This is a genomic window from Enterobacter cloacae complex sp. XAL002, from assembly GCF_049236805.1.
GTDB lineage: Bacteria > Pseudomonadota > Gammaproteobacteria > Enterobacterales > Enterobacteriaceae > Enterobacter > Enterobacter intestinihominis.
On record NZ_JBMKJN010000002.1, the window covers coordinates 114,058 to 170,251 of the forward strand.

The 56,194-nt window shown below is 57.4% G+C and carries 57 protein-coding genes (2 of these 57 running past the window's edge); 38 read left to right on the forward strand and 19 right to left on the reverse strand.

The window, feature by feature from the left end; all coding sequences use genetic code 11:
• The 4 genes from relA to eno form a co-directional block, all read left to right on the forward strand.
• Positions 1-1,116: the 3' end of a GTP diphosphokinase gene (gene relA / locus ACOT0L_RS02160; protein WP_368995057.1), read on the forward strand. The gene continues 1,116 nt to the left of window position 1, outside the view; 1,116 of the gene's 2,232 nt are visible here — the last part of the coding sequence; its start codon lies off the left edge, out of view; its stop codon occupies positions 1,114-1,116.
• A 66-nt stretch (positions 1,117-1,182) separates the two neighbouring features.
• On the forward strand, positions 1,183-1,974 hold the full coding sequence (gene mazG / locus ACOT0L_RS02165) for a nucleoside triphosphate pyrophosphohydrolase (RefSeq protein WP_003862720.1): 792 nt from the start codon (positions 1,183-1,185) through the stop codon (positions 1,972-1,974).
• 223 nt (positions 1,975-2,197) lie between these two features.
• Entirely contained in the window at positions 2,198-3,835 is a 1,638-nt protein-coding gene (gene pyrG, locus ACOT0L_RS02170; protein WP_022649202.1) for a glutamine hydrolyzing CTP synthase, read from the forward strand.
• An 82-nt stretch (positions 3,836-3,917) separates the two neighbouring features.
• The gene (eno, locus tag ACOT0L_RS02175) at positions 3,918-5,216 is read left to right on the forward strand and encodes a phosphopyruvate hydratase (protein WP_022649201.1); all 1,299 of its coding nucleotides are present in this window, start codon (positions 3,918-3,920) and stop codon (positions 5,214-5,216) included.
• A 52-nt stretch (positions 5,217-5,268) separates the two neighbouring features.
• Here eno and ACOT0L_RS02180 read toward each other — a convergent pair whose 3' ends face one another.
• A complete protein-coding gene (locus ACOT0L_RS02180; RefSeq protein WP_015571725.1) occupies positions 5,269-6,093 on the reverse strand; it encodes a MurR/RpiR family transcriptional regulator in 825 nt (274 codons plus the stop codon).
• Positions 6,094-6,259: 166 nt separating this feature from the next.
• Here ACOT0L_RS02180 and ACOT0L_RS02185 point away from each other — a divergent pair, with 166 nt between their 5' ends.
• From ACOT0L_RS02185 to queE, 3 genes are read left to right on the forward strand one after another with little or no spacing between them, the layout of a single operon-like run.
• Positions 6,260-7,819, forward strand: a complete 1,560-nt coding sequence (locus ACOT0L_RS02185; RefSeq protein WP_023298493.1) for a maltose/glucose-specific PTS transporter subunit IIC — start codon at positions 6,260-6,262, stop codon at positions 7,817-7,819.
• Positions 7,819-8,526 carry an N-acetylmannosamine-6-phosphate 2-epimerase gene (locus tag ACOT0L_RS02190; RefSeq protein ID WP_023298492.1) on the forward strand — a complete coding sequence of 236 codons (708 nt, stop codon included), beginning with the start codon at positions 7,819-7,821 and terminating at the stop codon, positions 8,524-8,526. Before ACOT0L_RS02185 ends, ACOT0L_RS02190 begins: the two co-directional genes overlap by 1 nt.
• 54 nt (positions 8,527-8,580) lie before the next feature.
• Positions 8,581-9,252, forward strand: coding sequence for a 7-carboxy-7-deazaguanine synthase QueE (gene queE, locus ACOT0L_RS02195; RefSeq protein ID WP_006811780.1), 672 nt, complete (start codon positions 8,581-8,583; stop codon positions 9,250-9,252).
• A gap of 17 nt (positions 9,253-9,269) precedes the next feature.
• Here the strand turns inward: queE and ACOT0L_RS02200 are convergent, their stop codons facing one another.
• Entirely contained in the window at positions 9,270-10,667 is a 1,398-nt protein-coding gene (locus ACOT0L_RS02200) for an MFS transporter (RefSeq protein ID WP_032626005.1), read from the reverse strand.
• 27 nt (positions 10,668-10,694) lie between these two features.
• Positions 10,695-11,864: a M20 aminoacylase family protein gene (locus ACOT0L_RS02205; protein WP_126502694.1), complete on the reverse strand. Its 1,170-nt coding sequence runs from the start codon at positions 11,862-11,864 to the stop codon at positions 10,695-10,697.
• Positions 11,865-12,035: 171 nt separating this feature from the next.
• Here ACOT0L_RS02205 and ACOT0L_RS02210 point away from each other — a divergent pair, with 171 nt between their 5' ends.
• Positions 12,036-14,390: a helix-turn-helix domain-containing protein gene (locus tag ACOT0L_RS02210; protein WP_038416606.1), complete on the forward strand. Its 2,355-nt coding sequence runs from the start codon at positions 12,036-12,038 to the stop codon at positions 14,388-14,390.
• Here ACOT0L_RS02210 and queD read toward each other — a convergent pair.
• Complete coding sequence (gene queD, locus ACOT0L_RS02215) at positions 14,375-14,740, reverse strand: 6-carboxytetrahydropterin synthase QueD (protein WP_006811776.1); 366 nt, start codon at positions 14,738-14,740, stop codon at positions 14,375-14,377. The genes ACOT0L_RS02210 and queD overlap by 16 nt on opposite strands.
• Before the next feature lie 303 nt (positions 14,741-15,043).
• Between queD and cysJ the strand changes: the two genes are divergently transcribed.
• From cysJ to cysH, 3 genes are all read left to right on the forward strand, one after another.
• Positions 15,044-16,849: an NADPH-dependent assimilatory sulfite reductase flavoprotein subunit gene (gene cysJ / locus ACOT0L_RS02220; RefSeq protein WP_126502695.1), complete on the forward strand. Its 1,806-nt coding sequence runs from the start codon at positions 15,044-15,046 to the stop codon at positions 16,847-16,849.
• Positions 16,849-18,561: an assimilatory sulfite reductase (NADPH) hemoprotein subunit gene (gene cysI / locus ACOT0L_RS02225; protein ID WP_038416604.1), complete on the forward strand. Its 1,713-nt coding sequence runs from the start codon at positions 16,849-16,851 to the stop codon at positions 18,559-18,561. The genes cysJ and cysI overlap by 1 nt, the downstream gene beginning before the upstream one ends.
• A 99-nt stretch (positions 18,562-18,660) precedes the next feature.
• Positions 18,661-19,395, forward strand: coding sequence for a phosphoadenosine phosphosulfate reductase (cysH, locus tag ACOT0L_RS02230; protein WP_023298485.1), 735 nt, complete (start codon positions 18,661-18,663; stop codon positions 19,393-19,395).
• A 93-nt stretch (positions 19,396-19,488) separates the two neighbouring features.
• Here the strand turns inward: cysH and ACOT0L_RS02235 are convergent, their stop codons facing one another.
• Entirely contained in the window at positions 19,489-20,532 is a 1,044-nt protein-coding gene (locus ACOT0L_RS02235) for an aminopeptidase (protein WP_023298484.1), read from the reverse strand.
• Positions 20,533-20,769: 237 nt separating this feature from the next.
• Between ACOT0L_RS02235 and cysG the strand changes: the two genes are divergently transcribed.
• The 11 genes from cysG (at position 20,770) to ACOT0L_RS02290 (ending at position 29,478) form a co-directional block, all read left to right on the forward strand.
• A complete protein-coding gene (gene cysG, locus ACOT0L_RS02240) occupies positions 20,770-22,128 on the forward strand; it encodes a siroheme synthase CysG (RefSeq protein ID WP_063146469.1) in 1,359 nt (452 codons plus the stop codon).
• Between the two features lie 9 nt (positions 22,129-22,137).
• Positions 22,138-23,046: a sulfate adenylyltransferase subunit CysD gene (cysD, locus tag ACOT0L_RS02245; protein WP_006811770.1), complete on the forward strand. Its 909-nt coding sequence runs from the start codon at positions 22,138-22,140 to the stop codon at positions 23,044-23,046.
• Between the two features lie 9 nt (positions 23,047-23,055).
• Entirely contained in the window at positions 23,056-24,480 is a 1,425-nt protein-coding gene (cysN, locus tag ACOT0L_RS02250) for a sulfate adenylyltransferase subunit CysN (protein ID WP_022649189.1), read from the forward strand.
• On the forward strand, positions 24,480-25,085 hold the full coding sequence (gene cysC, locus ACOT0L_RS02255) for an adenylyl-sulfate kinase (RefSeq protein ID WP_022649188.1): 606 nt from the start codon (positions 24,480-24,482) through the stop codon (positions 25,083-25,085). Before cysN ends, cysC begins: the two co-directional genes overlap by 1 nt.
• 58 nt (positions 25,086-25,143) lie before the next feature.
• Entirely contained in the window at positions 25,144-25,470 is a 327-nt protein-coding gene (locus tag ACOT0L_RS02260) for a DUF3561 family protein (RefSeq protein ID WP_006811767.1), read from the forward strand.
• Positions 25,471-25,549: 79 nt separating this feature from the next.
• Positions 25,550-25,861, forward strand: a complete 312-nt coding sequence (gene ftsB, locus ACOT0L_RS02265; protein WP_003862095.1) for a cell division protein FtsB — start codon at positions 25,550-25,552, stop codon at positions 25,859-25,861.
• A gap of 19 nt (positions 25,862-25,880) precedes the next feature.
• Positions 25,881-26,591, forward strand: a complete 711-nt coding sequence (gene ispD / locus ACOT0L_RS02270) for a 2-C-methyl-D-erythritol 4-phosphate cytidylyltransferase (protein ID WP_126502696.1) — start codon at positions 25,881-25,883, stop codon at positions 26,589-26,591.
• Positions 26,591-27,070: a 2-C-methyl-D-erythritol 2,4-cyclodiphosphate synthase gene (gene ispF, locus ACOT0L_RS02275; RefSeq protein WP_003862097.1), complete on the forward strand. Its 480-nt coding sequence runs from the start codon at positions 26,591-26,593 to the stop codon at positions 27,068-27,070. Before ispD ends, ispF begins: the two co-directional genes overlap by 1 nt.
• On the forward strand, positions 27,067-28,116 hold the full coding sequence (gene truD / locus ACOT0L_RS02280; RefSeq protein WP_126502697.1) for a tRNA pseudouridine(13) synthase TruD: 1,050 nt from the start codon (positions 27,067-27,069) through the stop codon (positions 28,114-28,116). The genes ispF and truD overlap by 4 nt, the downstream gene beginning before the upstream one ends.
• Positions 28,097-28,858, forward strand: coding sequence for a 5'/3'-nucleotidase SurE (gene surE / locus ACOT0L_RS02285; protein ID WP_017382816.1), 762 nt, complete (start codon positions 28,097-28,099; stop codon positions 28,856-28,858). The genes truD and surE overlap by 20 nt, the downstream gene beginning before the upstream one ends.
• Complete coding sequence (locus ACOT0L_RS02290; RefSeq protein ID WP_022649184.1) at positions 28,852-29,478, forward strand: protein-L-isoaspartate(D-aspartate) O-methyltransferase; 627 nt, start codon at positions 28,852-28,854, stop codon at positions 29,476-29,478. The genes surE and ACOT0L_RS02290 overlap by 7 nt, the downstream gene beginning before the upstream one ends.
• Before the next feature lie 94 nt (positions 29,479-29,572).
• Here the strand turns inward: ACOT0L_RS02290 and ACOT0L_RS02295 are convergent, their stop codons facing one another.
• Complete coding sequence (locus ACOT0L_RS02295) at positions 29,573-29,704, reverse strand: peptidase (protein ID WP_306173474.1); 132 nt, start codon at positions 29,702-29,704, stop codon at positions 29,573-29,575.
• Here ACOT0L_RS02295 and nlpD point away from each other — a divergent pair.
• Together nlpD and rpoS are read left to right on the forward strand one after the other, a co-directional pair.
• Positions 29,646-30,719 carry a murein hydrolase activator NlpD gene (gene nlpD / locus ACOT0L_RS02300; RefSeq protein ID WP_306307778.1) on the forward strand — a complete coding sequence of 358 codons (1,074 nt, stop codon included), beginning with the start codon at positions 29,646-29,648 and terminating at the stop codon, positions 30,717-30,719. The two genes, ACOT0L_RS02295 and nlpD, sit on opposite strands and share 59 nt — an antisense overlap.
• 60 nt (positions 30,720-30,779) lie before the next feature.
• Positions 30,780-31,772: an RNA polymerase sigma factor RpoS gene (rpoS, locus tag ACOT0L_RS02305; protein WP_022649182.1), complete on the forward strand. Its 993-nt coding sequence runs from the start codon at positions 30,780-30,782 to the stop codon at positions 31,770-31,772.
• Between the two features lie 50 nt (positions 31,773-31,822).
• Here rpoS and ACOT0L_RS02310 read toward each other — a convergent pair whose 3' ends face one another.
• Complete coding sequence (locus ACOT0L_RS02310) at positions 31,823-32,200, reverse strand: DUF4440 domain-containing protein (RefSeq protein ID WP_126502698.1); 378 nt, start codon at positions 32,198-32,200, stop codon at positions 31,823-31,825.
• Positions 32,197-33,399, reverse strand: coding sequence for an MFS transporter (locus tag ACOT0L_RS02315; RefSeq protein WP_126502699.1), 1,203 nt, complete (start codon positions 33,397-33,399; stop codon positions 32,197-32,199). Before ACOT0L_RS02315 ends, ACOT0L_RS02310 begins: the two co-directional genes overlap by 4 nt.
• 109 nt (positions 33,400-33,508) lie before the next feature.
• On the opposite strand from ACOT0L_RS02315, the gene ACOT0L_RS02320 reads away from it, so the two are divergent.
• A complete protein-coding gene (locus tag ACOT0L_RS02320) occupies positions 33,509-34,396 on the forward strand; it encodes a LysR family transcriptional regulator (protein ID WP_023298477.1) in 888 nt (295 codons plus the stop codon).
• Here the strand turns inward: ACOT0L_RS02320 and ACOT0L_RS02325 are convergent.
• Positions 34,393-34,800 carry a MarR family winged helix-turn-helix transcriptional regulator gene (locus ACOT0L_RS02325; protein ID WP_022651767.1) on the reverse strand — a complete coding sequence of 136 codons (408 nt, stop codon included), beginning with the start codon at positions 34,798-34,800 and terminating at the stop codon, positions 34,393-34,395. The genes ACOT0L_RS02320 and ACOT0L_RS02325 overlap by 4 nt on opposite strands.
• A 172-nt stretch (positions 34,801-34,972) precedes the next feature.
• Here ACOT0L_RS02325 and ACOT0L_RS02330 point away from each other — a divergent pair, with 172 nt between their 5' ends.
• Genes ACOT0L_RS02330 through ACOT0L_RS02340 form a run of 3 tightly spaced genes read left to right on the forward strand, consistent with a single transcriptional unit; the run spans position 34,973 to position 37,224 of the window.
• Positions 34,973-35,575: a non-oxidative hydroxyarylic acid decarboxylases subunit B gene (locus tag ACOT0L_RS02330; RefSeq protein ID WP_003862111.1), complete on the forward strand. Its 603-nt coding sequence runs from the start codon at positions 34,973-34,975 to the stop codon at positions 35,573-35,575.
• Positions 35,565-36,992 carry a non-oxidative hydroxyarylic acid decarboxylases subunit C gene (locus ACOT0L_RS02335; RefSeq protein WP_023298476.1) on the forward strand — a complete coding sequence of 476 codons (1,428 nt, stop codon included), beginning with the start codon at positions 35,565-35,567 and terminating at the stop codon, positions 36,990-36,992. The genes ACOT0L_RS02330 and ACOT0L_RS02335 overlap by 11 nt, the downstream gene beginning before the upstream one ends.
• Positions 36,993-37,002: 10 nt before the next feature.
• A complete protein-coding gene (locus ACOT0L_RS02340; RefSeq protein ID WP_003862116.1) occupies positions 37,003-37,224 on the forward strand; it encodes a non-oxidative hydroxyarylic acid decarboxylases subunit D in 222 nt (73 codons plus the stop codon).
• A 141-nt stretch (positions 37,225-37,365) separates the two neighbouring features.
• Here the strand turns inward: ACOT0L_RS02340 and mutS are convergent, their stop codons facing one another.
• Positions 37,366-39,927 (reverse strand): DNA mismatch repair protein MutS, encoded by a 2,562-nt coding sequence (mutS, locus tag ACOT0L_RS02345; RefSeq protein ID WP_421637244.1) that lies wholly within the window; start codon positions 39,925-39,927, stop codon positions 37,366-37,368.
• Between the two features lie 113 nt (positions 39,928-40,040).
• Positions 40,041-40,271, reverse strand: coding sequence for a SymE family type I addiction module toxin (locus ACOT0L_RS02350; RefSeq protein WP_022649175.1), 231 nt, complete (start codon positions 40,269-40,271; stop codon positions 40,041-40,043).
• Positions 40,272-40,436: 165 nt separating this feature from the next.
• Here ACOT0L_RS02350 and ACOT0L_RS02355 point away from each other — a divergent pair, with 165 nt between their 5' ends.
• Entirely contained in the window at positions 40,437-40,781 is a 345-nt protein-coding gene (locus ACOT0L_RS02355; RefSeq protein ID WP_022649174.1) for a nitrous oxide-stimulated promoter family protein, read from the forward strand.
• Positions 40,782-40,911: 130 nt separating this feature from the next.
• Here ACOT0L_RS02355 and flhA read toward each other — a convergent pair whose 3' ends face one another.
• From flhA to hypA, 6 genes are all read right to left on the reverse strand, one after another.
• Positions 40,912-42,984 (reverse strand): formate hydrogenlyase transcriptional activator FlhA, encoded by a 2,073-nt coding sequence (gene flhA / locus ACOT0L_RS02360; RefSeq protein ID WP_126502700.1) that lies wholly within the window; start codon positions 42,982-42,984, stop codon positions 40,912-40,914.
• Between the two features lie 63 nt (positions 42,985-43,047).
• A complete protein-coding gene (gene hypE / locus ACOT0L_RS02365; RefSeq protein WP_126502701.1) occupies positions 43,048-44,058 on the reverse strand; it encodes a hydrogenase expression/formation protein HypE in 1,011 nt (336 codons plus the stop codon).
• Positions 44,055-45,176, reverse strand: a complete 1,122-nt coding sequence (hypD, locus tag ACOT0L_RS02370; RefSeq protein ID WP_045308749.1) for a hydrogenase formation protein HypD — start codon at positions 45,174-45,176, stop codon at positions 44,055-44,057. Before hypD ends, hypE begins: the two co-directional genes overlap by 4 nt.
• 3 nt (positions 45,177-45,179) lie before the next feature.
• Complete coding sequence (locus ACOT0L_RS02375) at positions 45,180-45,452, reverse strand: HypC/HybG/HupF family hydrogenase formation chaperone (RefSeq protein ID WP_038416593.1); 273 nt, start codon at positions 45,450-45,452, stop codon at positions 45,180-45,182.
• Positions 45,443-46,306, reverse strand: a complete 864-nt coding sequence (gene hypB / locus ACOT0L_RS02380; RefSeq protein WP_421637245.1) for a hydrogenase nickel incorporation protein HypB — start codon at positions 46,304-46,306, stop codon at positions 45,443-45,445. The genes ACOT0L_RS02375 and hypB overlap by 10 nt, the downstream gene beginning before the upstream one ends.
• A 3-nt stretch (positions 46,307-46,309) precedes the next feature.
• A complete protein-coding gene (gene hypA, locus ACOT0L_RS02385; RefSeq protein ID WP_022649168.1) occupies positions 46,310-46,660 on the reverse strand; it encodes a hydrogenase maturation nickel metallochaperone HypA in 351 nt (116 codons plus the stop codon).
• Positions 46,661-46,870: 210 nt separating this feature from the next.
• Between hypA and hycA the strand changes: the two genes are divergently transcribed.
• From hycA to hycI, 9 genes are all read left to right on the forward strand, one after another.
• Positions 46,871-47,335 carry a formate hydrogenlyase regulator HycA gene (hycA, locus tag ACOT0L_RS02390; RefSeq protein WP_126502703.1) on the forward strand — a complete coding sequence of 155 codons (465 nt, stop codon included), beginning with the start codon at positions 46,871-46,873 and terminating at the stop codon, positions 47,333-47,335.
• 74 nt (positions 47,336-47,409) lie between these two features.
• Positions 47,410-48,018, forward strand: a complete 609-nt coding sequence (locus ACOT0L_RS02395) for a 4Fe-4S dicluster domain-containing protein (protein ID WP_022649166.1) — start codon at positions 47,410-47,412, stop codon at positions 48,016-48,018.
• A complete protein-coding gene (hycC, locus tag ACOT0L_RS02400; protein WP_126502704.1) occupies positions 48,015-49,829 on the forward strand; it encodes a formate hydrogenlyase subunit 3 in 1,815 nt (604 codons plus the stop codon). Before ACOT0L_RS02395 ends, hycC begins: the two co-directional genes overlap by 4 nt.
• Position 49,830: 1 nt before the next feature.
• Positions 49,831-50,754, forward strand: coding sequence for a respiratory chain complex I subunit 1 family protein (locus ACOT0L_RS02405; RefSeq protein ID WP_022649164.1), 924 nt, complete (start codon positions 49,831-49,833; stop codon positions 50,752-50,754).
• 15 nt (positions 50,755-50,769) lie between these two features.
• Positions 50,770-52,479, forward strand: a complete 1,710-nt coding sequence (gene hycE / locus ACOT0L_RS02410; RefSeq protein ID WP_022649163.1) for a formate hydrogenlyase subunit HycE — start codon at positions 50,770-50,772, stop codon at positions 52,477-52,479.
• Between the two features lie 9 nt (positions 52,480-52,488).
• Positions 52,489-53,031: a formate hydrogenlyase complex iron-sulfur subunit gene (locus ACOT0L_RS02415; protein ID WP_003862138.1), complete on the forward strand. Its 543-nt coding sequence runs from the start codon at positions 52,489-52,491 to the stop codon at positions 53,029-53,031.
• Complete coding sequence (locus tag ACOT0L_RS02420; RefSeq protein ID WP_022649161.1) at positions 53,031-53,798, forward strand: NADH-quinone oxidoreductase subunit B family protein; 768 nt, start codon at positions 53,031-53,033, stop codon at positions 53,796-53,798. The genes ACOT0L_RS02415 and ACOT0L_RS02420 overlap by 1 nt, the downstream gene beginning before the upstream one ends.
• Positions 53,795-54,205 carry a formate hydrogenlyase maturation HycH family protein gene (locus ACOT0L_RS02425; RefSeq protein ID WP_126502705.1) on the forward strand — a complete coding sequence of 137 codons (411 nt, stop codon included), beginning with the start codon at positions 53,795-53,797 and terminating at the stop codon, positions 54,203-54,205. The genes ACOT0L_RS02420 and ACOT0L_RS02425 overlap by 4 nt, the downstream gene beginning before the upstream one ends.
• A complete protein-coding gene (gene hycI / locus ACOT0L_RS02430; protein ID WP_022649159.1) occupies positions 54,198-54,683 on the forward strand; it encodes a hydrogenase maturation peptidase HycI in 486 nt (161 codons plus the stop codon). Before ACOT0L_RS02425 ends, hycI begins: the two co-directional genes overlap by 8 nt.
• A gap of 59 nt (positions 54,684-54,742) precedes the next feature.
• Here hycI and ACOT0L_RS02435 read toward each other — a convergent pair whose 3' ends face one another.
• Complete coding sequence (locus ACOT0L_RS02435; RefSeq protein WP_023298466.1) at positions 54,743-56,167, reverse strand: 6-phospho-beta-glucosidase; 1,425 nt, start codon at positions 56,165-56,167, stop codon at positions 54,743-54,745.
• 18 nt (positions 56,168-56,185) lie between these two features.
• Positions 56,186-56,194: the final stretch of a PTS cellobiose/arbutin/salicin transporter subunit IIBC gene (gene ascF / locus ACOT0L_RS02440; protein ID WP_022649157.1), read on the reverse strand. Its footprint extends 1,443 nt past the window's final position; 9 of the gene's 1,452 nt are visible here — the last part of the coding sequence; its start codon lies beyond the right edge, outside the window; its stop codon occupies positions 56,186-56,188.

A 56,194-nucleotide genomic window follows, 5' to 3' on the forward strand; every position in this document is an offset into this window, starting at 1 on the left:
ATCGCCTGGCTGCGTAAGCTGATTGCGTGGCAGGAAGAGATGGCCGACTCCGGCGAAATGCTCGACGAAGTGCGCAGTCAGGTCTTCGACGATCGCGTCTACGTCTTTACCCCGAAAGGGGATGTGGTTGATCTGCCGGCAGGCTCTACGCCGCTCGATTTCGCCTACCACATTCACAGCGACGTGGGGCACCGTTGCATCGGGGCGAAGATCGGCGGACGTATCGTACCGTTTACCTACCAGCTACAGATGGGTGACCAGATTGAAATCATCACCCAGAAGCAGCCAAACCCAAGCCGCGACTGGCTGAATCCAAACCTCGGTTACGTGACCACCAGCCGCGGGCGCTCTAAAATTCACGCCTGGTTCCGCAAGCAGGATCGTGACAAGAATATCCTTGCCGGTCGTCAGATCCTTGACGACGAGCTGGAGCATATCGGGATAAACCTGAAAGAGGCGGAGAAGTTCCTGCTGCCGCGCTACAACTTCAACGAGCTCGACGAACTGTTAGCGGCGATTGGCGGCGGCGATATCCGCCTGAACCAGATGGTGAACTTCCTGCAAGCGCAGTTCAACAAGCCAAGCGCGGCAGAGCAGGATGCGGCAGCGCTGAAACAGCTCCAGCAGAAAACCTACGCTCCGCAGCAGCGCAGCAAGGACAATGGCCGCGTGGTGGTTGAAGGGGTGGGTAACCTCATGCACCATATTGCCCGCTGCTGCCAGCCGATACCGGGTGACGATATTGTCGGCTTTATCACCCAGGGGCGCGGGATCTCAATTCACCGCTCCGACTGTGATCAGCTTGCTGAGCTGCAATCGCATGCGCCGGAACGTATCGTGGAAGCCGTCTGGGGTGAAAGCTACTCCGCTGGCTACTCGCTGGTGGTGCGCGTCACTGCCAACGACCGCAGTGGCCTGCTGCGCGACATCACCACCATTCTCGCCAACGAGAAGGTCAACGTGCTGGGCGTTGCCAGCCGCAGCGATACCCGCGAGCAGCTTGCCACCATCGATATGACCATCGAAATCTATAACCTGCAGGTGCTGGGCCGGGTGCTCGGTAAACTGAACCAGGTGCCGGATGTGATTGACGCGCGTCGTCTGCACGGCGGCTGAACATCCTCTTCTGTAGGCCGGGTAAGGCAACGCTGCCACCCGGCATTTTGACATCAGGACAGAACTATGACTCAAATCGACCGCCTGCTTGGCATCATGAAACGCCTGCGCGACCCGGAAAACGGCTGCCCGTGGGATAAAGAGCAGACTTTCGCCACCATTGCGCCTTACACGCTGGAAGAAACCTACGAAGTGCTGGATGCGATTTCGCGCGAAGATTTCGACGACCTGCGCGGTGAGCTGGGCGACCTGCTGTTCCAGGTGGTGTTCTACGCACAGATGGCGCAGGAAGAGGGGCGCTTTAACTTTGACGACATCTGCGCCGCTATCAGCGACAAGCTGGAGCGCCGTCATCCGCATATCTTTGGCGATGCCTCCGCAGGCAACAGTGCGGAAGTGCTGGCGCGCTGGGAGCAGATCAAAAGCGCCGAACGCGCTGAAAAATCCCAGCACTCGGCGCTGGACGACATTCCCCTGAACCTTCCTGCGCTGATGCGCGCGCACAAAATTCAAAAGCGCTGCTCGGCGGTAGGGTTTGACTGGACCTCTCTCGGCCCAGTGCTGGAAAAAGTGCACGAAGAGATCGACGAAGTGATGCATGAAGCGCAGCAGGCCGTTGTGGATGAAGCAAAGCTGGAAGAGGAGATGGGCGATCTGCTGTTCGCGACCGTCAACCTTTCTCGCCACCTCGGTGTAAAAGCGGAAACCGCCCTGCAAAAAGCGAACATTAAATTCGAACGTCGTTTCCGCGAAGTTGAGCGCATTGTGGCCTCGCGTGGCCTGGAAATGAGCGGCATTGACCTCGACGCGATGGAGGAAGTCTGGCAGGAAGTAAAACGCCAGGAACATGATCTCTAACGAAATTTTGCGATCAAGCGCAATTTGTGTGATTTTTTAAATGACAAGCGCTTGATTTGCGTCAAAAACATTTACCCAAAAGGGGCTATTTTCTCACTCCTTATGTTTGTCATGGCCTGGGAAGGAGACGGAGAATGAAAGTTTGTGGCGCTCGTCGTGTTCGGGTATACTACTTTCCCGTCCTGGTTATTCCATCGTTTCACCCTAACTTCTCAGGTTCAGCATGACAACGAACTATATTTTTGTGACCGGCGGGGTCGTATCCTCTCTGGGTAAAGGCATTGCCGCAGCCTCCCTCGCAGCCATTCTTGAAGCCCGTGGCCTCAATGTGACCATGATGAAACTGGATCCGTACATCAACGTCGATCCAGGCACCATGAGCCCAACCCAACACGGGGAAGTGTTCGTTACTGAAGACGGCGCTGAAACCGATCTGGATCTTGGCCACTACGAGCGTTTCATCCGTACCAAAATGACCCGTCGTAACAACTTTACGACTGGCCGTATCTACTCTGACGTTCTGCGTAAAGAGCGCCGTGGTGACTACCTGGGCGCGACCGTGCAGGTCATCCCACACATCACTAACGCCATTAAAGAGCGTGTCCTTGCCGGTGGCGAAGGGCATGACGTTGTGCTGGTTGAAATCGGCGGTACCGTAGGGGATATCGAATCCCTGCCGTTCCTCGAAGCGATTCGTCAGCTGGCGGTAGATATTGGTCGTGAGAACGCGCTGTTCATGCACCTGACGCTGGTGCCTTACATGGCGGCAGCAGGTGAAGTGAAAACCAAACCGACTCAGCACTCCGTTAAAGAGTTGCTCTCCATCGGTATTCAGCCTGATATCCTGGTTTGCCGTTCCGATCGCGCGATTCCGGCGAACGAACGCGCGAAAATTGCATTGTTCTGTAACGTGCCTGAAAAAGCCGTTATTTCAATGAAAGACGTCGATTCCATTTATAAAATCCCGGGCCTGTTGAAATCACAGGGTCTGGACGATTATATTTGTAAACGATTCAGCTTGAACTGTCCGGAAGCTAACCTGTCTGAATGGGAGCAGGTGATTTACGAAGAAGCCAATCCGGGCGGCGAAGTGACTATCGGTATGGTCGGCAAGTATATTGAACTGCCGGACGCCTATAAGTCAGTTATCGAGGCGCTGAAGCACGGTGGTCTGAAGAATCGCGTCTCTGTGAACATCAAGCTGATTGATTCGCAGGATGTTGAAACGCGCGGCGTTGAAATTCTCAAAGATCTGGATGCGATTCTCATCCCTGGCGGCTTCGGCTACCGTGGTGTTGAAGGCAAGATCGCCACTGCACGCTATGCGCGTGAAAACAATATTCCATACCTCGGCATCTGCCTGGGTATGCAGGTTGCGCTGATTGAATTTGCGCGCAACGTAGCGGGAATGGAAAACGCGAACTCTACGGAATTTGTGCCAGACTGTAAGTACCCTGTCGTGGCGCTGATTACGGAATGGCGCGACGAAGACGGTAACGTCGAAGTCCGTACCGAGAAGAGCGATCTGGGTGGCACCATGCGTCTTGGCGCACAGGCCTGCCAGCTGTCAGACGATAGCGTGGTTCGCAAGCTGTACGGCGAGCCGGTGATTACCGAGCGCCATCGTCACCGCTATGAAGTCAACAACATGTTGTTGAAACAAATTGAAGCTGCAGGTCTGCGTGTTGCAGGCCGTTCCGGGGATGATCAGTTAGTCGAGATCATCGAAGTGCCAAACCATCCGTGGTTCGTGGCCTGCCAATTCCACCCGGAATTTACTTCAACGCCGCGTGACGGGCATCCGCTGTTTGCAGGCTTCGTGAAAGCCGCCAGCGAGTACCAGAAGCGTCAGGCGAAGTAAAAAAAGTTAGAACGGCAACGCGTACCCCTGGTACGCGTTGTTTGTCTGGAGTTTTAGTTTAACTTGTACTGAGGAAAATCTAATGTCCAAAATCGTTAAAGTCATCGGTCGTGAAATCATCGACTCCCGTGGTAACCCGACCGTTGAAGCCGAAGTTCATCTGGAAGGTGGTTTCGTCGGTATGGCTGCTGCTCCATCAGGCGCATCTACAGGTTCCCGCGAAGCGCTGGAACTGCGTGATGGCGACAAATCCCGTTTCATGGGCAAAGGCGTACTGAAAGCGGTTGGCGCTGTTAACGGTCCTATTGCTCAGGCTATCGTTGGCAAAGATGCCAAAGATCAGGCTGGCATCGACAAGATCATGATCGATCTGGACGGTACTGAAAACAAATCTAACTTCGGTGCGAACGCAATCCTGGCAGTTTCCCTGGCGAACGCCAAAGCAGCCGCTGCTGCTAAAGGTATGCCACTGTTCGAGCACATCGCTGAACTGAACGGCACCCCAGGCAAATACTCCATGCCTGTACCAATGATGAACATCATCAACGGTGGTGAGCACGCAGACAACAACGTTGATATTCAGGAATTCATGATTCAGCCTGTTGGCGCGAAATCCCTGAAAGAAGCGGTGCGTATGGGTTCTGAAGTGTTCCACAACCTGGCTAAAGTTCTGAAAGCTAAAGGTATGAACACTGCTGTTGGTGACGAAGGTGGCTACGCGCCAAACCTGGGTTCTAACGCAGAAGCGCTGGCTGTTATCGCTGAAGCGGTTAAAGCAGCAGGCTACGAGCTGGGCAAAGACATCACCCTGGCGATGGACTGTGCAGCATCTGAATTCTACAAAGACGGTAAATACGTTCTGGCTGGCGAAGGCAACAAAGCATTCACCTCCGAAGAGTTCACCCACTTCCTGGAAGACCTGACCAAACAGTACCCAATCGTTTCTATCGAAGACGGTCTGGACGAGTCTGACTGGGATGGTTTCGCATACCAGACCAAAGTACTGGGCGACAAAATCCAGCTGGTTGGTGACGATCTGTTCGTAACCAACACCAAGATCCTGAAAGAAGGCATCGAGAAAGGCATCGTTAACTCCATCCTGATCAAATTCAACCAGATCGGTTCTCTGACCGAAACGCTGGCTGCGATCAAAATGGCGAAAGACGCTGGCTACACCGCTGTTATCTCTCACCGTTCTGGCGAAACTGAAGACGCTACCATCGCTGACCTGGCTGTGGGTACCGCTGCTGGCCAGATCAAAACCGGTTCTATGAGCCGTTCTGACCGTGTTGCTAAATACAACCAGCTGATTCGTATCGAAGAAGCGCTGGGCGAAAAAGCACCTTACAACGGTCGTAAAGAGATCAAAGGCCAGGCATAAGCCTGAACTTTCGTTCTTATGAAAAAACCCGCTTCGGCGGGTTTTTTGTTTTCTATAGCAGAAGCGGCAGCGTGGCGCTGGCCGTTTGCTGGCTTACGTCACCGTAATGGCTGTCTACTGCAATAAGGGAAGTGGTAAGCAGTTCAACCAGCAGCATCACGCCAACCTTGGCATTGAGCGCACCCGCGCTCAGCGGTCCCTCGGGCTTGGCTGCAACCAGCTGTAAATCGCTCAGGGAGGCCAGCGGGCTGCGGGGTGTATTGCTGAGCGCCAGTACCTTAACGCCACGCTTGCGGGCGAGTTTCACCACGTGAAGCAGATCCCGTGTAGAGCCAGAACTTGAGATGGCCACCACCAGCGTCTCTTTTGAGAGCGTCGTCGCATTCATGGCGGCGCGATGCATATCGCTAAACAGCTGTGCAGGTTTGCCGAGTCGCAGCAGCTTGTAATGCAAATACTCCCCCAGAATCGCGCTGGCCGCCACCCCGTAAATTTGCACTGATTGCGCCTGATGCAGGGCCAGTGTCGCCTGTTCAAGCTGGGCCCGGTCGAGGAGTTTTGCGGTATCTTGCAGCGCCTGGACAGACTCATCCACCACGTTATCTATCGCATCTCCTGCCTGACGCTCTGGCAAACCCTGCTGAATATCCAGCGCAAGCGCCATTTTAAATTCGTTATATCCCTTACAGCCCAGCGTGCGGCAAAGGCGTGTGACGCTGGCCTCGCTGGTGCCGCTTTCACGCGCCAGCTCGGTGATCGTCAGGTAGAGCACCCTGGCAGGATCGTTGAGAACAAACTCCCCCAGTTTTTGTTGCGTTGGGCTGTACCCGGAAGCCTCCTGGCGTAGCTTCAGCAGCAGGTTTTCATGGTCCGACATGCTAGATCCTTAATGCGTTTCTCTGCCAACTAGTGTGGCGGAAAGCGGGGGAGAGATGCCAGTCATTTCGAAAAAGTATGATCGGCGTCCTGGTTTTTGGTGGTAATTTTCACAATTAAAATTATATATGGTAAAAATTTTCATCAATAACCAGGGGGATAAAAATATGATGCAAATGTTCAGCGGAGCGTCTTCCGGCGGATGGTTTGAAAAAGCGCAGCGCTTTGGCAAATCCTTTATGTTACCTATCGCCATACTGCCCGCAGCAGGTCTGTTGTTGGGGATCGGCGGGGCGCTATCGAATCCGAATACGCTTACCGCGTATCCATTTTTAGACGTTGGCTGGCTACAGGCCATCTTTACCATCATGAGCAGTGCAGGCTCGATTGTGTTCGCAAACCTGTCGGTACTGTTTGCTGTTGGGGTCGCCGTTGGGCTGGCAAAAAATGATAAAGGTACGGCAGGGCTGGCGGCATTACTCGCTTATCTGGTGATGAATGCCACTATCAATGCGCTGCTGATCCTGACCGGAAAACTGGCGCATGAGAACCCGGGCGCCGTAGGGCAGGGCATGACGCTGGGTATTCAGACGCTTGAAACGGGCGTGTTTGGTGGGGTCGTTATTGGGCTTGTGACCTGCGCACTGCATCATCGGTTTAATAAAATCGCGCTTCCGCAATTCCTGGGCTTTTTTGGCGGCTCACGCTTCGTACCCATTATCAGCTCACTGGCGGCGATACTCGTCGGCGCGCTGATGACCGTGGTCTGGCCGCATTTTCAGAAGCTGATCTTTGGCCTTGGCGGTCTGGTGGATGCCACCGGCTATCTGGGAACATTGCTGTACGGCTTCATCCTGCGCATGCTTGGCCCGTTTGGCCTGCACCACATCTTTTATCTGCCGTTCTGGACCACCGCGCTTGGCGGCAGTGAAATTGTTAACGGTCACCTGGTTGAGGGCACGCAGCGGATCTTCTTTGCTCAGCTCGCGGACCCGAACACCCAGCACTTCTATGAGGGCACGTCGCGCTTCATGTCCGGGCGCTTTATTACGATGATGTTTGGCCTGCTGGGCGCCTGCCTGGCGATGTACCACACGGCTAAACCCGAGAACAAGAAGCGCGTAGCCGGGCTGCTGCTGTCAGCGGCGTTAACCTCTTTCCTGACGGGCATTACCGAGCCCATCGAGTTCTCATTCCTGTTTATTGCGCCGGTGCTGTACGTCATTCATGCGCTGTTTGACGGGCTGGCGTTTATGCTCGCGCACATGCTGCATATCACCATCGGGCAAACTTTCTCCGGCGGGTTTATTGATTTCGTGCTGTTCGGCATTTTGCAGGGTGAAGCGAAAACTAACTGGATGTTCGTCCCGCTGGTAGGCGTACCGTGGTTCTTCCTTTACTACTGTACTTTCCGCTATCTGATTAAACGTTTTGATTTTGCCACGCCGGGCCGTGAAAAGGAGGCGTTGGCTGACGAGGCTACCCTGCCGCAAAGCGAGCGTGCCGCGGCGGTGGTCGCCGGATTGGGTGGAAGAGACAATCTTGATGACGTTGACTGCTGCGCCACGCGTCTTCGCGTCACGGTGAAAGACGGTAGCAAAGTCAATGAAGCAGCATTGAAAGCGACCGGCGCGCGCGGCGTTATCGTCCGCGGCAACGGTGTCCAGGTCATCTATGGCCCGCACGTCACCCTTATCAAAAACGAAGTGGAAGAGATCTTATCGTAATGAAAACTGTACTGGATAACCTGAAAGGAAAACTGGTCGTCTCCTGCCAGGCGCTGGAAAATGAACCGCTGCACAGCCCGTTTATTATGTCGCGAATGGCGCTGGCGGCAGCCCAGGGCGGTGCCGCTGCGATCCGCGCCAATAGCGTGGTGGATATCAAGGCTATCAAAGGGCTGGTCTCACTGCCGGTCATCGGCATCATCAAACGGGACTATCCGGATAGCGAGGTGTTTATCACCGCGACGCTCAAAGAAGTGGATGAGCTGATGGCGGTCGCCCCGGACATCGTTGCGCTGGATGCGACCGCCCGGAAACGGCCCGGTGGCGTATCGCTGGACATGCTGATCGCGCAGATCCGCACCCGTTACCCTTCGCTGCTGCTGATGGCGGATATTGCCACCGTGCAGGAGGCCGTGACCGCGCAGGCGCTGGGGTTTGATTGTGTCGGAACCACCCTTTACGGTTATACGGCAGAGACCGCGGGCCATTCGCTACCGGAAAATGACTGCGCGTTTTTGAAAGAGGTGCTGTCTGCCGTCACGATCCCCGTGATTGCCGAAGGTAACGTGGATACCCCCGATCGCGCGGCCAGGTGTCTGGAGTTGGGGGCGCATACGGTTGTCGTCGGCGGGGCGATCACCCGACCGCAGCAAATTACGGAACGGTTTATGGCGGCAATTGGCGCGCAAAGCACCGATGGAGCATGATCATCTGACGGGGATCTGCGATACTTATCATTTATTCCCTTAACAGAGTTGACTATGCAGTACCCGATTAACGAGATGTTCCAGACCCTGCAAGGCGAGGGTTACTTTACCGGCGTTCCCGCTATCTTTATTCGTTTACAGGGATGCCCGGTTGGCTGCGCCTGGTGTGATACCAAACATACGTGGGATAAGCTCGCAGATCGGGAAGTGTCGCTGTTCAGCATTCTGGCTAAAACCAAAGAGAGCGATAAATGGGGCGCGGGCAGCGCGGAAGATCTGCTTGCCATTATTGGTCGTCAGGGCTGGACGGCGCGGCATGTGGTGATCACCGGCGGGGAACCCTGCATTCACGATCTGATGCCCCTCACCGAACTGCTCGAGAAGAACGGCTATAGCTGTCAGATCGAAACCAGCGGTACCCATGAAGTGCGCTGCTCCCATTCAACGTGGGTAACGGTTTCACCGAAAGTGAATATGCGTGGCGGTTATGACGTGTTGTCGCAGGCGCTTGAGCGTGCGGATGAGATCAAACATCCGGTGGGGCGCGTGCGTGACATCGAAGCGCTGGACGAACTGCTGGCGACGTTGACGGATGAGAAGCAGCGCGTGATCGCGCTACAGCCTATCAGCCAGAAAGACGATGCAACCCGTCTGTGCATTGAAACCTGTATCGCCCGCAACTGGCGCCTGTCGATGCAGACGCACAAATATCTGAACATTGCCTGATACTTGTGTGGCCCCGCTTAACGCGGGGCTTTTGTTGTTGGCAGTAAAGCCCAGGTCACTACGGCTGACCCAAGACAAATCGCACTGTTGAAAAGCAAGGCATACTGCGCGGCACTGGCCGTTCCCATCGGCAGCCATAGGGCGTACAGCGATGCGGTGACCGCGATCCCCATTGCGCCGCCCAGGGAACTGCCCATCTTATAGATCCCTGAAGCCACCCCCACTTTGTTTTCAGGGGCATTCATTACCGCCGTGTCCGTTGAGGGCGTGGCGTAACATCCGAGCCCCAGCCCGAATAAAATATTGCTCAGAAAGACGGTGACAATGTAGACCTCTTTGCTTAAGAAGGTGCATGAAATCAGCGTAATACCTGTTGCGGTCAGCAGCGGGCCGGTCATCATCGGCAGCCTGGCGCCATAGCGCTGAAGCAGTTTTTCACCCACCCGGATCATCGCCAGTACGGTAACCAGATACCCCAGCGTCATCATGCCGGTCTGTAGCGGTGACAGATGATGGCCTTGCTGCAACCAGATGCTGGCGATCATCATGGTGCCAATGCAGCCGTTGAGCAGGAAATTTGAGAATACCGAGGCGCTATAGGCACGGTTTTTAAACAGGGCGAAATCGATCAGCGCCGCATCGCCCTTCCGCCGCCCGGTAACGACAAAGCACATCAGTGCAATCACGGCTCCACACAGTACAAGAAGCGATAAACTGCTGCTCCAGCCCCAGCTGTGTCCTTTGCTGATAAACAGATTGAACAGCACCAGCATAAGGACAAAACTCACCAGGCCGCTGATATCCAGCTTGTGTCGACACGCATCAGGGCTGCGGCTTTCCGGCGTGGCGCGGATAAGTAATAGCGCGACCAGAGCCACCACTATCGACAAAATAAAAATCCAGCGCCAGCCCAGCGTGGTGGCGATTGCGCCTCCCACAAACGAGCTCAGGCCACTCCCGCCCCATGAACCAATAACCCAGAAGCTGATTGCGCGCTGGCGTGCTTTCCCTTCATACCAGGTCTTAATCAGCGCCAGCGTGGCGGGCATGATGCAGGCCGCGGATAGCCCCTGTATCGCTCTTCCCAACAGAAACAGGACGGGCTCCCATGAAATGAACAGCAGACCGCTTCCGATCATGCTCAAAATCAGGCCTGTCATGGTCAGGCGCATGCGCCCAAACTTATCGGCAAACCCACCGCAGGCTACGACAAAACAGCCGCTAAACAACGCGCTCAGGCTGACGGCCAGCGTAAGGGTTTCGAGGGCAATGTCGAGGCTATTCTGCATGGCCGGAACCACGTTGATAACCGACTGGGCAAACAGCCAGAAGGTCAGAACGCTCATGACGATACCCGCCAGCAGCCGATCGTTACCGGCGTAGGCGGATGCGTCTGTCAGGGAAACGGTACTCATAATGCAGCCCTCCCGGGAAGGTGCGAATCAGCGCAGATAGTGTTCGGTCAGTGCGGCCCACAGCGCCGCGCCGGTGAGGAGAATAGTGTCGTTAAAGTCGTAGCCCGGGTTATGCACCATGCAGCGGTCAGGCTCATCGCCAGCGCCAAGTGTGAAATAACAGCCATTGGGATTTTTCTCGAGCATGAACGCAAAGTCCTCGCTGCCCATAAACGCATTCACCTCCGCGACGGAATCCTGACCGAACAGATCGGTGGCGACGTTGCGCACCATCTCATTGGCTTGCGGATTGTTTTTCAGTACCGGGCTGCCATTAATGTGTCGAATGGTAGCCGTGGCATTGAAACTTTCCGCCTGCGCAACGGCGATATCATGGATGCGCTGTAGCACGGTTTGCCGCACGCTTTCATCCAGCGTGCGCACGGTAAGTTTCATCAATACTTTGTCGTTGATGATGTTGGGGGCATGTCCAGCCTGAATGCTGCCTACGGTAACGACGGCAGGCTGAAAAGGGGTGATATTGCGCGAAACAATGGACTGCAAAGCGATAGTGATATGACAGGCAACCAGGGTGGCGTCTACGGTATGTTCTGGCACCGCACCGTGACCCCCCACGCCGTTAACCTCAATATGAAGGATGTCCGAAGAGGCCATCATGGCGCCATCGCGCAGACCAATTTTTCCGACGGGCTGTGACGGCATATTGTGCAGACCAAAAATGTGGTCGCAGGGGAACAGGTCAAACAAACCGTCCTCTACCATAACGCGTCCGCCATACAGAAGTTCTTCCGCGGGCTGAAAAATAAGGTGCAGCGTGCCGTTAAAATTGCGGGTGCGTGCCAGGTACTCCGCTGCATACAGGAGCGTTGTGGTGTGGCCGTCATGACCGCAGCCGTGGAATTTACCCTCAACGGTACTGCTCCAGGCCTTGCCGCTGTTTTCCTGCATAGGCAGCGCATCCATGTCGGCGCGCAGACCCAGGCGTTTAGTCCCGTTACCCACCTTCAGCGTGCCGACCACACCGGTTTTCGCCAGGCCGCGATGAACCTCATATCCCCATTCCTCAAGCAACGCCGCAACGCGATCGCTCGTATTGTGCTCCTCAAAACCAATTTCAGGATGCTGATGAAAATAGCGACGTAATTCAGTGAACTGGGCTTCTTTGCCGCGCAGAGCTTCGATAATTGGATGTGTCATTTTTGTTATCCTTTTTATGCCAAACGGTGATAATTTCGAGTCTATGACGATCGCACTGCCAGAAAATGCATTTTTTTGTTGTAAAGCGACGGTTTTGTTTTGATTGTTTTTCATACAATTCCGTTATGACAAAAAAGAGCCGGTCATTATTTGTCTTTGATGAGGGGAAAGATGAATCAGCGGGGAGATGAATTTTGGGTGGAGATCCAGGACATTCGCCACTGCGTGGAGGATGAAGGCGATACGCTAACGTTGCTCTGGGTGCTGGAAGGGCGGGCTGAGCTGAATACCGATGTGGGACGTGACATCCTGGAGGCCAATACCCTTGCCATCATCAACCGTCATCGGCGCTGGCAGTTCACGAGCGAAACGGCAAATATCACCCTGCGCGTGTCCCTTTCCGGGCGCTGGGTGGTCCAGCTCTGCAATGATTTTTTTGTCCATGATTACGCTATACCGGCAGAAGCCGGAGGCGTCTGGCCCCAATGCGATGCGCTTCGCGATCTGCTGCGCCAGCTTCTTGTGGTCACCCTCATCAACGACCCACACCGCTACCGGCTGGAGGCGTACCGCTGGCTGAGCGAGATATTGCTGTTGCTGACCAGCCGCTTTCAGCAGCCCGCCCGGTTTTTGTCCCGTGAACTTTCCCCAGCGCACAGCAAACGCATTGCCCGGGTGATAGAGCGGATCAATGCCAGTTATTCTCGCCGTATTACGCTTGCGGAAATCGCCGCGAGTGAATATGTCTCTGAAGCCTGGCTCTCTCGTCTCTTTAGAAAGGAAGTGGGGATCAGTTTCATGCAGTACATCACCACCCTGCGGCTGGAAAAGGCGGCTGACGCGCTCCGTCTGACGAACCGACCGCTGCATCAGATTGCGCTTGAGCAGGGTTTCGCCAGCACGCGTATGATGACCGATCGGTTTCGGCGTGTTCACAATATGTCCCCGGGTGAGTTTCGTAAGTCCCGACGCCAGCACCCGGAGGCCACACGTGTTCGTACGGACAGGTGTGAGCAGCGCTATCCGGTGGCCATGGATAAACTGTTTAGCCTGCTCAATGAACCGGTGGCGCGCGGCTGGGGAGCCTCCCCGCTTATCGATCGACCGCAGCAGGAGCAGACACTGGATCTTGAGCAGCTTAATCCTCTCTCCACCTCGCTGCGCCGTATGCGGGTGGTCATTACCCTGCGTGAGCTCGACGATTTACTGCGTGAGGACGTTCGTCAGAATCTTGAAGCGATAAATGAGGCCATTCCCATAGAGGGAATTGATATCGCCGAACCTTTTCTCAGCAGCCGTCTGTTTGCCACCGGGTGGGATGACCCCCAGATGGCGGGCTACGCCTGCTGGTACAATCTGCATCAGCTCTTCACCTGGCTGGCAAAAAAGCAATGGACGGTGCTGCTGCACACCGGCGTAACGACCCGTCGCGATCTACTTGCCCGTTTTTTACAACGGTCGGTCAATCATTTTTCGCCCGAGATCACCGCGGGCTGGCACTTTGTCATGCACTGGTCAACACAGGCGAGTGAGGAGACCCGGGAGCAGGTCTGGCTGGCGCAACAAAACGTCATACGCAACTATCTGCCACAGGCAAAGTTTGGTTTATGGCATCGATTTTCACCCGACAGCGCGGGCGTGAGCGACAATACCCTGTTCAGCTCAGCCATCCTGATGCAGGCCGATTTTCTTGCCTGTTCAGCCGATGCCAATGAACTTCTCGATCCTGCGCAGCGGGAGCCAGCCCAACTCTCTTCTACAGAAAATTATCCGGTACAGAAGATCCGCCAGATTATCGCCGCCCTTCGTCTGCGCAAATGTTCGCTTCCCGTCTGGCTTCTCTCCTGGAATACCCTCACCGGGAACACGCGGGCGACAAACGGCTGGTTTTTTCGTGGGGCGCTGCTGATGCAGAGCCTGCTCGGGCTATCGGAACAGGTCTGGCTAGGGGGATTCTGGCTCAATTCGGGCCTTCAGGGTGAAGCCCGTGCGAACAACACCATCGATACGTCAAGCCTTGCGCTACAGTACAACCATGGTCTTCCACGGCCGGTTTATTGGGTACTCTGGCTCTGGCAACGCCTGCGGGGCGAGGTGCTGGTAAACGACGGGCGTGTTCTGCTCACGCGCCATCACAATGGTTACCAGTTGCTGCTGCGTAATGTGGTGGTTTTTAATCCGCTCCTTTCCAGTGAAGAAGCATTCATCCAGCGTTTTCGCCAGCAGTATCATTTACACCTGAAGGGAATGCGCGGTATTTGGCGAATTAAACGCCATCTTTTCGATCAGCATAACGGCGCGCTCTATCCGTTGCTTGAAGGGGTAGGCAGCGAAAGCGGCCCTGACGAAGAGATGTGGCGCTGGATAGCGCACAAAGCGCGTCCAACGCTTTCCCTGTACGATGAACGCATTGATGACGGCTGGCAACTGACAGAATCACTGGAGAGTAATGCGCTGGTGCTCTATGAGTTTACGCCGCTCGTGCCTCTTGAGGCCGAAACGGAGGAGATTCACTCCCCGCGGTAGACGCAGCCTGCCGTGCAGGTCTCTTTGATCATCACCGCGCTTAGCAGCGGCACAAGCGGTTTCATCTGATCCCAAATCCATTTAGCCAGCACTTCGCTGGTCGGGTTTTCAAGGCCCGGAATATCATTCAGATAGTAGTGATCGAGACGATCGTAGGTCGGCTTAAACGCGGCCTTCAGTTCGGCAAAGTCCATGATCCAGCCCGTATGGGGATCGACTTCACCGGTGATTTCAAGACGCACCATAAACGAGTGTCCATGCAGGCGGCCACATTTGTGCCCGGCAGGAACGTGTGGAAGGTGGTGTGCGGCTTCGAAGGTGAAATCTTTAAACAGTGTGGTGGACATCATAGCTCTCAGGAATGCGGAAAAAACCGCCGCATAGTACCGGAAAGCACAATTTTTATCATTAACTAAAACGGCTCTGAACGGTCACCGCCTCGTATTCATGGTGTTTATCGACTTTTGTTGTTTTATTTCATATAGTTATTTAATCGCTTTTATCGTTAAGAACGATAACTAAAACAGGTTAGTCCATTTGGTTATTTATTATTTCCATCCCTTCTTTAATTGTTATTATCCCCGCCGTTAACCTTATCTTCAGTTTGGATTTATTCGCTTAAAGTCCGCTTTGCTACTGGAACATAACGACGCATGACAACACAGGCCCCACCTTCAAATTTGCTTCCCCTTAACCCGGAGCAACTGGCGCGCCTCCAGGCCGCGACTTCCGATTTTTCACCCACCCAGCTTGCCTGGGTCTCCGGCTATTTCTGGGGAATGCTGAACCAGCAGCCGGGTGCTGTGGCAGGCGTACCGCCAACGGCCGTTGAAATTCCTGCCATCACGCTTATCTCCGCTTCGCAAACGGGTAATGCCCGTCGTGTGGCCGAAGCGCTGCGTGATGACCTGCTCGCCGCGAAGCTGAACGTTAACCTGGTCAACGCCGGGGATTATAAATTCAAACAGATCGCGTCAGAAAAACTGCTGGTGGTGGTGGCGTCAACGCAGGGGGAAGGTGAGCCTGCTGAAGAAGCCGTCGCGCTGCATAAGTTCCTGTTCTCGAAAAAAGCACCAAAGCTCGAGGGCACCGCCTTTGCCGTCTTCGGCCTCGGTGATACGTCCTATGAATTTTTCTGCCAGTCCGGTAAAGATTTCGACAGCAAGCTGGCGGAGCTGGGCGCAGAGCGCCTGCTGGATCGCGTAGACGCTGACGTGGAATACCAGGCTGCCGCCGCCGAATGGCGGGCACGCATCGTTGAGGTGCTGAAGGCCCGCGTCCCGAAAGAGACGCCAGCGCAGGCCGCCGTTACCGTAGCCGGCACCGTTAACGAAATCCACACCAGCCCTTACACGAAAGAGGCGCCGCTGACGGCGAGCCTGTCGGTAAACCAGAAAATCACGGGCCGTGATTCAGAAAAAGACGTGCGCCATATCGAAATCGATCTCGGTGACTCTGGCCTGCGTTACCAGCCTGGCGATGCGCTGGGCGTCTGGTATCAGAACGATCCGGCGCTGGTGAAAGAGCTGGTCGAGCTGCTGTGGCTGAAAGGCGATGAACCGGTTACCGTGGATGGCAAAACGCTCTCGATTTCCGAGGCGCTCCAGTGGCATTTCGAACTGACGGTGAACACCGCCAACATCGTTGAAAACTACGCCACCTTAACCCGCAGCGAATCGCTCCTTCCGCTGGTCGGGGATAAGGCGAAGTTACAGCAATACGCGGCGACAACGCCGATTGTCGATATGGTGCGTTTCTCTCCGGCACAGCTGGATGCTGACGCGCTGGTCGGCCTGCTGCGTCCGCTGACCCCGCGCCTGTACTCCATCGCCTCCTCGCAGGCGGAAGTGGAAAACGAAGTCCACATCACCGTTGGCGTGGTGCGTTACGACATCGAAGGCCGCGCGCGCGCGGGTGGGGCGTCAGGCTTCCTGGCAGACCGCGTGGAAGAAGAGGGTGAAGTTCGCGTCTTTATCGAGCACAACGACAACTTCCGCCTGCCGGCGAACCCCGAAACGCCGGTGATTATGATTGGCCCGGGCACCGGTATTGCGCCATTCCTCGCCTTTATGCAGCAGCGTGCAGCAGACGACGCGCCGGGTAAAAACTGGCTGTTCTTCGGCAACCCGCACTTTACTGAAGATTTCCTCTACCAGGTTGAGTGGCAGCGCTACGTCAAAGAGGGCGTGCTGACCCGCATCGATCTGGCCTGGTCCCGCGATCAGAAAGAAAAAGTATACGTACAAGACAAACTGCGCGAACAGGGCGCAGAGCTGTGGCGCTGGATCAATGACGGCGCCCACATTTATGTCTGCGGCGACGCCAATCGCATGGCGAAAGACGTTGAGCAGGCACTGCTGGAAGTGATTGCCGAATTCGGCGGTATGGATGCCGAAACGGCGGATGAATTTTTAAGTGAGCTGCGCGTAGAGCGCCGTTATCAGCGAGATGTCTACTAATGAGCGAAAAACATCCTGGCCCACTGGTGGTCGAAGGCAAACTGACTGATGCCGAGCGCATGAAGGTAGAGAGCAACTACCTGCGCGGTACCATTGCCGAAGATTTAAATGACGGCCTGACCGGCGGTTTCAAAGGCGACAACTTCCTGCTGATCCGTTTCCACGGTATGTACCAACAGGACGACCGCGATATCCGCGCCGAGCGTGCCGAACAGAAGCTGGAGCCGCGTCACGCGATGCTGCTGCGCTGTCGTCTGCCGGGCGGGGTAATCACTACGAAACAGTGGCAGGCGATCGACAAGTTTGCCGGTGAAAACACAATCTACGGCAGCATTCGTCTGACCAACCGTCAGACCTTCCAGTTCCACGGCATTCTGAAGAAGAACGTCAAGCCGGTGCACCAGATGCTGCACTCCGTGGGTCTGGACGCGCTGGCGACTGCCAACGACATGAACCGTAACGTGCTCTGCACCTCGAACCCGTACGAATCTGAGCTGCACGCCGAAGCGTACGAGTGGGCGAAAAAAATCTCCGAACATCTGCTGCCACGTACCCGCGCCTATGCGGAGATCTGGCTCGATCAGGAGAAAGTCGCCACCACCGATGAAGAGCCGATCCTCGGTCAGACCTACCTGCCGCGTAAGTTTAAAACCACGGTGGTGATCCCGCCGCAGAACGATATCGACCTGCACGCCAACGACATGAACTTCGTGGCGATTGCCGAAAACGGCAAGCTGGTCGGCTTTAACCTGCTGGTGGGCGGCGGTTTGTCCATTGAGCACGGTAACAAGAAAACTTACGCCCGCACCGCGAGCGAGTTCGGCTTCCTGCCGCTGGAGCACACGCTGGCCGTGGCAGAGGCGGTGGTTACGACCCAGCGCGACTGGGGTAACCGTACCGATCGTAAAAACGCGAAAACCAAATATACCCTTGAGCGCGTAGGCGTCGAGACGTTCAAAGAAGAAGTGGAGCGTCGCGCGGGCATCAAGTTTGAGCCGATCCGCCCTTACGAATTCACCGGTCGCGGCGATCGCATCGGCTGGGTGAAAGGCATCGACAATAACTGGCACCTGACGCTGTTTATCGAAAACGGCCGTATTCTTGATTATCCGGGCCGTCCGCTGAAAACCGGCCTGCTGGAAATCGCAAAGATCCACAAAGGCGAGTTCCGTATTACCGCCAACCAGAACCTGATCGTCGCCAGCGTGCCGGAAAGCGATAAGGCGAGAATTGAAGAGCTGGCCCGCGAGCACGGGTTGATGAATGCGGTGAGCGCGCAGCGTGAAAACTCAATGGCCTGCGTGTCGTTCCCGACCTGTCCGCTGGCGATGGCCGAAGCCGAGCGATTCCTGCCGTCCTTCACTGATAAAGTGGAGGCGATTCTGGAAAAACACGGTATTCCGAACGAGCATATTGTTATGCGCGTGACGGGCTGTCCGAACGGCTGCGGCCGCGCGATGCTGGCCGAAATCGGTCTGGTAGGGAAAGCGCCGGGTCGCTATAACCTGCACCTGGGCGGTAACCGTATCGGGACACGTATTCCGCGTATGTTCCGCGAGAACATCACCGAGCCGGAAATTCTCGATTCCCTCGACGTGCTTATCGGACGCTGGGCGAAAGAGCGCGAAGCGGGTGAAGGCTTCGGCGACTTTACGGTACGTGCGGGCATCATTCGCCCGGTGCTCGATCCCGCAAGGGATTTCTGGGAGTAATCCATCCTTTGCCCGGTGGCGCTTCGCTTACCGGGCCTACGGGTTTTGTAGGCCGGGCAAACGCAGTGCCGCCCGGCGAAACAGGCAAACGAGGTTCTTATGTCCGTACTCGATCTAAACGCCCTTAATGACCTGCCAAAAGTTGAACGCATTCTGGCTCTGGCAGAAACTAACGCCCAACTGGAAAAGCTCGACGCCGAAGGGCGCGTGGCGTGGGCGCTGGAAAACCTGCCGGGAGACTATGTGCTTTCGTCGAGCTTTGGCATTCAGGCGGCGGTCAGTCTGCATCTGGTGAATCAGATCCGTCCGGACATTCCGGTGATCCTCACCGATACCGGCTATCTGTTCCCGGAGACCTATCAGTTTATCGACGAGCTGACGGACAAGCTCAAGCTGAACCTGAAGGTTTATCGCGCAACCGAAAGCGCGGCCTGGCAGGAGGCGCGTTACGGCAAGCTGTGGGAGCAGGGCGTTGAGGGCATCGAGAAATACAATGAGATCAACAAGGTCGAGCCGATGAACCGCGCGCTGAAAGATCTTCATGCGCAGACGTGGTTTGCTGGGCTCCGCCGCGAGCAGTCCGGGAGCCGGGCAACGCTGCCGGTGCTGGCGGTGCAGCGTGGCGTGTTCAAAGTACTGCCGATCATCGACTGGGATAACCGCACGGTGTACCAGTATCTGCAAAAGCACGGGCTGAAGTACCATCCGCTGTGGGATCAAGGCTACCTGTCGGTAGGCGACACCCATACCACGCGTAAATGGGAACCGGGAATGGCGGAAGAAGAGACGCGATTCTTTGGGCTGAAGCGCGAGTGCGGGCTGCACGAAGGGTAATTTTTTTTCGCCCGGTGGCGGCTACGCCTTACCGGGCCTACGTTTCGTGCCGTTGTAGGCCCGGTAAGCGCAGCGCCACCGGGCTTAATTGCATCAGGCTTTCCCCGCTTTCGCCAGCTCCTTCACCAGCGGCAGCATCACTTTCACGACATCCCGGCTGCGGTGCTCAATCCGCTGCGGCAGCGTTTTATCAATGTGCTGCTGGTTATCCAGCCGCACGTCATGCCAGCTGGTCCCGTTTGGGAACGCCTTCGATTTAGCGCGCTGCTGATAGCCATCTTTTTTGCCCAGCGCCCAGTTAGTCGCCTCGACGTACAGCACCGGAATGCCCGCCTTATCAAACACTTCACCGTCATTACAGCAGCCCGTGCCTTTGGGATAATCGGGGTTACCGCCCGGATTTGTCGCGGCATAGACGCCATGCGTGCGGGCAAGCGCCAGCGCGCGGTCGCGGGTGAGTTTACGTACGCTGCTCGGCGTGCTCTGTCCGCTATTAAAATAGAGCTTATCTCCCACGATCAGATTATCGAGGTTAATCACCAGCAACGTATTTTTCTTCTCCTCAGCGGTCATGCGCTTAAGGAGATTCTCAGCGCCGAGTTTTCCTTCTTCTTCACCGCTGGTCGCAACAAAGCGAATGCTGTATTTCGTCGGAATATTCTTCAGGCGTTCGGCCAGCTCAAGCATGACGCCCAGCCCCGCCGCATTGTCATCCAGTCCCTGAAGCGTCAGCCCGCCGAGGTTATTATCGACATCAGCGTCGCTCATCGGCGTGTAGGTATCAAGGTGCGCCATAATAATAATCTGCTCAGCCGCCTTTCCTTCGTGCGCCGCAATGACCGTGCTGCCGGTTACGTTATGCCAGTTCTGCGTTTTATTGCGTGAGGTATAGATGTAGCGGCTGTGGAAAGCGCGAATGTCGCTCTCATAGCCCATATCCGCAAATTGCTGACGAATATAGTCTGCCGAGAGCATTTCGGCTGGGGTTCCGGTCATGCGGCCCGGAAAGACCGTCGCAATATGCCGCGCCTGCATACTGGCTATTTCACCGTAAGATTGATTTTTTGCCTGAGCCGGAAGGATAAAGCAAACGCCGAGCGCCAGGGCAACGAATCGGTGGCGCATTGCGGAAAACATAGTGAGTCCTTAAAAACAGAGCAAAATTTTAACCCGCATAGTATGAAACTGTGATCGGGTAGACACAATTTGAATTGCGCTTAAATGCCCGAAATTTCGCGTGTTAAGCACTTTTTGATATTTGCTTTTCCACGGCGTTATTCCATTGAGTAACTACTCATTCCAATTCGTAATTTCATTCGATCTAAGCCGCCCCCTATAGTCCCTTTATTCCTGGTTGTTAGTGAGTTGTTGCCTGTGGACTATCTCCCCCTTTTTGCCGCCTTGAAAGACCGACCGGTATTGGTTGTCGGGACGGGTGAAATTGCCGATCGCAAAATCGCCTTCCTGCAACGCGCCGGGGCGCAGGTGCAGATCGTTGCAGAGGCGGATTTTGCAGAGTCTCAGATCGACAGCGTGGTACTGGTGATTGCGGCAACCGAAGATCGGGCGCTCAACAGCCGAATCTCCGCCGCAGCCCAGGCCCGTCACCGCCTGGTGAACGTGGTAGACGACCAGCCGTTATGTTCATTTATCTTCCCGTCGATTGTCGACCGCTCGCCGCTGCTGGTGGCGATCTCCTCCGGCGGCACCGCCCCGGTGCTGGCGCGCGTGCTGAGAGAAAAAATCGAAGCGCTGCTGCCGACCAGCCTCGGACGTATGGCGGAGAAGGCCAGCTACTGGCGCAACCATCTGAAAACGCGTCTGAGCAGCGTGACGGAACGCCGTCGCTTCTGGGAGCGTGTGTTTCGCGGCCGCTTTGCCAGCCTGATGCAGGCCGGTAACGAGACGGCGGCGCAACAAATCCTCGAAGACGAACTGGATAACCCCGGCAGTACGGGCGGGGAGATCATTCTAGTGGGCGCCGGGCCGGGCGATGCCGGGCTGCTCACGCTGCGTGGCCTCCAGGTTCTTCAGGATGCGGATGTCGTGTTCTACGACCACCTGGTCACCGACGGTATTCGCGAGCTGATCCGCCGTGACGCGGAGCAAATCTGCGTCGGCAAACGTGCCGGCGAGCACTCCGTGCCGCAGCACGACACCAATCAAATGCTGATTGCCGCCGCGAAAGCGGGCAAAACCGTGGTGCGCCTGAAAGGGGGCGATCCGTTTATCTTCGGTCGTGGTGGCGAGGAGTTGCAGGCGGCAGCCGAAGCGGGCGTCCCGTTCCAGGTGGTTCCCGGCATTACGGCGGCGTCTGCCGTCACGGCCTACGCCGGTATTCCGCTGACCCATCGCGATTACGCCCAGAGCGTGACCTTTGTGACCGGGCACTATAAAGCCGACAGCACGCCGTTTGACTGGTCGCATCTCGCCCAGAGCCGACAAACGCTGGCGATTTATATGGGCACGATGAAAGCGGCAGACATCAGCGAACAGCTTATTCAGCACGGTCGCGATGTGACGACGCCGATAGCGGTGATCTCCCGCGGGACACGCGTCGATCAGCATGTCGCCATCGGCACTTTACAAGACCTTGCAACCCTGGCGAAAGACGCCCCGATGCCCGCCCTGATCGTGGTGGGAGAAGTGGTGCAGTTGCACAGCTCGCTCGCCTGGTTCCAACACACAACCGACACAGAAGGCTTCGGCGCTTCTGTTGTAAATTTGGCTTAAGGAACGGTTATGGACCAAAAACGACTTACTCACCTGCGGCAGCTCGAAGCGGAAAGTATCCACATTATCCGCGAAGTGGCCGCCGAGTTCTCTAACCCGGTGATGATGTACTCCATCGGTAAAGATTCCAGCGTCATGCTGCACCTGGCGCGTAAAGCGTTTTATCCGGGGACGCTGCCGTTCCCGCTGCTGCATGTGGATACCGGCTGGAAATTCCGCGAGATGTACGAGTTTCGTGACCGTACCGCCAAAGCCTACGGCTGCGAGCTGCTGGTGCACAAAAACCCGGAAGGGGTGGCGATGGGCATCAACCCGTTCGTGCACGGCAGCGCCAAGCATACCGATATCATGAAAACCGAAGGGCTGAAGCAGGCGCTGAATAAATACGGTTTTGATGCGGCCTTCGGCGGCGCGCGGCGTGACGAAGAGAAATCCCGCGCCAAAGAGCGTATCTACTCTTTCCGCGACCGCTTCCACCGCTGGGACCCGAAAAACCAGCGTCCGGAGCTGTGGCACAACTACAACGGCCAGATCAACAAGGGCGAAAGCATTCGCGTCTTCCCGCTCTCCAACTGGACCGAGCTGGATATCTGGCAGTACATCTATCTGGAAAATATTGAGATCGTTCCGCTGTATCTGGCAGCAGAGCGCCCGGTCCTGGAGCGCGACGGCATGCTGATGATGATCGACGACGATCGCATTGATTTACAGCCGGGTGAAGTGATCAAAAAACAGATGGTCCGTTTCCGTACTCTCGGCTGCTGGCCGTTGACCGGCGCGGTGGAATCCAGTGCGCAGACGCTGCCGGAGATCATCGAGGAGATGCTGGTGTCGACCACCAGTGAGCGACAGGGCCGCGTGATTGACCGCGACCAGGCAGGCTCCATGGAGCTGAAGAAACGTCAGGGTTATTTCTAAGGAGCCGCCATGAATACGACTATTGCCCAACAAATTGCCGATGAAGGCGGCGTAGAAGCTTATCTGCACGCCCAACAGTACAAAAGTCTGTTGCGTTTCCTGACCTGCGGCAGCGTTGATGACGGGAAAAGTACCCTGATTGGTCGTCTGCTGCACGACACGCGACAAATTTACGAAGATCAGCTCTCTTCCCTGCACAATGACAGTAAACGCCACGGCACCCAGGGCGAAAAACTCGACCTGGCGCTGCTGGTGGACGGCTTGCAGGCGGAGCGCGAGCAGGGCATTACCATTGATGTCGCCTATCGCTACTTCTCTACCGAAAAGCGCAAATTTATTATCGCCGACACCCCGGGGCATGAGCAGTACACCCGTAACATGGCGACCGGCGCGTCCACCTGTGACCTGGCGATCCTGCTGATGGACGCCCGTAAAGGCGTGCTGGATCAGACGCGTCGTCACAGCTTTATCTCTACGCTGCTGGGGATCAAACACCTGGTGGTGGCGGTGAACAAAATGGATCTGGTGGACTACAGCGAAGCGCGATTCGACGAGATCCGCCAGAGCTACCTGACCTTTGCTGAACAGCTGCCGGGCAACCTCGATATTCGCTTTGTGCCGCTGTCGGCGCTGGAAGGGGATAACGTCGCCTCTCAGAGCGCGAACATGCCGTGGTACAGCGGCCCGACGCTGCTGGAGGTGCTGGAAACCGTTGAAATTCAGCGCGTGGTTGAGACCCAGCCGATGCGCTTCCCGGTGCAGTACGTAAACCGTCCGAACCTCGATTTCCGCGGCTTCTCCGGCACCCTTGCGTCCGGCTCGGTCAACGTGGGCCAGCGCGTGAAGGTGCTGCCGTCCGGCGTGGAATCGACCATTGCCCGTATCGTCACCTTTGATGGCGATCTGGACGAAGCAGGGGCAGGTGAAGCGGTAACCCTGGTGCTAAAAGACGAGATTGACATCAGCCGCGGCGATCTGCTGGTCGACGCGCAGGAAACGCTGGCGGCGGTGCAGGGCGCATCCGTGGACGTGGTGTGGATGGCGGAACAGCCCCTGACCGCAGGCCAGAGCTATGACATTAAAATTGCCGGCAAGAAAACCCGCGCCCGCGTGGACGGCATTCAGTTCCAGGTGGACATCAACAACCTGACCCACCGTGACGTGAGCGAGCTGCCGCTGAATGGCATCGGTCTGGTGGATCTGACCTTCGACGAGCCGCTGGTGCTGGATCCGTATCAGCAGAATCCGGTGACGGGCGGGCTGATCTTTATCGACCGCCTGACCAACGTCACCGTCGGCGCCGGGATGGTCCGTGAGCCAAACGCGCAGGCTACCGTGGCCTCTGAGTTCAGCGCGTTTGAACTTGAGCTGAATGCGCTGGTGCGTAAACACTTCCCGCACTGGGGCGCACGCGATTTGCTGGGAGGCAAGTAATGGCTGCCCATGATGAGAACGTCGTCTGGCATCCTCATCCGGTCACCGTCGCCCAGCGCGAACAGCTCCACGGTCACCGTGGGGTTGTGCTGTGGTTTACCGGGCTGTCTGGCTCCGGTAAATCCACGGTGGCAGGCGCGCTGGAAGAGGCGCTGCATCAGCAGGGAGTGAGCACCTACCTGCTGGACGGCGACAACGTGCGTCACGGCCTGTGTAGCGATTTAGGGTTCAGCGATGAAGACCGTAAAGAGAACATTCGCCGGGTGGGAGAAGTCGCCAGCCTGATGGCGGATGCCGGGCTGGTGGTGCTGACGGCGTTTATCTCACCGCACCGCGCCGAACGTCAGATGGTGCGTGAGCGCGTGGGCCGGAATCGCTTCATTGAAGTGTTTGTGGATACGCCGCTGGCAATCTGCGAAGCGCGCGATCCGAAAGGGCTGTATAAAAAAGCCCGCGCGGGAGAGCTGCGAAACTTCACCGGTATTGACTCGGTTTACGAAGCGCCTGAATCCCCTGAGATTCATCTGGAAGGTCAACAATTGGTAACAAATTTAGTAAGCCAATTATTAGACCTGCTCAGACGGGACGATATTATCAGATCCTGAGACGGTATCGTTCGGGAGCTGTCTTCCCGAGCGATGAGTCACGGTCACAGGATTAGCTATGCGCAACAGTGAAAACTACATGATTACCACCGGGTCGGAACCGTTAACGACCGACGACGAGACGACCTGGTCCTTCCCTGGGGCGATTGTCGGCTTTGTGTCGTGGCTACTGGCGCTGGGTATCCCGTTTTTGATCTACGGTGGAAACACCCTCTTTTTCTTCCTCTATACCTGGCCTTTCTTCCTGGCGCTGATGCCCGTTGCGGTTGTGGTGGGCGTGGCGCTGCACTCCCTTTTCAACGGCAAGCTCCTGTATAGTACGCTCATCACTATCGCCACCGTTGTGGTCATCTTTGGCCTGCTGTTTTTATGGCTGATGGGCTAACTTACGGCATAATTAAAACCCCGCAGTAGAGTCCAGCGGAAAGTTATGGGATGATGATGCCGTTTTTTCAGGGGGCAGGATGGGTAAACTAACGCTGCTGTTGCTGGCTTTGCTGGTCTGGCTGCAATATTCGCTGTGGTTCGGCAAAAACGGACTGCACGACTACAGCCGGGTGAGCGATGACGTCGCGGCACAGCAGGCGACAAACGCCAAACTTAAAGCGCGTAACGATCAACTTTTTGCTGAAATTGATGACCTCAATGGCGGCCAGGAGGCGATTGAGGAGCGCGCACGCAATGAACTTAGTATGACTAAGCCGGGCGAAACGTTTTATCGCCTGGTTCCGGATGCGTCTAAACGCAATCAGGGCTCCGCACAAAACAATCGATAATCAGGCCCAGGATTACGACATGGCAGCAACTTTTTCGGACGTCTGTGCCGTGGTGCCGGCCGCAGGTTTTGGCCGGCGTATGCAGACAGAATGTCCTAAGCAGTATCTCTCAATTGGCGATAAAACGATCCTCGAGCACGCCGTGGCGGCGCTGCTGGCGCATGCCCGGGTGAAACGCGTTGTTATTGCCATCAGCCCCGGCGATGCACGTTTTACGCAGCTCCCGCTGGCAAATCATCCACAGATTACCGTCGTTGACGGCGGCGCAGAGCGGGCTGACTCCGTTCTGGCGGGCATTCAGGCTGCCGGGAACGCGCAGTGGGTGCTGGTGCACGATGCCGCGCGTCCCTGTCTGCATCACGACGATCTGTCGCGTCTGCTGGCCCTGAGTGAAACCAGTAAAGTGGGCGGCATTCTGGCCGCCCCGGTGCGTGACACCATGAAGCGTGCCGAACCGGGTAAACCGGCGATTGCCCACACCGTCGAGCGCGTCGATCTGTGGCACGCGCTGACGCCACAATTTTTTCCCCGCGAATTACTCCACGACAGCTTAACGCGAGCGCTTAAAGAAGGTGCGACCATTACGGACGAAGCCTCGGCGCTGGAGTATTGCGGTTTCCACCCCACGCTTGTTGAAGGGCGCGCTGATAATATAAAAGTGACGCGCCCGGAAGACTTACAGCTCGCGGAATTTTATCTTACCCGTACGACCCCTCAGGAGAAGGCATAATGCGTATTGGACACGGTTTTGATGTACACGCCTTTGGCGGCGTTGGCCCAATTATCATTGGCGGCGTGCGCATTCCTTACGAAAAAGGTCTGCTGGCGCATTCTGATGGCGACGTGGCGCTGCATGCGCTGACCGACGCGCTGCTGGGTGCCGCCGCGCTGGGCGACATTGGCAAACTGTTCCCGGACACCGATCCTGCTTTTAAAGGCGCAGACAGCCGCGAACTGCTGCGCGAAGCCTGGCGTCGTATTCAGGCCAAAGGCTACACCCTCGGCAACGTTGATGTGACGATCATTGCCCAGGCACCGAAGATGCTGCCGCATATCCCTCAGATGCGCGTGTTTATCGCTGAAGATCTGGGCTGCCATATGGACGACGTCAACGTCAAAGCGACCACCACGGAGAAGCTGGGCTTTACCGGTCGTGGCGAAGGCATTGCCTGTGAAGCCGTGGCGCTGCTGGTGAAGGCGGCCAAATGACGGATTTCGACAATCTGACGTATCTGCACGGTAAACCGCAGGGCAAGGGTCTGCTGAAAGCCAACCCTGAAGATTTCGTGGTAGTGGAAGATCTGGGTTTTGAGCCGGACGGCGAAGGCGAGCACATCCTGGTGCGCATTCTGAAAAACGGCTGCAACACCCGCTTCGTGGCGGACGCGCTGGCAAAATTCCTCAATATTCACGCCCGCGAAGTGAGCTTTGCCGGTCAAAAAGATAAACATGCCGTGACCGAACAGTGGCTTTGCGCCCGCGTGCCCGGCAATGCCATGCCCGATTTAAGCAAATTTGAGCTTGAGGGCTGTAAGGTACTGGAGTACGCCCGCCATAAACGCAAATTGCGTCTGGGCGCACTGAAAGGTAATGCCTTTACCCTGGTGTTGCGCGAAGTGACCGAACGCGAGGACGTTGAAAAACGCCTGAAGGCCATTAACGAACGCGGCGTACCAAACTATTTCGGCGCTCAGCGCTTTGGTATCGGTGGCAGCAACCTGCTGGGCGCGCTGCGCTGGGCGCAAAGCGGTGCACCGGTGCGCGATCGTAATAAACGCAGTTTTTGGTTGTCGGCGGCCCGCAGTGCGTTGTTTAATCAGATTGTGAGCGAGCGGCTGAAAAAACCGGACGCGAATCAAGTTGTTGTCGGCGATGCGCTACAATTAGCGGGACGCGGAAGCTGGTTTGTGGCAACGGCCGATGAGATGGCCGATGCCCAGTCGCGCGTGGACGCTAAAACGCTGATGATTACCGCCGCCTTGCCGGGCTCAGGCGAGTGGGGAACCCAGGGCGAGGCGCTGGCCGCAGAGCAGTCAGCGGTGGCGGATGCGCCAGAATTACAATCGTTGCTGGTGCGGGAAAAGGTCGAGGCGGCACGTCGTGCGATGCTCCTCTACCCGCAACAGCTGAGCTGGAACTGGTGGGATGACGTAACCGTCGAGTTACGCTTCTGGCTGCCGGCAGGTAGCTTTGCCACCAGTGTTGTCAGGGAACTTATCAACACGTCGGGTGATTATGCGAATATTGCTGAGTAACGATGACGGGATCCATGCGCCAGGTATTCAGACGCTGGCGAAACACCTCCGCGAATTTGCGGATGTGCAGGTCGTGGCTCCCGATCGTAACCGCAGTGGCGCGTCTAACTCATTGACGCTGGAGTCTTCACTTCGCACCTTTACCTTTGAGAATGGCGATATTGCCGTCCAGATGGGGACACCGACCGACTGCGTGTTTCTGGGCGTGAACGCGCTGATGCGCCCGCGGCCGGACGTTGTGGTCTCCGGCATCAATGCCGGGCCAAATCTTGGCGATGATGTGATTTACTCCGGCACCGTGGCCGCGGCGATGGAAGGGCGTCACCTGGGGTTTCCGGCGCTGGCGGTCTCGTTAAACGGTCACACCCACTATGACACAGCCGCTGCGGTGACCTGCTCCATTCTCCGTGCGCTTGGCCGCGAGCCGCTGCGTACCGGACGTATCCTCAATATTAACGTGCCGGACCTCCCGCTGGACGAGATCAAAGGGATCCGCGTGACGCGCTGTGGCAGTCGCCATCCTGCCGATCAGGTTATTCCCCAGCAGGATCCGCGCGGCAATACCCTGTACTGGATCGGCCCGCCGGGAGATAAATGCGATGCCGGGCCAGACACCGACTTCGCTGCGGTGGATGAAGGGTACGTTTCCGTTACGCCGTTGCACGTAGATTTAACCGCTTATAGCGCGCATGATGTGGTGTCGGACTGGTTAGATCGGGTCGGAGTGAACGCGCAATGGTAAGTAAACGTGTACAAACTCTTCTGGAACAATTACGCGCACAGGGGATCGCCAACGAGCAGGTGCTGAACGCGCTTGCCCAGGTTCCCCGTGAGAAGTTTGTAGATGAGGCGTTTGAACACAAAGCGTGGGAAAACGTGGCGTTGCCCATTGGGCAAGGCCAGACGATTTCGCAGCCCTACATGGTGGCGCGTATGACGGAGCTTCTGGAGTTAACGCCAGAGTCCCGGGTGCTGGAAATTGGTACCGGTTCAGGGTATCAAACCGCGATCCTGGCTCACCTTGTGCACCATGTCTGTTCGGTGGAACGGATTAAAGGGTTGCAGTGGCAGGCGCGCCGTCGCCTGAAACAGCTTGATTTACATAATGTATCGACACGCCACGGCGATGGATGGCAGGGTTGGCAGGCTCGCGCCCCGTTTGACGCCATCATTGTCACGGCAGCGCCACCTGAAATCCCCACTGCGCTTCTTTCGCAGCTGGACGAGGGTGGCATTCTTGTATTGCCCGTCGGCGATGAGCAGCAGCTTTTGAAGCGCGTTCGTCGACGCGGCGGCGAGTTTATTATCGATACCGTGGAAGCCGTGCGCTTTGTGCCCCTGGTTAAGGGCGAACTGGCCTGAGACTCGGATTTTTCCAGGGTTATTAAGGCAAATTCAGCGTATGGTGTGGCGCGATAGATTCGTGCCATCACGGTTATTTTTAAGTCACTGGTAGTTAACACATTCCTGGGGGATAAATGAGCGCGGGAAGCCCAAAATTCACCATCAGCCGTGTTGCGGCATTATCACTGGTTTCGCTCTGGCTGGCAGGCTGTACAAGTTCAAATAACGCGCCTGCGCCCGTCAGTTCCGTTAATGGAACCAGCGGCTCGGGTAACACGTCCAGCGGAATGTTGATCACCCCTCCGCCTAAAATGGGCACCTCAACGGCGCAGCAAACTCCGCAGATCCAGCCGGTTCAGCGTCCAGTTACGCAGCCTACGCAGATTCAGGCAGTGGAACAGCCTGTTCAGACTGAAAATGGCCGTATAGTGTATAACCGTAAGTATGGGAACATTCCGAAAGGTAGCTATACCGGCGGCAGCACCTATACCGTGAAGCGCGGCGATACGCTGTTCTATATTGCCTGGATCACCGGGAACGATTTCCGCGATCTTGCACAGCGAAACAACGTCCAGGCCCCGTATGCTCTGGAAGTCGGGCAAACGCTTCAGGTTGGCAACGCGACGGGGACACCGCTTACGCCAGGCAACACCGTTTCAGCAGCCGACGTAACTGCACAAAATAACAGCGTTACTCCTGCACAAAAAACCACCACGGTGGTTGCTTCACAACCTGTAATTACGTATTCTGAGGATTCAGGTGATCAGAGTGCTAACAAAATGTTGCCGAATAATAAAGGTACTGCGACTGTTGTCACAGCACCGACTACGGCACCTGTGGTTAGCTCTACTGTACCGACTGCAAGCAGTCAGAATGCCAGCTCGTCAATCACCACCTGGCGCTGGCCAACTGACGGCAAGATTATCGAGAACTTCGCTACCTCTGAGGGGGGCAACAAAGGGATCGATATCGCAGGCAGTAAAGGACAGGCAATCATCGCGACCGCAGACGGACGCGTTGTCTATGCCGGTAACGCACTGCGCGGTTACGGTAATCTTATTATCATCAAACATAACGATGATTACCTGAGTGCCTACGCCCATAACGACACTATGCTGGTCCGGGAACAACAAGAAGTTAAGGCGGGGCAAAAAATCGCTACCATGGGTAGCACCGGAACCAGTTCTACACGCTTGCATTTTGAAATTCGTTACAAGGGGAAATCCGTAAACCCGCTGCAATATTTACCGCAGCGATAAATTGACGGGGCATGCCAGCCAGGGTGTCTCGTCCAGGGATCACGGGTAGGAGCCACCTTTATGAGTCAGAATACGCTGAAAGTTCATGATTTAAATGAAGACGCGGAATTTGATGAGAACGGATCAGAGGCTTTTGACGAAAAAGCCTTAGTAGAAGAGGAACCCAGTGATAACGATTTGGCTGAAGAAGAGCTGTTATCGCAGGGTGCCACACAGCGTGTGCTGGACGCGACTCAGCTTTACCTTGGGGAGATTGGTTACTCCCCACTGCTAACGGCCGAAGAAGAAGTCTATTTCGCACGTCGTGCTTTGCGTGGTGATGTTGCCTCGCGTCGTCGCATGATCGAAAGTAACCTGCGACTGGTCGTGAAAATTGCCCGCCGTTACGGCAATCGTGGTCTGGCTCTGCTGGATCTGATTGAAGAGGGCAACTTAGGTCTCATCCGCGCAGTTGAGAAGTTTGACCCGGAACGCGGGTTCCGTTTCTCAACCTACGCGACCTGGTGGATTCGTCAGACCATCGAACGGGCTATTATGAACCAGACCCGTACGATTCGACTGCCGATCCACATCGTCAAAGAGTTGAATGTTTATCTGCGTACCGCGCGCGAGTTGTCCCATAAACTGGACCACGAGCCAAGTGCGGAAGAGATCGCAGAGCAACTCGACAAACCGGTTGATGACGTAAGCCGTATGCTGCGTCTCAACGAGCGCATTACCTCGGTTGACACCCCGCTGGGTGGTGACTCCGAAAAAGCGCTGCTGGACATCCTGGCCGATGAAAAAGACAACGGCCCGGAAGACACCACGCAGGACGATGACATGAAACAGAGCATCGTCAAATGGCTGTTCGAACTGAACGCCAAACAGCGTGAAGTGCTGGCACGTCGTTTCGGTTTACTGGGGTATGAAGCTGCGACACTGGAAGATGTCGGCCGTGAGATTGGCCTGACCCGTGAACGTGTTCGTCAGATTCAGGTTGAAGGGCTACGCCGCCTGCGTGAAATCCTGCAAGGGCAAGGTCTGAATATCGAAGCGCTGTTCCGCGAGTAAGCAACCATTCGTCAGAAAAGGCCCGTCGTGAGACGGGCCTTTTTTATGCCTTACGATTGCGCCGTTTCGTGCAGCAAACGCCAGGTGATGTTATCCCCTTCCTGATTAAGCACCGCGGTTGACCAGCGCACGTTGACGGGCTGGCCAGGCCGGGTTTGCGTCTCCCGGTAATGGAGCACCGCGCCGTTGTCCCATGTCTGAAGCGTCGTTAGCGCATCAATGCCGATCCTGAGCCCGGGTCGGGTTCCCCGCTGCGCATATAAAAATTGGGCCAGAGCGTGATGATCTAAATGGGTGCCACTCGGTGGAACCATCAGAAAATCCGGACGGAAACGGGCGAGCAGGGCGTCCCGATCGCCTTCGCCTGCACCTAACCAGTTTTCAAGGGCGACGTGGATGTCGAGGATCTCTTGTTCGAAATGGGTCATGGCTGCTCCTGTTGCAGTTGCGCAAGTAACTGCGTGTTATTAAGACGGTAGACGTACAGTACGGGCAGTAGAGTGATAACTGCGGCAAAAATAAACATCCCGTGCCAGGCGACCAGCGGCGTAAGATAAGCTTGCATGAAGCTCAGCGCCTGCGCCAGCAGCAGGGTACCCGCAAAAAAGCTCAACTGACGATTCAGATTCCATAGCGCACTGGCATCAGGCATATCTTCCCGCCGCATTGTCAAAAACGCGCTGCTCTGAGCCGTACTGCTGCAAAGGCTTCCCCCCGCACCCATTAACGCAAACGCAAAGGCAGGTAACAGCATAGCCGGGCCGACGTTAATTAAAAGCAGAATGCCCGTCGCCTGCAAAAGGCAACCGATGACCACCAGCGGCCGCGGGCCGATACGGTTGAAATAGCGTCCTGTCGCGGTGATAGCCAAAAACGATGCCACAGACCACGGCAGCATAAGCATGCCCGTTGCGGTGGGCGTCATATTGGCCTCGCTCTGAAGGTAATACATGCCCGTTACGTTCACGCCAATAAAGATGCCGGGTACGCACACATAGATAAGCATGGATAAGCGCAACAGCGGATCCGTCAGCAAAGACAGGTTTACTATTCTGGTGGTGTTTATCGGTGACGGTTCTGTTTTAAGCCACGCGCAGGCCAAAACAAAGGTGACAATGGCGACGGGCAGGGTGGCAAAAAATATCCAGCGCCAGCTGAATGTCTGAACCAGCATGCCGCCCACAGCCGGTGAGCAGGCGGGGGCAAGCAGCGCGACCAGCATCACCACCGAGGAAAGTCTGGCCCGCTCATGAGGCTTAAACTGTTGCCAGGTCAGCGCCTGACCAACCGGGATCAGTAAACCCCCTCCGGCGCCCTGCACGACGCGCCAGGCAATCAAACTTTCCAGCGAAGATGAGAGACCCGCCGCAACGGAGGCCGCGCTAAAGAGAAGCAGTGAGAGCAGAATAACGCGCTTCGGCCCGACGCGGCGCGTCAGAATACTGCTGAATGGGATGACTAACGTCAGCCCGGCAATGTATCCGTTACTTACCCAGGCAAGCGCGGAAGGTGTGGTATTGAATGCGTGAGCCATCGCCGGAAAGGCGACGCTGGCAATAAACATGTTTATCAAATCAAGGAAAAAGCCGAGCAGAAAGACGACGGCGATTTTGCTGCGATACGTCATGGAAGTTCCTCCGGTGAGGTGGCGTATCGTATCGGCCCGCGCGTTACGGATAAACGCGACAAAGGACGATATACTGTCAACATTATTTTGACAGTTAACCAGGCAAGCGATGCTTAATTTACAGCGTACGGCGATGTTTATCGCCGTAGCGGACACCGGCAGTTTCACCGCCGCGGCGGAGGCGATGGGGCTGACAAAAGCGGTGGTCAGCTTTCATATTCGTCAGCTTGAAGAGGAGCTGGGCGTCACCCTGTTGCTGCGAACCACCCGACGCCTGACGCTGACCGAAGCGGGGAAGCTCTTTCATCAACGAAGCGTGATGCTGTTACGGGATGCAGAGCGATTGCAGGATGATGTTCGCGCCAACCACGCCGGGCTGACGGGAGAACTGCGGATCACCACCACGCCCGAGTATGGCTCGCAGGTGGTGGTGCCTTTGCTGGCTGAGTTTAGCCAGCTGCACCCTGATCTCCGCGTGCGGCATGTCTCGTCCTCTTTGCATGCCGATCTTATCGCCGAGCGCTTCGATGTCGCTATCCGGCTCGGCACGCTTGCAGATTCGCGCTACCACGCCGCGTTGATGACCTCCTTCACCATCCTGCCCGTGGCGACGCCATGCTGGCTGGCAAACCATCCGGTTGACTCGCTGGAGCAGCTGGCGGAAGCGGACTGGATCATTCACGAGCGTTTAACGTCGCCGCTGCGCTGGCAGGTGAGAGGCGTTGATCGGCATCCTGTTTCCTTTGAGATCAGAAAAGCGCCGCGCCTGTATGCAGACAGTGCCCAGGCGTTGATGGCTTTTGCCCTCGCGGGATGTGGCGTGGCGCTGTTGCCGGAGTGGCTGGTGCGTAACGCACTGGATGCAGGGAAGCTGGTCTCGCTGTTACCGGAGTACACGTTTGCTCAGCAGGGCATCTATGCTGTTTATCCCGATGCCCGGCATGTGCCCGCGAAAGTGCGAACATTTATTGATTTTATGCGCGTCAGGGTTACTTAACCCTGCATCATCTTTTTAATGAGCGCTGAAAATTGCTCTCGTTCCGCGCCGTTAAGGCGCCCTAAAAACGCCTCATCCACCTCATTTCCAATCGGTTTACTGCTCTCAAGCAGGGCCTCACCTTCGGCCGTCAGAAAGACAAACCGACGGCGTTTGTCCGCCGGATCGTGCTCGCGCCTGACCAGGCCGCGTGCTTCCATGCGGCTCAGCATTTCTGCCAGCGTCGCTTTGGTGCTCACCGCGACTTCAGTCAGGGCAACCTGCTCAATGCCAGGATTTTCAGCAATTGACCGCATCACCGCATATTGTGGTTTGGTCAGTTCGGGCAATGCGTGTTGCCACTGGGCGGTATGCTGTTGAAAAAGCTGACGTAGCAGGTGAAAAGCTTCTTGTCTTAACTCCATGGACACTCCGACGGAAAAATACTCCCTCTATGATAGCCGCTCTCGGGCTGAATTTTAACGCGAGAGTTTTTAGCGAATAGTGTGATCGTATGCGAACGATCTTGTCAGCAGCAGGATCGAGGCGTAGTTTAGTTAATATGTTCGTATACGAACAAAATAATTGAGGTGCTGAATGAGATTGATTGTGGGAATGACGGGCGCGACGGGTGCGCCATTAGGCGTGGCGTTGTTGCAGGCGCTGCGGGAAATGCCGGAGGTGGAAACGCATCTGGTGATGTCGAAGTGGGCAAAAACCACGATTGAGCTGGAAACGCCCTTCACTGCGCATGACGTTGCTGCACTGGCGGATGTCGTCCATAGCCCGGCCGATCAGGCTGCCACCATCTCCTCCGGCTCGTTTCGCACCGACGGCATGATCGTCATTCCGTGCAGCATGAAAACGCTGGCGGGTATCCGCGCGGGCTACGCCGAAGGGCTGGTAGGGCGTGCGGCAGACGTGGTGCTGAAAGAGGGACGCAAGCTGGTGCTGGTTCCGCGTGAGACGCCGCTCAGCACCATCCATCTTGAGAACATGCTTGCCCTTTCCCGCATGGGCGTGGCGATGGTGCCGCCTATGCCTGCGTACTACAACCACCCACAAACCGCCGATGACATAACCCAGCATATCGTGACCCGCGTTCTCGACCAGTTTGGTCTGGAGCATAAAAAAGCCCGACGCTGGGAAGGTTTGCAGGCAGCGAAACATTTTTCACAGGAGAATAAAGATGGCATTTGATGATTTGAGAAGCTTCTTGCAGGCGCTCGATGAGCAAGGGCAACTGCTGAAAATTGAGGAAGAGGTAAACGCTGAGCCGGATTTAGCGGCCGCCGCCAACGCTACCGGACGCATTGGCGATGGTGCGCCTGCGCTGTGGTTCGATAATATTCGCGGCTTCACAGATGCCCGTGTGGTGATGAACACTATCGGCTCGTGGCAAAACCACGCTATTTCGATGGGGCTGCCAGCAAATACCCCGGTGAAAAAACAGATCGACGAGTTTATTCGTCGCTGGGACAAATTCCCCGTCTCGCCAGAGCGTCGTGCAAATCCGGCCTGGGCGCAGAACACGGTGGACGGGGAAGACATCAACCTGTTCGACATTCTGCCGCTGTTCCGCCTGAACGACGGTGACGGGGGCTTTTATCTCGATAAAGCGTGCGTTGTCTCCCGCGATCCGCTCGACCCCGATCACTTCGGCAAGCAGAACGTCGGGATTTACCGTATGGAAGTGAAGGGCAAGCGTAAGCTCGGCCTGCAACCGGTGCCGATGCATGATATCGCGCTGCATCTGCATAAGGCAGAAGAGCGCGGCGAAGACCTGCCTATTGCCATTACGCTGGGTAACGATCCGATCATCACCCTGATGGGCGCCACGCCGCTGAAATACGATCAATCCGAGTATGAGATGGCCGGTGCGCTACGCGAAAGCCCGTATCCGATTGCGACGGCTCCGCTGACCGGTTTTGATGTGCCGTGGGGGTCGGAAGTGATCCTGGAAGGGGTGATTGAAGGCCGAAAACGTGAGATTGAAGGGCCATTCGGTGAGTTTACCGGACACTACTCCGGCGGGCGCAACATGACGGTCGTGCGCATTGATAAAGTCTCTTACCGCACAAAACCCATTTTCGAATCTCTCTACCTGGGGATGCCGTGGACCGAGATTGATTATCTGATGGGGCCCGCTACCTGCGTGCCGCTCTATCAGCAGCTGAAGGCGGAATTCCCGGAAGTGCAGGCGGTAAACGCCATGTACACCCACGGCCTGCTGGCGATTATCTCCACCAAAAAACGATACGGCGGTTTTGCCCGTGCGGTCGGGCTCCGCGCCATGACCACGCCACACGGTCTGGGTTACGTGAAAATGGTGATTATGGTGGATGAGGACGTCGATCCGTTTAACCTGCCGCAGGTGATGTGGGCGCTGTCATCGAAGGTCAATCCGGCTGGCGATCTGGTGCAGCTACCGAATATGTCTGTGCTGGAGCTTGACCCCGGCTCCAGCCCGGCGGGGATCACTGACAAGCTGATCATTGATGCCACCACCCCAGTCGCTCCGGACAACCGTGGTCACTACAGCCAGCCGGTACAGGATCTCCCTGAAACCAAAGCCTGGGCCGAAAAACTGACCGCGATGCTGGCGGCACGTCAATAAGGAGGAAAAAATGATTTGTCCACGTTGTGCCGATGAACATATTGAAGTGATGGCAACATCACCGGTGAAAGGTGTCTGGACGGTATATCAGTGTCAGCACTGTCTGTATACCTGGCGCGATACCGAACCGCTGCGCCGTACCAGCCGTGAGCATTACCCGGAAGCGTTCCGCATGACGCAGAAGGATATTGATGAGGCACCGCAGGTGCCGACGATCCCGCCGCTGCTGTAATAAAAAGCCCGGAGGCGGCTGTGCTTACCGGGCGTTAATATTGTGCGGTCTTTTGCCCGGTGGCGCTACGCTTACCGGGCCTACGGGTTTTGTAGGCCGGGTAAGGCGAAGCCGCCACCCGGCAAAAAAGACCGCAGAAAACTAAACCAGACTCTTCAACCGATAAATCCACTCCAGCGCCTGACGCGGCGTCAGCGAATCCGGATCGAGATTTTCCAGCGCTTCTACAGCCGGAGATGTCTCTTCCGGCACCGCCAGCAGTGACATCTGCGTACCATCTATCTGCGTAGCTGCCGCATTCGGTGACAAACTTTCCAGCTCACGCAATTTCTGACGCGCGCGCTTAATCACCTCTTTCGGCACACCCGCCAGCGCGGCGCCGGCCAGGCCAGAGCTCTTGCTTGCCGCGCCGTCCTGCACCGTGTGCATAAAGGCGATGGTGTCGCCGTGCTCAAGCGCATCAAGGTGGACGTTAGCCACGCCTTCCATTTTCTCTGGCAGCTGTGTCAGTTCGAAATAGTGCGTCGCGAACAGCGTCAGCGCCTTGATTTTATTCGCCAGACTTTCCGCGCACGCCCAGGCCAGGGACAGGCCGTCATAGGTGGAGGTACCGCGTCCTACTTCGTCCATCAACACCAGACTGTTCTCTGTCGCGTTATGCAGAATGTTGGCGGTTTCGGTCATCTCGACCATAAAGGTAGAGCGACCGCTCGCCAGATCGTCCGCCGCACCCACACGGGTGAAGATACGGTCGACAGGGCCAATCTCAACCTTCTGCGCCGGAACGTAGCTGCCGATGTAGGCGAGCAGCGCGATAAGGGCTGTCTGGCGCATATAGGTACTTTTACCGCCCATATTGGGGCCGGTAATGATCAGCATCCTTCGCTGCGGTGACAGGTTCAACGGGTTGGCAATAAACGGCTCGTTCAGCACCTGCTCAACCACCGGATGGCGACCTTCGGTAATGCGAATGCCGGGCTTGTCAGTAAAGGTTGGACAGGTGTAGTTCAGCGTTTCGGCGCGCTCGGCCAGGTTTACCAGCACATCCAGCTCGGCCAGCGCAGCGGCGCTCATTTGAAGGTCAGCCAGATGCGGCATCAGGATGTCGAACAGCTCGTCATACAGCTGTTTCTCCAGCGCCAGCGCTTTACCTTTCGACGTGAGCACTTTGTCTTCGTACTCTTTCAGCTCGGGAATAATGTAGCGCTCGGCATTTTTCAGCGTCTGGCGGCGAACGTAGTGAATCGGTGCCAGGTGGCTCTGCCCACGGCTGATCTGGATATAGTAACCGTGTACCGCGTTGTAGCCGACTTTCAGGGTGTCGAGCCCCAGACGTTCACGCTCGCGGATTTCCAGTTTATCCAGATAATCCGTCGCGCCATCGGCCAGCGCACGCCATTCGTCCAGCTCTTCGTTATAACCCGGAGCAATAACCCCGCCATCCCGCACCAGAACAGGCGGCGCATCAATGATGGCGCGTTCCAGCAGTTCGCGAAGCTCGGTAAATTCGCCCATGGTTTCGCGCAGCTTTTGCACTGGCGCGCTGTCGATCTCTCCCAGCTGGGCGCGCAGTTCCGGCAACTGCTGGAAAGCGTGACGCATACGGGCGAGATCGCGTGGACGCGCGGTACGCAATGCCAGGCGCGCCAGGATACGCTCAAGGTCACCCACCTGACGCAGCACCGGCTGCAATTCGGTGTAACGATCCTGCAATGCGGCAATGGTTTGCTGACGGCCAATCAGCGTTTCGGTGTTGCGGATCGGCATATGCAGCCAGCGTTTGAGCATACGGCTGCCCATGGGGGTAACCGTGCTGTCAAGAACCGACGCCAGCGTATTTTCCATGCCGCCAGCGAGGTTCTGCGTGATCTCCAGGTTGCGGCGCGTGGCGGCATCCATGATGATGCTGTCCTGCTGACGCTCCATGGTAATTGAACGGATATGGGGCAGGGCGGTACGCTGCGTATCCTTCACGTACTGCAACAGGCAGCCTGCGGCACATAGCCCGCGCGGGGCATTTTCCACACCAAAGCCAATCAAATCGCGCGTGCCAAATTGCAGGTTCAGCTGCTGGCGCGCGGTATCAATTTCGAACTCCCACAGTGGACGACGACGCAGGCCGCGGCGACCTTCAATCAGCGCCATCTCGGCGAAATCCTCTGCATAAAGCAGTTCTGCCGGATTAGTGCGCTGTAGTTCAGCCGCCATGGTTTCACGGTCAGCCGGTTCACTCAGGCGAAAACGACCGGAGCTGATATCCAGCGTGGCGTAGCCAAACCCTTTACCGTCCTGCCAGATCGCCGCCAGCAGGTTATCCTGGCGCTCCTGAAGCAGGGCTTCATCGCTGATGGTTCCCGGCGTCACGATGCGTACGACCTTGCGCTCAACGGGGCCTTTCGACGTGGCCGGGTCGCCAATTTGTTCGCAGATAGCGACAGACTCGCCCTGGTTCACCAGCTTCGCCAGATAGTTTTCAACCGCGTGATGCGGGATACCCGCCATCGGGATGGGCTCGCCTGCCGACGCGCCACGTTTCGTCAGAGAAATGTCGAGCAGCTGAGACGCACGTTTCGCATCGTCATAAAAAAGCTCGTAAAAATCGCCCATACGGTAAAACAGCAGAATTTCCGGATGCTGTGCCTTCAGCTTCAGGTACTGCTGCATCATCGGCGTATGCGCGTCGAAATTGTCGATTGTGCTCATGGAGTTATGATATCCATTTCTTTGAAAATATTACGCTTTGAGCGGCTCAATGGCCGATTGTTCCTTCTATTGTCGCATGAAAAAAAGGTGCGGCGCAGAAAAAAGTCACGACTTTACGAGGCATCTTCCGCTATTAATTCAATGATGATTTTTCCGTGCTCGACGCCCACCCGAACCTGCGAGTTGGTGGTAAATCCCGCTTGTTCAAGCCAGTCGCCTTTCAGGCTTAGCGCTGCGTGTACGCTGTAGCGTTTTGGAATTTTCGTTTTACGGTCTTCATGACGTTTTCTGAAGTAACCCACTTTTAAGTGCCGATAGGGTTTGGCGATCGCGATCTGTTGCATAAACTCTCCGGTGAATGCGGTTATTTACACCTGTATAAAATACCAGTAAAACGCAGCGAGGGGAGGGGTAATTCTGGAAGGACGCTTCAGAAAACGGAATGCAATAACTGAAAATGTGCGGATAAAAAGGTATTATAAATACACTTTATTGTTGAGGACGACGTTATGTCCGGTAAACGTATTTCACGAGAAAAAAAGACGATCGCCAGAATGATCGCCCTGTACGAAAACAGGTGTCCGCACGCCATAAAAGAAGAGGGGCACTATTCGGCGCTTAAGGCTTATGCCGATAAGCGGCTGGATAAATGCGTGTTTGGTGAGGAAAAACCTGCCTGCAAACAGTGCCCGGTGCACTGTTATCAGCCCGCCCGACGGGAAGAGATGAAGCAGGTAATGCGCTGGGCAGGGCCACGTATGTTATGGCGTCATCCGATTCTGACCATCCGACATCTGATCGACGATCGTCGTCCGGTTCCGGAATTACCCGAAAAGTATCGGCCCAAAAAATAACCGGCTCAGCGCCGCAGTGGACGACAAATCACGCTCAGGGCGACGGTGCGGCGCAGGCAGACAGAAAAAGAGCACCAAATATCCCTGCGCCAGCGCGGGAGCGATATGTACCCGCTGACGGAATGACGGGTTATTTCAGGCTCTCTTTATCGATTCCCAGACGCTTCATACGCGAGAGCAGGGTGGTACGCTTCAGCCCCAGCCGTTGCGCCGCACCTTTCGGTCCGGCTACCACGCCGTTGGTCTCCTTCAGCACTCGCATAATGAGCTGATATTCATCTTCTCCCTCTTTCGCAAGCTCGGTTGCGGTCACGGTCGTTTCAGAGAGAGTAACCTCTGGCAGGGAGAGCTGGAGCACGTTCCCGCGCGTCAGCAGGACCGCGCGCTCAATGACGTTTTCCAGCTCGCGCACGTTCCCCGGCCACTCCATCGCCGAGAGTGTGCGTAGCGTTTCGGCAGGAATACTGTCGATATTTCGTCCCATCCGGCGGGCAATCTTCGCGGTAAAGGCTTTCACCAGCAGCGGAATATCTTCCGGGCGCTCGCGCAGCGGCGGCAGGCAGATCGGGAAGACGTTCAGGCGATAGTAAAGATCGCTGCGAAACTCGCGGTCGGCGACCATTTTTTTCAGATCGCGATTGGTGGCGGCAATCAGACGCACGTCGGTCTGGATCAGCTTGTTGCTGCCGAGGCGCTCGAACTCCTGCTCCTGCAAAACGCGCAGCAGCTTAGGCTGAAGCTCCAGCGGCATATCGCCCACTTCGTCGAGGAACAATGAGCTTTTATCCGCCAGTTCAAAACGGCCCAGCCGCTGGCTGCTGGCGCCGGTAAACGCGCCGCGCTCGTGGCCGAACAGGTCGCTTTCCAGTAAGCCCGCAGGCATCGCCGCGCAGTTCATCTTCACCATCCGGCGGCTGTTGCGGTTGCTCAGGTTGTGGATCGCCCGGGCAATCAGCTCTTTCCCTGTGCCGGTTTCACCGAGGATCAGCACCGTGCTGTCGCTCTGCGCCACCATCTCCACCTGCTTGAGGATGTTGTACATGGCATCGCTGCGTCCAATGATTTCGCCAAACTCGCTGTCCACATTGTTGAGCTGCTCGGTCAGCGCCAGGTTTTCGTCCACCAGCCGTTCTTTCAGACGGTGGATCTCCTGATAGGCGAGGGCGTTATCCAGCGCAATGGAGATACGTTCGGCGATCTGGCGCAGCAGCTTCAGGTTGGCGGTGGTAAATACGGCTTCATCGCACTGCGCCAGTTTAAGCACGCCGAGCATGGTGTTGCCGGACATCAGCGGCAGCAGGCACAGGGTCTGGATCTTGTTGCCCCAGGTGTTAAACAGCATCCGCTCGTAGGGCGCTACCGGATCCTGCTCGCTGAGGTTTAACAGCAGGATCTCTTTGCTTTTAAATACCCGTTCAGACAGGGTTCCCGCTTCGTCCACTTCGCTTTGCTCGTGCGCCGGGTTAGCTTCGTCGAGGTAGTGGGTGGAGTAGATGTTCAGCTTGCCCTTACGGTTGCCGCGCAGCGCAATGCTGATGGCATCGATCCTGAAATAGTGATGGATCTCTTTGGCGACTTCGCTCACCAGTTCGTCCATATCGAGACGCGACAGCACGGCATTGGTGATGGCGACCAGAATGCGGAAATTATCGCGCTCGCGGCTCAACAGGTCGTAATCCACGTTATTGGTGACGCGGCTTTGGATCTGCTCTGCCACGACGGCCACAATCTGCGTGAAGGTATGCAACCGCTCGTACTCCGCCTCGGTCCAGGGCTGGTCGTTATTACGGATAAACTCGCAGCCGCCAAAAATTTGCCCTTCCACCGCCAGCGGCAGCATGCTGTAGTGGCCGAACGGGTGGTAAAGGTTGCTCTCTGCCAGCTTCGGCCAGGCCTGGCGAAACTGGTCAAAATTGCAGTGCAGCGCTTCCGGGCGGGAGAGAATACGTCGCACCGGACCGTGGGCCAGAAACGTTTCATCTTCATATTCGAAGATTTTGCCGTTATCACGCGTTGAGAAATAGCTCGCGCGGTGGGTTGCGCTATGCCAGAGCACAATGGCGGCGCTGTCCGCCAGCGCTGATTGCCTGACCAGCCGCGTCAGGGCATCGCTCAGCGCGCCGAGGTCGGGCTGTTGTAAAAGTGTGCGCGTGATGTCAAACAGGCCCTGCTGTCCAAGATCGCTCATCGGTGTATACGGCATTATTGCTTTCCAATAGAAACTGGCAAAAAAGAGACATTCAGCGCTGACCGCTTTTGGCGCGGTCTAGCAAATTCGGGGTAACGGTTCATCGTGCGGCAGATCCAGCGTGCGCTTCACGCCGTAAAGCCCGGTCAGGCGCACCCCTTTGCGCTCAACCACGTCGCCGATGATGGCCGCGTCTTTCCCTAAGGGATGTGCGCGCAGTTGTTCAAGTACGGCTTCCGCCGCCGTGCGTTCCACGCCGATCACCAGCTTACCTTCGTTGGCAAAGTTAAGCGGGTCTAGCCCTAATAGCTCGCACAGCCCGCGTACAGCAGGCTTAACGGGCAGGCCGCGCTCGGTCAGTTCAATTCCGCAGCCGCTGCTTGCGGCAAATTCGTGTACGACGGCATTCACGCCGCCTCGCGTGGCGTCGCGCAGGGCTTTTACACCCGGCATGTCGCGCAGCGTCTGGATCAGCGGCGTGAGTACCGCGCAGTCACTGTGCAGCTCGCCATCCAGCCCTAAGCCTTCGCGCAGGTTCAGGATGGTTGCCCCGTGGCAGCCCAGCGTGCCGCTGACAATCAGCACGTCGCCTGCACAAAGCTGCTGCGCGCCCCAGTGAATGTCGGCGGGGATCGCCCCCATTCCGGCGGTGTTAATGAAGAGCTTATCTGCCGCGCCGCGCTGCACCACCTTGGTATCCCCGGTCACGATGGCGATCCCCGCCTCGCGGGCGGTGTGCGCCATGCTGTTAACCACCGCCGTGAGCGTCTCCATGGGTAACCCTTCTTCGAGGATAAACCCGCAGGAGAGGTAGCGGGGGATCGCGCCGCTGACGGCCACGTCGTTTGCCGTGCCGCAGACGGCGAGCTTGCCGATATCGCCGCCCGGGAAGAACAGTGGGTCAATCACGTAGCTGTCGGTAGAGAACGCCAGCCTGTCGCCGTGGGCGGTCAGGGCCGCGAGGTCAATACGCGCCTGATCTTCCTGCTCGGCGAGCCAGGGGTTGTTAAAGGCTTCCATGAACAGCCTGTTAATCAACTGCTGCATCGCCTGTCCACCGCTTCCGTGCGCCATTTCCACCGTGTTCATGCTTCACACTCCTGGTTGCGATAGTGATACCACGCGGCGCATGCCCCTTCGGAAGAGACCATCAGCGCGCCAAACGCGGTTTGCGGGTTACAGGCGTTGCCAAATAACGGGCAGTGATGAGGTTTGCATTTGCCGGTGAGTACGTCGCCACAGCGGGCGCGGGGATCGTCGCACACCTTCTGCGGCTGCGGGCGGAAATGCGCTTCGGCGTCGAAGGCGCGATACGCGGGCGTCAGGTGTACGCCGGATTCGGCAATCAGCCCCAGTCCGCGCCACTCGCTGTCGCCTTCGACGCTAAACACGTCGGCTATCGCCTGCTGTGCCCGTCTGTTACCTGCATCGGGCACCACGCGGCGATACTGATTTTCCACCACACTCAGGGCCGCTATTTTCTGCTCAACCAGCATGGTCACGCCTTGCAGTAGATCAAGTGGCTCGAAACCAGCCACCACTAACGGACGATTGTACTGTTCAGCGATAAAACCGTAGGCTTCTGTGCCGATCACCATGCTGACGTGTCCTGGTGCCAGGAAGGCGTCGATGCCGTTGTCCGGCGCTTCAAGCAGGCTACGCAGCGTGGGAATAAGCGTGATGTGCTGGCAGAAAAAGTAAAAGTTAGTGACGTTGCGGGCTTTCGCCTGCTGGAGAGTGATAGCGGTGGCGGGCATGGTGGTTTCAAAACCCAGCCCGAAAAAGACCACCTTACGCTCAGGATTAGCCTCTGCCAGCGTAAGGGCATCCATCGGTGAGTAGACGATCCGCACGTCCGCGCCGCGCGCCTTCGCCTGGAGCAGCGAGCCATTTTTTCCCGGTACGCGCATGGCGTCGCCAAAGGTGCAAAAAATCACACCGGGGCGGCTGGCGATGTCGAGACAGCTGTCGATGCGCCCCATCGGCAGCACGCACACCGGGCAGCCGGGGCCGTGGATAAATTCGATGTTCTCCGGCAGCAGCTGGTCGAGGCCAAATTTGAAGATGGCGTGGGTGTGTCCGCCGCACACCTCCATGATCCGCAGCGGTTTTTCTTTCGTGTAGTCCAGCAGGGACGCGCGGGTTTTCAGGCGATCGATAAGCTGCAACACCTGCTCAGGCGCGCGATATTCATCAACGTAACGCATGTGTTATCGTTCCTCACCATACAGCAGGGCACCCACGTCCGGCTCAACGTCGAACATATTCTGTAGCGCGTCCAGCGTGTCGCGTGCTTCTTCCTCATTAATCACGCTCATGGCAAACCCCACGTGGACCAGCACCCACTGGCCGAGACGCGATGCGCCGGTCTCATCGTGGCTGCCCACCAGCGTCAGATCGACATCGCGCAGGATGCCGCAGACCTCCACTTTGGCCTGATTGCCGACGATGGAATGAATTTGTCCGGGGACGCCTATGCACATCGTTCGCTCTCCAGCCAGTTCAGCCAGGCGTCCATCCCGTCGCCGCGCGTGGCGGAAACCAGCAGGATCTCAATGTCCGGGTTCACTTCCCGGGCGTAAGACAGGCACTTATACACGTCGAAATTCAGGTACGGCAGCAGGTCGACTTTGTTCAGCAGCATGAGGGAGGCGGCGGCAAACATATGTGGATACTTCAGCGGCTTGTCTTCCCCTTCGGTCACGGAGAGCACCGCCACTTTATGCCGCTCGCCGAGGTCGAAGCTTGCCGGGCAGACCAGGTTGCCGACGTTTTCAATAAACAGGATGCCGTTGTTCGCCAGCGGCAGGCGCGGAGCGGCGTCGGCAATCATCTGCGCATCCAGGTGGCAGCCCTTGCCGGTGTTGACCTGAATCGCGGGCGTACCGGTTTCGCGGATGCGCGCCGCGTCGTTTACCGTTTGCTGATCGCCTTCGATAACGGCGCAGGAGACACGTTTATTCAGTCGTTTAAGGGTTTCGGTCAGCAGGGTGGTTTTACCGGAGCCGGGGCTGGAGACCAGGTTCAGTACCAGCTGTTGACGGGCGGCAAAGCGGGCACGATTGCGGGCGGCGAGCTGGTTATTTTTGTCCAGCACATTGATCTCCACCTCCAGCATCTCGCGCTGGCTGATGCCCGGCGCGTGGGTGCCTGCTTCGCCGTGGCCGTAATGCAGGTCGCCCGCGTCTGAACGCTGCGGCGCAAAGGTGATGCCGGTCAGTGCCGCCGCGGGACGCAGGGCAGGGGAAAAGGGCGCGGAGCGAAACGCGGAGTGGGGGCGGTGTTCATCCCCTTCTATATACAGGTTGCCTTCAGCGCAACCGCAGGTACTACACATACATTACTCCTTCTCGATTTCGAGGCGTTGGATCTGCATACCGTCATCCGCCACGATGCGCAGCCCGCTGCTCTGGCACTGCGGACAGCGCTGTACCTTCGATGACAGCAGCGTGACGTACTGCTGACACTGCTCGCACCAGCACTCCGCCTGCTGCTCCTCGATATGCAGTGCGCAACCCTCCGCCAGCGTGCCGCGGCACACCAGCTCAAAACAGAAGGTGAGGGCGCTGGTCTCGACGCAGGAAAACGCCCCGACCTTCAGCCAGACGCCGGTCACGCGCTTCGCATGGTTCTGCACAGCCTGCTGTTCGATAAGTTCCAGTGCCCGCTGGCAGAGGGTGATTTCGTGCATGACGCCTCCTTAATGAATTGCCCCTTTAATGCAATAACAGTGCCAGCTTGATTTGCGTTACGGCGTGACGATGTCAACGCTGTCGAAATGACACGTCGACACCGCGGCGGTGACAGTGCGTATCTCGTTAAAAATCATTTAAATCAACCAATTAAAAACTGGCACGAAATCTGCTTAACAGCCGCTAACTCCATTAACCGGATACCTTTTATGACTATTTGGGAAATTAGCGAAAAAGCGGATTACATCGCGCAACGTCATCAGCAGCTTCAGGATCAGTGGCACCTCTACTGCAACTCTCTGATTCAGGGGATCACCCTGTCAAAAGCCCGTCTGCACCATGCCATGAGCTGCGCGGCGCAGGGGGATATGCGCTTTGTGTTGTTTGGTCACTTCACGATTTTTGTCACCCTGGCGGAGAGCTTCAACAGCCACACCATTGAGTATTACGTTGAGACAAAAGAGGGTGAAAAACAGTGTATTGCGAAAGCTCAACTGATGGCCGACGGCATGGTGGACGGTCACGTCAGCACCCGCGATCGCCAGCAGGTGCTGGAGCACTATCTGGAGAAAATCGCGCCGGTTTATAACGGACTCTACGCTGCCGTTGAGCACGATCAGCCGATCACCCTGAAACAGCTGATCGACGGAAAATCCTCCGCGAACGTGGCCTGAAAAGCGAGTGTCGAGAAGTGTCGATAAGACAGTTTTTTTTTCGTCAAAAATGACCATCACCAGAGGATGACCCGGTGAACCGTTTTGTAATTGCTGACTCGACGGTCTGTATTGGCTGTCGAACCTGTGAGGCGGCGTGCTCGGAAACACACCGCCTGCACGGGCTACAGTCCATGCCGCGCCTGCGCGTCATGCGTAATGAGAAAGAGTCTGCCCCGCAGCTCTGTCACCACTGTGAAGACGCGCCATGCGCGGGCGTCTGTCCCGTCAATGCCATCACCCGCGTTGACGGCGCGGTACAGCTGAACGAAAGCCTGTGCGTGAGCTGCAAGCTGTGCGGCATCGCCTGTCCGTTTGGCGCCATTGAGTTTTCCGGCAGCCGTCCGCTGCATATTCCGGCGAATGCCAACACCCCGAAAGCGCCGCCTGCGCCACCGGCTCCGGCACGCGTGAGCACGCTGCTCGACTGGGTGCCGGGCATTCGCGCCGTCGCGGTGAAGTGCGACCTGTGCAGCTTCGATGAACAAGGTCCGGCCTGCGTGCGCACCTGTCCGACCAAAGCGTTAATTCTGGTTAATATTCGCGACATCGCCCGCACCAGCAAACGCAAGCGCGAGCTGACCATCAATACTGACGTCGGCGATCTTTCGCTGCTGCGGGCGCTTAACGAGGGGGCGAAATGAACGCGATAGTTATGATGACCAGCGGCGTGGCCTGGTTTGCCACCGCCGCTGTCCTGGCGCTGCTCCTCTCCTTCCATAAAACGCTGAGCGGCTGGATCGCCGGTATCGGCGGAGCGGTCGGCAGCCTGATGACGCTGGCGGCGGGCGGCGTTGTCCTGATCGACGGCCAATCCGTCGACACCCTCATCCCGCTGATCCACCACGCCGTTGACCTTACGCCGCTAAATGCCATCTGGCTGGTCACCTTTGGTCTGTGTGGGTTGTTTATCAGCCTGTTTAATATCGACTGGCACCGCCATCAGCACACCAACGCCAACGGCCTGCTGGTCAACCTGTTGATGGCCGCCGCGGTCTGTACCGTTGTCGCCAGCAACCTCGGCGCGCTGGTGGTGATGGCTGAAATCATGGCCCTGTGCGGCGTGTTCCTGACCGGATGCAGCGCCTCCGGCAAGCTGTGGTTTGCGCTCGGACGACTCGGCACGCTGCTGCTGGCGCTGGCCTGCTGGCTGGTGTGGCAGCGTTTCGGCACGCTGGACTTTGCCGTGCTTAACGGCCAGCCGCTGGGGAATGACGTCTGGCTGTTGGGCGTAGTCGGTTTTGGCCTGCTGGCCGGGATTATCCCGCTGCACGGCTGGGTGCCGCAGGCGCATGCCAATGCCTCGGCCCCGGCTGCCGCGCTGTTCTCCACCGTGGTGATGAAGGTCGGTCTGTTCGGCATCCTGACGATAACCCTGACGGGCGGCCAGCCGCCGCTGTGGTGGGGCGTGGCGCTGCTGATTGCCGGGATGATCACCGCATTTGTCGGCGGGCTGTACGCCCTGATGGAGCATAACATCCAGCGCCTGCTGGCGTACCACACCCTGGAGAATATCGGCATCATCCTGCTCGGCATGGGCGCGGGCGTCAGCGGGCTGGCGCTCAACCAGCCGGCGCTGATTGCCGCCGGGTTTATTGGCGGTCTGTATCACCTTATCAACCACAGCCTGTTTAAAAGCACCCTGTTCCTCGGCGCGGGCAGCGTCTGGTTTCGCACCGGGCACCGCGATATTGAAAAGCTCGGCGGGATTGGCAAAAAAATGCCCGTCATTTCGCTGGCGATGCTGGTCGGGCTGATGGCGATGGCCGCGCTGCCGCCGCTGAACGGTTTTGCCGGGGAGTGGGTGATCTATCAATCCTTCTTCGCGCTCGGCCAGAGCGACGCGTTTATCGCGCGGCTGCTCGGCCCGCTGCTGGCGGTTGGGCTGGCGATTACCGGGGCGCTGGCGGTGATGTGTATGGCGAAGGTTTACGGCGTCACCTTCCTGGGCGCGCCGCGCACCCGCGAAGCGGAAAACGCCTGTTGCGCCCCGGTGCTGATGGCCACCAGCGTGGTCGCGCTGGCGCTGTGCTGTATCGCAGGTGGGGTTGCCGCGCCGTGGCTGCTGCCGCTTCTGGGCCACGCCATTCCGCTGCCGCTGGCTACGGCGCATACCGTCGTGTCCCAGCCGATGATGGCGCTGCTGCTGATTGCCGCGCCGCTCCTGCCGTTCGTGCTGATGCTGTTCTTCAGACGCGACCGTCTCGCCTCCCGCTCGCGCGGCTCGGCGTGGGCCTGCGGCTACGAACACGAGCAGTCGATGGTCATCACCGCCCACGGTTTCGCCATGCCGGTGAAGGAGAACTTCGCCGCCGTGCTGAAGCTGCGCCACTGGCTGAACCCGGTGGGCTGGGTGCCGGGCTGGCAGAGCGCCGCCGTGCCCGTGCTGTTCCGCCGCCTGGCGCTGATCGAGCTGGCGGTGCTGGTGGTGATTGTCATTTCACGAGGAGCCTGACATGAGTTTGTTACTGGCAATACTTCAGGCGCTGGTGCTGTTTGCCGCCGCGCCGCTGCTGTCGGGCATCACGCGCGTGGCGCGCGCCCGGCTACACAACCGTCGCGGGCCTGGCGTGCTCCAGGAGTACCGCGATCTCTTCAAGCTGCTCTCCCGTCAGAGCGTCGCGCCGGATGCCTCAGGTTGGGTGTTCCGCCTGACGCCGTTCGTGATGGTCGGCGTGATGCTGACCATCGCCACCGCGCTGCCGGTAGTGACGGTGGGCTCGCCGCTGCCCGTGCTTGGCGATCTGATTACGCTGATCTACCTCTTCGCCATCGCGCGTTTCTTCTTTGCGATTGCGGGCCTGGACACCGGCAGCCCGTTTACGGGTATCGGCGCCAGTCGTGAGGCGATGCTCGGCGTGCTGGTTGAGCCAATTCTGCTGCTGGGGCTGTGGGTCGCCGCGCAGGTTGCTGGCTCGACCCACATCAGTTTCATCACCGACACCGTTTACCACTGGCCGGTTTCACGTTCGCTCCCGCTGGTGCTGGCGCTCTGCGCCTGCGCGTTCGCCACCTTTATCGAGATGGGCAAGCTGCCGTTCGATCTCGCGGAAGCGGAGCAGGAATTGCAGGAGGGGCCACTCACCGAGTACAGCGGCTACGGCTTTGCGGTGCTGAAGTGGGGCATCAGCCTCAAGCAGCTGGTGGTGTTGCAGATGTTCGTCGGCGTTTTCTTCCCGTGGGGGCAGATGACGCACTTCTCTGCGGGCGGCCTGCTGCTGGCCGTTGTGGTGGCTGCGCTCAAGCTGCTTATCGGCGTGCTGGTGATTGCCCTGTTTGAAAACAGCATGGCGCGCCTGCGTTTTGTCGAAACGTCACGCATTACCTGGGCTGGTTTTGGTTTTGCATTTTTAGCGTTCGTCTCCTTGCTGGTGGCGTGATTAAAGAGAGTGTTTATGTCTGAAGAAAAGAAAGGTCAGCAGTATCTCGCCGCGTTGCATCAGGCTTTCCCGGGCGTGGTGCTGGAGGAGTCCTGGCAAACCAAAGACCAGGTAACCGTCACCATTAAGGTGAACTATCTGCCGGAAGTGGTGGAGTTTCTCTACTACCAGCAGGGCGGCTGGCTGTCGGTGCTGTTCGGCAACGACGAGCGTCAGCTGTGCGGCAACTATGCGGTGTACTACGTGATGTCGATGGAGCAGGGCGAGAAGTGCTGGCTCACCGTGCGCGTCGAAGTTGACCCGAACAAGCCGGAGTACCCGTCCGTCACGCCGCGCGTACCCGCCGCCGTCTGGGGCGAGCGCGAAGTGCGCGACATGTACGGCCTGGTGCCGGTTGGTCTGCCTGACGAGCGTCGTCTGGTGCTGCCGGACGACTGGCCGGATGAACTCTATCCGCTGCGCAAGGACAGCATGGACTACCGCCAGCGTCCGGCCCCGACAACCGACAGCGAAACCTACGAGTTCATCAACGAGCTGGGCAGCAAGAAGAATAATGTGGTGCCGATCGGCCCGCTGCACGTCACCTCCGACGAACCGGGCCACTTCCGCCTGTTCGTCGACGGCGAAAACATTATCGACGCCGACTACCGCCTGTTCTACGTCCACCGCGGCATGGAGAAGCTGGCGGAGACCCGCATGGGCTACAACGAAGTCACGTTTCTTTCTGACCGCGTGTGCGGCATCTGCGGCTTTGCCCACAGCACCGCCTACACCACCTCGGTGGAGAACGGCATGGGGATCGTGGTGCCGGAACGCGCGCAGATGATCCGCGCCATTCTGCTGGAGGTGGAACGCCTGCACTCACACCTGCTGAACCTCGGCCTGGCCTGCCACTTCGTCGGCTTTGACTCCGGGTTTATGCAGTTCTTCCGCGTGCGTGAGGCATCAATGAAGATGGCGGAGATCCTCACCGGGGCGCGTAAAACCTACGGCCTGAACCTGATCGGCGGGATCCGCCGCGACCTGCTGAAAGACGACATGATCCAGACCCGCCAGCTGGCGCAGCAGATGCGCCGCGACGTGCAGGAGCTGGTGGACATGCTGCTCAGCACGCCAAACATCGAGCAGCGCACCGTCGGGATTGGTCGTCTTGACCCGGAAATCGCCCGCGACTTCAGCAACGTCGGCCCGATGGTGCGCGCCAGCGGCCACGCCCGCGACACCCGCGCCGATCACCCGTTCGTCGGCTACGGCCTGCTGCCGATGACCGTGCACAGCGAGCAGGGCTGCGACGTCATCTCCCGCCTGAAGGTGCGCATCAACGAGGTGTTTACTGCGCTGAACATGATCGACTACGGCCTCGATAACCTGCCGGGCGGCCCGCTGATGGTGGAAGGCTTCACCTACATTCCAAACCGCTTTGCCCTCGGATTCGCCGAAGCGCCGCGCGGGGATGACATTCACTGGAGCATGACCGGCGACAACCAGAAGCTCTACCGCTGGCGCTGCCGTGCGGCGACCTACGCCAACTGGCCAACCCTGCGCTACATGCTGCGCGGTAACACCGTCTCTGACGCGCCGCTGATCATCGGCAGCCTCGACCCGTGCTACTCCTGCACCGACCGCATGACCGTCGTGGACGTGCGCAAGAAGAAAAGCCAGGTGGTGCCCTACAAAGAGCTTGAGCGCTACAGCATCGAGCGTAAGAACTCGCCGCTGAAATAAGGACTCGTCATGTTTACCTTTATCAAAAAAGTGATCAAAACCGGCGCGCAGACCAGCAGTTATCCGCTGGAGCCGATCCCGGTGGATAAAAACTTTCGCGGCAAGCCGGAGCACAACCCGCAGCAGTGCATCGGCTGCGCGGCCTGCGTCAACGCCTGCCCGTCGAATGCCTTAACGGTGGAAACGGACCTGAAAACCGGCGAGCTGGCCTGGCAATTTAACCTCGGGCGCTGCATCTTCTGCGGCCGCTGCGAGGAGGTCTGCCCGACGGTAGCCATTCGCCTGTCTCAGGAGTACGAGCTGGCGGTGTGGAAAAAAGAGGATTTCCTCCAGCAGTCGCGCTTTGCGCTGTGCAACTGCCGCGTCTGCAAGCGTCCGTTCGCCGTGCAAAAAGAGATCGACTACGCCATCGCGCTGCTGAAGCACAACGGCGACGTGCGTGCGGAGCATCACCGTGAAAGCTTCGAAACCTGCCCGGAGTGCAAACGTCAGAAATGCCTGCTGCCGTCTGACCGCATCGATTTAACCCGTCATATGAGAGAGGCCAGCTGATGGAAAACTTACTCGGCCCGCGCGACGCTAACGGCATTCCGGTACCGCTGACGGTGGAGGAGTCCATCGCCAGCATGAAGGCGTCGCTGCTGAAAAAAATCAAACGCTCGGCCTACGTCTATCGCGTGGACTGCGGCGGCTGCAACGGCTGTGAGATCGAAATCTTCGCCACCCTGTCGCCGCTGTTTGACGCCGAACGCTTCGGCATCAAAGTGGTGCCGTCCCCGCGCCACGCGGATATCCTGCTGTTCACCGGCGCGGTCACCCGCGCGATGCGCTCGCCTGCGCTGCGCGCCTGGCAGTCTGCGCCGGATCCGAAAATCTGCATCTCCTACGGCGCCTGCGGCAACAGCGGCGGCATCTTCCACGATCTTTACTGCGTCTGGGGTGGCACCGACAAAATCGTGCCGGTGGACGTTTACATTCCGGGCTGCCCGCCGACGCCCGCCGCCACGCTGTACGGTTTTGCCATGGCGCTCGGCCTGCTGGAGCAGAAGATCCACGCCCGCGAGCCGGGCGAGCTGGACAACCAGCCAGCCACTCTCCTGCACCCGGATATGGTGCAGCCGCTGCGGGTGAAGATCGACCGCACGGCGCGCAGGCTGGCGGGTTACCGCTATGGCCGTCAGATTGCAGACGATTATCTGCGCCTGCTGAGCCAGGGCGACCATCAGGTGGCGCGCTGGCTGGAGGCGGAAAACGATCCGCGTCTCAATGAGATCGTGGCAAACCTGAACAGTATTGTGGATGAGGCGCGTATCCGATGAGTGAAACGGTGGTGTTCAGCCAGCTGAGCCGTAAGTTTATTGATGAGAACGATGCCACGCCGGATGCGGCGCAGCAGGTGGTCTATTACAGCCTGGCGATTGGGCACCACCTCGGGGTGATCGACTGCCTTGAAACGGCGCTAAGCTGCCCGTGGCCCGAGTACCTGGCGTGGATCGCCACGCTGGAGGAGGGCAGCACGGCGCGGCGCAAAATGGAGGGCGTGCCTAAGTACGGTGAGATCGTCATCGACGCCAACCATATCACGATGCTCGCCAACGCCTTTGACGCGGCGCTGAGCAGGCAAAACCCGGCGCAGCAGGCGTGGAGCAAAACGCTGCTCGGCATGCTGCACGATATTCATCAGGAGAGCGCCATCTACCTGATGGTGAGGAGATTACGTGACTGACGTTTTACTGTGTGTCGGCAACAGCATGATGGGCGACGACGGCGCGGGCCCGCTGCTGGCGGAGATGTGCGCCGCGAACCCGCCGGGCAACTGGGTGGTGATTGACGGCGGCAGCGCGCCGGAAAACGACGTGGTGGCCATTCGCGAGCTGCGCCCGGACAGGTTGTTAATCGTCGATGCCACCGATATGGGGCTCAACCCCGGCGAGATCCGCCTGATTGACCCGGACGACATCGCCGAGATGTTTATGATGACCACCCACAACATGCCGCTGAACTACCTGGTGGATCAGATTAAAGACGACGTGGGTGAGGTGCTGTTTCTGGGCATTCAGCCGGACATCGTCGGGTTTTATTATCCGATGACGCCGCCGGTGAAAGAGGCGGTGGACGTGGTGTATTCACGGCTTGCCGGGTGGGTTGGGGACGGGGGTTTTCAGCCCCTCACCCCGGCCCTCTCCCCAGAGGGGAGAGGGTGAAAACCGCATCGAGCAGTTTGTAGGCCGGGTAAGGCAACGCCGCCACCCGGCAAAACAGGCTACGCCAGATCCGCCCCGTTACTCGCAATCACCTTCTTATACCACCAGAACGATTTCTTGCGCTTTCGATCCAGCGTGCCGTTCCCGGCGTCGTCGCGGTCGACGTAGACAAATCCATAGCGCTTGCTCATCTCCCCGGTTGAGGCCGAGACCAGGTCAATGCAGCCCCAGGTGGTGTAGCCCATCAGCGGGACGCCGTCCTCAATCGCGTCACCCATCGCACGGATATGCTCGCGCAGGTAGCTGATGCGGTAGTCGTCGTTGATCTCGCCGTTTTCATCAATGACGTCCTTCGCCCCGAGGCCGTTTTCCACCAGGAACAGCGGCTTCTGGTAGCGGTCATACATCATGTTCATGGTGATGCGCAGCCCGAGCGGGTCGATGCCCCAGCCCCACTCGCTCACCTGAATATGCGGGTTGCGCAGGGACTTCACGATGTTCGCCGCGCTGGTGTTGCCCGCGTTCATATCCGCCGACGCGCAGCGCGAGGCGTAATAACTGAACGAGACAAAGTCGACGGTGTTTTTCAGCAGGTCGTCGTCGCCGGGGTCTTTCACAATCACCACCCCTTTCTCGCGGAACACGCGGGCGGAGTAGGCCGGATAGCTGCCGCGCGCCTGCACGTCGATAAAGAACAGGTTCTCGCGGTCTTTCTCCAGTGCCATCCACACGTCTTCCGGCTTGCAGGAGTAGGGGTAGAAGTTACCGCCCGCCAGCATGCAGCCGACCTGGTTTTCCGGGTTCACCTCGTGGGCGATTTTGGTCGCCAGCGCGCTCGCCACCAGCTCGTGGTGCGCGGCCTGGTATTTCACCTGGTCTTCGTTTTCCCCTTCCTCAAACACCAGCCCCGCGCCGGAGAACGGGCTGTGCAGCATGATGTTGATTTCGTTGAAGGTCAGCCAGTATTTCACCAGCCCGTTAAACGCCTCGAAGCAGGTGCGGGCGTAGCGGGCGAAGAAATCCACCATCTTACGGTTGCGCCAGGAGCCGTACTCCGTCACCAGGTGCATCGGCACGTCGAAATGGCAGAGCGTCACCAGCGGCTCGATGTTGTACTTTTTGCACTCCTCGAACACCGCGCGGTAGAAGGCAATGCCCTCCTGATTTGGCAACGGTTCGTCGCCGTTCGGGTAGAGGCGGCTCCAGGCAATCGAGGTGCGGAACACCGTAAAGCCCATCTCCGCCATCAGGGCAATGTCTTCTTTGTAACGATGGTAAAAATCAATCGCCTCGTGGCTCGGGTAAAATTCGTCGTCACGCAACGAAAACCGTTTTTCCTTGCCGACTTTTACCGCCAGACGGTTTGCGCCGTGGGGGATCATATCGACCGTTGTCAGTCCTTTGCCGCCTTCACGGTAAGCCCCTTCACTCTGGTTGGCGGCAAGCGCGCCGCCCCATAAAAATCCTTGTGGAAAAACAGACATTCTTACCTCGCTTTCAGTTTATGCTTC

Coding starts and splice junctions, on each gene's coding strand:
- ACOT0L_RS02200 (WP_032626005.1), bottom strand. CDS start 10,667: ATGAGTACCGTTTCCCTGACAGACGCATCCGCCTACGCCGGTAACGAT.
- truD (WP_126502697.1), top strand. CDS start 27,067: ATGACGGATTTCGACAATCTGACGTATCTGCACGGTAAACCGCAGGGC.
- pyrG (WP_022649202.1), top strand. CDS start 2,198: ATGACAACGAACTATATTTTTGTGACCGGCGGGGTCGTATCCTCTCTG.
- ACOT0L_RS02205 (WP_126502694.1), bottom strand. CDS start 11,864: ATGACACATCCAATTATCGAAGCTCTGCGCGGCAAAGAAGCCCAGTTC.
- eno (WP_022649201.1), top strand. CDS start 3,918: ATGTCCAAAATCGTTAAAGTCATCGGTCGTGAAATCATCGACTCCCGT.
- ACOT0L_RS02325 (WP_022651767.1), bottom strand. CDS start 34,800: ATGGAGTTAAGACAAGAAGCTTTTCACCTGCTACGTCAGCTTTTTCAA.
- ACOT0L_RS02350 (WP_022649175.1), bottom strand. CDS start 40,271: ATGCAACAGATCGCGATCGCCAAACCCTATCGGCACTTAAAAGTGGGT.
- hypB (WP_421637245.1), bottom strand. CDS start 46,306: ATGTGTAGTACCTGCGGTTGCGCTGAAGGCAACCTGTATATAGAAGGG.
- ACOT0L_RS02330 (WP_003862111.1), top strand. CDS start 34,973: ATGAGATTGATTGTGGGAATGACGGGCGCGACGGGTGCGCCATTAGGC.
- ACOT0L_RS02320 (WP_023298477.1), top strand. CDS start 33,509: ATGCTTAATTTACAGCGTACGGCGATGTTTATCGCCGTAGCGGACACC.
- queE (WP_006811780.1), top strand. CDS start 8,581: ATGCAGTACCCGATTAACGAGATGTTCCAGACCCTGCAAGGCGAGGGT.
- mazG (WP_003862720.1), top strand. CDS start 1,183: ATGACTCAAATCGACCGCCTGCTTGGCATCATGAAACGCCTGCGCGAC.
- cysN (WP_022649189.1), top strand. CDS start 23,056: ATGAATACGACTATTGCCCAACAAATTGCCGATGAAGGCGGCGTAGAA.
- cysI (WP_038416604.1), top strand. CDS start 16,849: ATGAGCGAAAAACATCCTGGCCCACTGGTGGTCGAAGGCAAACTGACT.
- ACOT0L_RS02340 (WP_003862116.1), top strand. CDS start 37,003: ATGATTTGTCCACGTTGTGCCGATGAACATATTGAAGTGATGGCAACA.
- ispD (WP_126502696.1), top strand. CDS start 25,881: ATGGCAGCAACTTTTTCGGACGTCTGTGCCGTGGTGCCGGCCGCAGGT.
- ACOT0L_RS02405 (WP_022649164.1), top strand. CDS start 49,831: ATGAGTTTGTTACTGGCAATACTTCAGGCGCTGGTGCTGTTTGCCGCC.
- ACOT0L_RS02315 (WP_126502699.1), bottom strand. CDS start 33,399: ATGACGTATCGCAGCAAAATCGCCGTCGTCTTTCTGCTCGGCTTTTTC.
- mutS (WP_421637244.1), bottom strand. CDS start 39,927: ATGAGCACAATCGACAATTTCGACGCGCATACGCCGATGATGCAGCAG.
- cysH (WP_023298485.1), top strand. CDS start 18,661: ATGTCCGTACTCGATCTAAACGCCCTTAATGACCTGCCAAAAGTTGAA.
- ACOT0L_RS02415 (WP_003862138.1), top strand. CDS start 52,489: ATGTTTACCTTTATCAAAAAAGTGATCAAAACCGGCGCGCAGACCAGC.
- ACOT0L_RS02375 (WP_038416593.1), bottom strand. CDS start 45,452: ATGTGCATAGGCGTCCCCGGACAAATTCATTCCATCGTCGGCAATCAG.
- ACOT0L_RS02335 (WP_023298476.1), top strand. CDS start 35,565: ATGGCATTTGATGATTTGAGAAGCTTCTTGCAGGCGCTCGATGAGCAA.
- queD (WP_006811776.1), bottom strand. CDS start 14,740: ATGATGTCCACCACACTGTTTAAAGATTTCACCTTCGAAGCCGCACAC.
- ACOT0L_RS02420 (WP_022649161.1), top strand. CDS start 53,031: ATGGAAAACTTACTCGGCCCGCGCGACGCTAACGGCATTCCGGTACCG.
- ACOT0L_RS02310 (WP_126502698.1), bottom strand. CDS start 32,200: ATGACCCATTTCGAACAAGAGATCCTCGACATCCACGTCGCCCTTGAA.
- hypA (WP_022649168.1), bottom strand. CDS start 46,660: ATGCACGAAATCACCCTCTGCCAGCGGGCACTGGAACTTATCGAACAG.
- ACOT0L_RS02210 (WP_038416606.1), top strand. CDS start 12,036: ATGAATCAGCGGGGAGATGAATTTTGGGTGGAGATCCAGGACATTCGC.
- ACOT0L_RS02190 (WP_023298492.1), top strand. CDS start 7,819: ATGAAAACTGTACTGGATAACCTGAAAGGAAAACTGGTCGTCTCCTGC.
- ACOT0L_RS02435 (WP_023298466.1), bottom strand. CDS start 56,167: ATGTCTGTTTTTCCACAAGGATTTTTATGGGGCGGCGCGCTTGCCGCC.
- hypE (WP_126502701.1), bottom strand. CDS start 44,058: ATGAACACGGTGGAAATGGCGCACGGAAGCGGTGGACAGGCGATGCAG.
- flhA (WP_126502700.1), bottom strand. CDS start 42,984: ATGCCGTATACACCGATGAGCGATCTTGGACAGCAGGGCCTGTTTGAC.
- surE (WP_017382816.1), top strand. CDS start 28,097: ATGCGAATATTGCTGAGTAACGATGACGGGATCCATGCGCCAGGTATT.
- ACOT0L_RS02180 (WP_015571725.1), bottom strand. CDS start 6,093: ATGTCGGACCATGAAAACCTGCTGCTGAAGCTACGCCAGGAGGCTTCC.
- hycC (WP_126502704.1), top strand. CDS start 48,015: ATGAACGCGATAGTTATGATGACCAGCGGCGTGGCCTGGTTTGCCACC.
- cysC (WP_022649188.1), top strand. CDS start 24,480: ATGGCTGCCCATGATGAGAACGTCGTCTGGCATCCTCATCCGGTCACC.
- hycA (WP_126502703.1), top strand. CDS start 46,871: ATGACTATTTGGGAAATTAGCGAAAAAGCGGATTACATCGCGCAACGT.
- cysJ (WP_126502695.1), top strand. CDS start 15,044: ATGACAACACAGGCCCCACCTTCAAATTTGCTTCCCCTTAACCCGGAG.
- ACOT0L_RS02260 (WP_006811767.1), top strand. CDS start 25,144: ATGCGCAACAGTGAAAACTACATGATTACCACCGGGTCGGAACCGTTA.
- ACOT0L_RS02425 (WP_126502705.1), top strand. CDS start 53,795: ATGAGTGAAACGGTGGTGTTCAGCCAGCTGAGCCGTAAGTTTATTGAT.
- ACOT0L_RS02185 (WP_023298493.1), top strand. CDS start 6,260: ATGATGCAAATGTTCAGCGGAGCGTCTTCCGGCGGATGGTTTGAAAAA.
- hycE (WP_022649163.1), top strand. CDS start 50,770: ATGTCTGAAGAAAAGAAAGGTCAGCAGTATCTCGCCGCGTTGCATCAG.
- ACOT0L_RS02235 (WP_023298484.1), bottom strand. CDS start 20,532: ATGTTTTCCGCAATGCGCCACCGATTCGTTGCCCTGGCGCTCGGCGTT.
- cysD (WP_006811770.1), top strand. CDS start 22,138: ATGGACCAAAAACGACTTACTCACCTGCGGCAGCTCGAAGCGGAAAGT.
- ftsB (WP_003862095.1), top strand. CDS start 25,550: ATGGGTAAACTAACGCTGCTGTTGCTGGCTTTGCTGGTCTGGCTGCAA.
- ACOT0L_RS02355 (WP_022649174.1), top strand. CDS start 40,437: ATGTCCGGTAAACGTATTTCACGAGAAAAAAAGACGATCGCCAGAATG.
- hypD (WP_045308749.1), bottom strand. CDS start 45,176: ATGCGTTACGTTGATGAATATCGCGCGCCTGAGCAGGTGTTGCAGCTT.
- ACOT0L_RS02290 (WP_022649184.1), top strand. CDS start 28,852: ATGGTAAGTAAACGTGTACAAACTCTTCTGGAACAATTACGCGCACAG.
- rpoS (WP_022649182.1), top strand. CDS start 30,780: ATGAGTCAGAATACGCTGAAAGTTCATGATTTAAATGAAGACGCGGAA.
- ispF (WP_003862097.1), top strand. CDS start 26,591: ATGCGTATTGGACACGGTTTTGATGTACACGCCTTTGGCGGCGTTGGC.